Below are 57,671 nucleotides of genomic sequence, written 5' to 3' on the forward strand. Positions count from 1 at the left end.
CAGTGTGTTTAGCGCTTCCATCACGCCAGCTTGCTTTAAGTAAGCGGGAACCACTTGCGAGCCAGGCGCCAGAGAAGTCTTTACCCACGGCTTTGGCTTTAGACCTTTTTCTAATGCCTTTTGCGCAACCAGGCCAGCGGCTATCATTACTGCTGGATTCGACGTATTGGTACACGAAGTAATTGCTGCAATAACAATATCGCCGTGTTTTAGCTGAAAGTGCTCACCATCTATTGATACGTCAACTGAATCGGGTCTACTTTGAGCACCGGTGCCTTGCGAGCCTCCTTCATCGGCAAAGCGAGAGACTGTTTCGTCCTCTAATTCAACGCCCAATATCTGCATGTGTTTGACAAATGCTGATTTTGCATCTGGTAATGATATGCGATCCTGCGGACGTTTTGGGCCAGCAATAGAGGCTACAACACTTCCCATATCTAAAGCGATGGTGTCGCTGTATGTAGCGCTTACTTGGCCGTCTTCTCTAAACATGTTTTGGGCTTTCGCATAAGCCTCAACCTTATCGATTTGCGACTGCTCACGACCGCTGAGCTGCATATAATTTAGGGTTTCATTATCAATTGGGAAGATGCCGCAAGTAGCACCATATTCAGGCGCCATGTTGGCAATTGTTGCCCTGTCGGCCAATGGCAAATTACTTAAGCCATCGCCATAAAACTCCACAAACTTACCCACTACACCCTTTTCTCTAAGCATTTGAACAACCGTTAACACAAGATCTGTTGCCGTTACGCCCTCTGTTAATTCGCCACTTAGTTCAAACCCGACTACCTGAGGAATCAGCATGCTGATGGGTTGCCCCAACATTGCCGCTTCCGCCTCAATGCCGCCGACACCCCAACCTAGTACACCTAGTCCATTGATCATTGTGGTGTGCGAATCTGTGCCCACTAAGGTGTCGGGATACAAATGCGTGTCGTCTCCCGCGTCGTTTTCCATCACAACGTGCGCTAAGTATTCTAAATTGACTTGATGAACAATGCCTGTACCGGGCGGCACAACGCGAAAATTCGAGAAGGCTTTTTGGCCCCAACGCAAAAACTGATAACGCTCGGCATTGCGTTCAAATTCAATTTTTGTGTTTTTTTCAAGCGCTGTATCATCTCCAAAATGGTCGACCATGACTGAATGATCGATTACCAGATCGACCGGGACTTGAGGATTGATGTCAGACGCTTTTCCACCAAGCTTCGTGACAGCATCACGCATAGCCGCAAGGTCTACGATTGCAGGGACACCCGTAAAATCTTGCAGAACAACTCTGGCCGGCGTAAAGGCGATTTGCTCCATTGGTTTGGCTTTTGCGTCCCATTGACAAAGTGTTTCGATGTCCTGCGCACTCACGTGATGACTGTCTTCGTTGCGCAACAAGTTTTCGAGGAGAATCTTTAAAGAGAAAGGAAGCTTCTTAATTTTGTCTTGTTCAGGTAGGCGCGTGATGTCGAAAAAACCGTACTTTTTTTCACCAATAGGCAAGTGTGTAAAGGTGTGAAAACTGTCGTTACTCATGTCGTCTCCTAAGTTTTAGAGAAAAAGCGATGACACCCACATAAAGGGCGAATTATTTCTGCTTAGGGCATAAGTATAGGAAAGGAAGAATATCTTGCTCACTTTTATCTATCGATTTGGGCTAAAAGCATCAATTTTTATGTCTTTCATAAGGTAAACGACTTTTTACACGCTTGTACGCTCTGTCATGTGGACGAAGCCATAAATGCATTAAGTCGCTCAATAAAGGAGGATTTATCTCAATTGAACTTTGAATGGCATAGAAATAAAAAAACCCAGCTTAAGGCTAGGCTTTTTTAGAATTAATGCACTTAGGAATGAATAATAGACTACTTGCGCATCTTTTTAATTAATCGCAATTGTGCTATTGCTTCAGCTAATTCAATGGCTGCTTCTGCGTAATCAAAATCAGCACCGGCATTCGCCATTTTCTCTTCAGCGTGTTTCTTCGCTTCCGCGGCGGCTGCCTCGTCTAGGTCTTCTGCACGCACTGCAGTGTCAGCAAGCACGGTGATAGTGCCAGGCTGAATCTCCAGAACGCCACCTGCAACGTAGATATATTCTTCGTCGCCGTGCTGTTTTACCACGCGCACCATACCCGGCTGAATACCCGTGATAAGCGGAGCATGCCCCGGGTAAATACCCAGTTCACCTTCACTACCAGTGACCTGAATGCGCTCTACCAAACCAGAAAATATCTCTGTTTCAGCACTCACTACATCCAAGTGGACGGTCATTGCCATGTTAAGTCTCCTCGATTGAGCCGGTGCATCACCGGCTGCTATCTACCTTTAACCTCTTTAACTTAAGGAAAGGCGCGTGTTACTTCGCTTTTTCAGCCGCTTCTTCGATTGAGCCAACCATATAAAATTCCTGCTCTGGTAAGTGGTCATACTCACCTTCTAGAATGCCTTTGAAGCCAGAAATAGTATCTTTAAGCGATACGTATTTGCCCGGTGACCCGGTAAATACTTCTGCTACAAAGAAAGGCTGCGACAAGAAGCGCTGAATTTTACGAGCACGTGATACTGTCAGTTTATCTTCTTCTGAAAGCTCATCCATACCTAATATTGCGATAATGTCTTTTAGCTCTTTATAACGCTGCAAGGTTGTTTGCACTCCTTGTGCAGTATCATAATGCTCTTGCCCAACCACTAGTGGGTCAAGCTGACGAGAGGTTGAATCTAGCGGGTCAACCGCAGGATAAATACCCAGTGATGCAATATCACGAGATAGTACAACTGTCGCGTCTAAGTGAGCGAAAGTAGTCGCGGGTGAGGGGTCAGTCAAGTCATCCGCTGGTACATATACCGCTTGTATTGACGTAATCGAGCCTGTTTTAGTTGAAGTAATACGCTCTTGCAGTACACCCATCTCTTCAGCCAGTGTAGGCTGATAACCTACCGCTGATGGCATACGACCTAAAAGCGCTGATACTTCGGTTCCCGCTAGGGTGTAACGATAGATATTGTCAACAAAGAATAATACGTCACGACCTTCATCACGGAATTTCTCCGCCATGGTCAAACCTGTCAATGCAACGCGTAAACGGTTACCTGGAGGCTCATTCATCTGACCATAAACAAGTGATACTTTATCAAGTACGTTAGATTCGTTCATTTCGTGATAGAAGTCATTACCTTCACGAGTACGCTCACCCACACCTGCAAATACTGAGTATCCGCTGTGCTCGATGGCGATGTTACGAATTAATTCCATCATGTTTACGGTTTTACCAACACCTGCACCACCAAACAATCCGACTTTACCGCCTTTCGCAAAGGGGCAAACCAAATCGATTACTTTAATGCCGGTTTCAAGTAGTTCAACTGAGCTTGATTGTTCTTCGTAACTTGGCGCTTCACGGTGAATTGACATTCTTTCTTCTTCGCCGATGGGGCCCGCTTCATCAATGGGGTTACCTAATACATCCATGATGCGACCAAGCGTGGCTGTTCCTACAGGCACTTGAATAGGTGCGCCTGTGTTCTCAACCGCTAAGTTACGCTTTAGTCCGTCAGTGGTACCTAATGCAATGGTACGCACAACACCGCCGCCAAGCTGCTGTTGTACTTCCAATGTTAAGCCCGCTAAGTCACCTTCGGTCACTCTTAGTGCGTCATACACTCGTGGCACATGTGTTTGTGGATATTCAATATCCACCACCGCGCCAATGATTTGGACGACCTTACCTTGACTCATAATTTGTCCTCTTAAACTTTAAAGTATTCTTTGCCTAAACTGCCGCTGCGCCGCTCACAATCTCACTGATTTCTTGTGTGATTGCCGCCTGACGCGCCTTGTTATATACCAGTTGCAAGTCGTCGATGAGATTGCCAGCATTGTCTGTAGCCGCTTTCATTGCGACCATTCTTGCAGCCTGCTCTGAAGCTGCGTTTTCAACAACGCCCTGATACACCTGAGATTCGATATAACGCACCATTAATTGCTCCAATATCTCTTTTGGATCCGGTTCGTATATGTAATCCCACTTATGCTTCAATGCATCATCATCTGATTTAGGCAAAGGTAATAGTTGATTGACCACGGGTTCTTGCGTCATCGTGTTTACAAAGTTGTTGTATACAAGGTGAATTTTATCGATTTCACCCTTGTCGTATGCATCTAGCATCACTCTCACTACACCGACAACTTGACTGACGCTTGGCTTATCACCAAGACCAGATTCGGCCGCCATCACGTTTCCGCCAAAGCGACCAAAAAAGCCAACTGCTTTTGAACCAAGCGCGGCGAAATGCACGCCAACTTCTTGTTCTCTATAGCTTCTAATTTGCTCTGAGACAGCCTTAAACTCGTTAGTATTTAAACCACCACACAATCCACGATCTGTAGAAACAACAATAAACCCTACATTTTTGACCTCTCGCTCTTCCAAATAAGGATGGCGATATTCGAGGCTACCGTTGGCAATATGGCCAATCACGTTTAGCATGCTTTGTGCGTATGGACGACCAGAGGCCATGCGGTCTTGCGCCTTTTTCATTTTAGACGCGGCCACCATTTCCATCGCAGAGGTAATTTTTTGAGTATTTTTAATACTGCCGATTTTACCTTTTATCTCTTTTCCGCTAGCCATGACACTTTCTCCGATTCATTACAACGCGCCCTGCCTTACTTGCGATACAAAAGCAGGGCAAATTGATTACCACGTCTGAGTTGCTTTGAAATGATCAAAGGCTTCAGTCAGCTGGCTTTCAATATCATCGTTGTAGTTACCCGTGTCATTGATGGTGCTCATCAAATCACTCTTTTCAGCGTTCATGTAAGAATGAAGGGCCGCTTCAAAATCCAGTACTTTATTCAACTCAAGATCTTTCAAGTAGCCTTTTTCAGCTGCAAACAAAGATACGGCAGTTTCTGCAACCGAAAGCGGTGCATACTGGTTTTGTTTCATTAGTTCGGTAACACGCTCACCGTGCTCTAGCTGTTCACGTGTTGCATCATCAAGGTCCGATGCAAACTGAGAGAACGCAGCGAGCTCACGATATTGTGCGAGGGCTAAACGAATACCACCACCTAACTTTTTAATGATTTTGGTCTGTGCAGCACCACCAACACGCGATACCGATATACCGGCGTTCACAGCAGGGCGAATACCTGCGTTAAACAAATCAGTTTCTAGGAATATCTGACCGTCGGTAATTGAAATGACGTTAGTAGGTACGAATGCTGATACATCGCCCGCTTGTGTCTCAATGATAGGCAGAGCCGTTAATGAACCTGTCTTGCCCTTAACCTCACCTTTGGTGTACTTCTCAACATATTGATCGTTTACACGAGCAGCACGCTCTAGCAAACGCGAGTGGAGATAGAAAACATCACCAGGATAGGCTTCACGACCCGGAGGACGACGAAGTAGCAAGGATACTTGACGATAGGCAACGGCTTGTTTAGACAAATCATCATATACGATTAAGGCATCTTCACCACGGTCACGGAAGTATTCGCCCATGGTGCAACCAGAATAAGGCGCTAAATATTGAAGTGCTGCCGATTCAGACGCTGAAGCCGCAACAATAATGGTATGAGCCATTGCGCCGTGTTCTTCAAGCTTGCGTACCACGTTTGCAATCGTTGATGCTTTTTGACCAATAGCCACGTAGACGCATTTAACGCCGGTGCCTTTTTGGTTAATGATGGCATCAATAGCTAAAGCCGTCTTACCTGTTTGACGGTCGCCGATTACCAATTCACGCTGACCACGGCCAATTGGAATCATCGAGTCAACTGACTTATAGCCGGTCTGTACTGGCTGGTCAACTGACTGACGTTCGATAACGCCTGGTGCGATTTTTTCAACTGGCTCAAAGCCTTCTGCTTCAATCGCGCCTTTACCATCAATGGCTTCACCCAGCGTATTTACAACACGACCGAGTAGCTGTGGACCTACGGGCACTTCCAAAATACGGCCGGTAGAATTAACTTTTACACCCTCTTGAAGGTCGGCGTAAGGACCCATCACAACAGCACCTACTGAATCTCGTTCAAGGTTAAGTGCAATTGCGTAGCGATTTCCAGGAAGCTCAATCATTTCACCTTGCATGACATCTGCTAGGCCGTGTATACGAATAATACCATCGGTTACACCAACAATCGTACCTTCGTTTCGAGCTTCACTTGCGACTTCGAACTGCTCAATACGTTTTTTGATCAGTTCTGCAATCTCAGTGGAATTAAGTTGCATACTCATATCCCCGTTATGCTTGCAACGCGTCTTTTAGACGGTTCAATTTTGAATTTACGGAGCCATCTATCACTGTGTCGCCTGCTTTAATAAGCAAACCTGCGACAAGTGCCGGATCCACGTTACAATTTAGCTGTACTTTACGATCAAAGCGTTTCTCTAATGCCGCACTCAATTTCTCGATTTGAGCATCTGATAACTCAGACGCAGAAGTCACATCAACATCAACGCGCTTTTCATGTTCAACTTTAAGTTCGTTAAACACTCGAGAAATGTCAGGCAGTACAGTTAAACGATTGTTCTCTGCCAGCACTTTAATAAAGTTTTGACCATGTGTGTTGAGCTGGTCGCCGCATATGCCAGTGAATATTTCACTCACTTTGTCGGCAGCAACCGAACCTGATAAAAAAGACTGCATGTCTTCGTTTTCGGTCACTGCTGCCGAAAATACCAACATAGACTGCCAGTTTTCGATATCAGCTTGCTCAACTGCAAAATCAAAAGCAGCTTTGGCGTAAGGGCGAGCGATAGTTGTCAATTCAGACATAGCTCAGCTCTCCTACAGCTCTTCGACAAGTTTTTCAACAATGTCGTTTTGTGCGTTTGCATCAATTTCGCGCGCTAGGATACGCTCCGCACCACTAATGGCAAGCGCCGCTACTTGCTTGCGCAAATCCTCTTTCACACGATTTCGTTCTGCTTCGATTTCGGCATAACCTTGCGCGATAATTTTTTCGCGCTCAGCATGGCCACGCTGTGTTTCTTCGTCAACAAGCTGGTTAGCTCGTTTTTTAGCTTGGTCGATAATCTCAGCAGCTTGTGCTTTGGCATCTTTAAGTTGATCAGTTGCTTTCGCTTGAGCAAGTTCAAGATCTTTTTCTGCACGTTCTGAAGCCGCTAAACCATCTGCAATTGTCTTTTGACGATCTTCAATCGCTTTCATCAGTGGTGGCCATACATACTTCATACAGAAGCCGACAAACACGACAAAGGCAATTAATTGACCGATAAGAGTGGCGTTAAAATTCACGTCCGCTCCTCCTCTAAAAGTTCGCTAAGAAATTGTTAATTAAATTAACCCAAACCAACTGCGAACAATAGATATAGTGCAATACCTACACCGATCATTGCGATCGCATCGATAAGACCTGCAACGATGAACATTTTTACTTGAAGAGTAGGGGCAAGCTCTGGTTGGCGAGCGGCAGACTCTAGGAATTTACCACCTAGAAGACCGAAGCCAATAGCGGTACCTAATGCACCCAATCCGATTAGTAGAGCAACTGCGATTGCAATCATGTGTAATCTCCGATTTTAGTTAAGTTTAGTAGTTAGTTAAAATAATAAAGTTGTGACAAGTTTTAATGGTCTTCACACGCCAAGCTTAAATACACTATGGTCAACATCATGAATATAAATGCTTGCAGTGGTAGTACCAAAATATGGAAAACAGCCCATGTAAAGTGAAGCGGCAATTGGAAATAGCCAATGGTCGCAATCAAAATAAATATCAACTCTGACGCATATAAGTTACCGAACAAACGAAGTGCCAGCGATAGCGGACGAGCAAGCAGGGTAACGCTCTCTAGAATGAAATTAACAGGGATGAAAGCCCAGTGACCAAAGGGCTGCATGGTAAGCTCTTTGGTAAAGCCCCCAATACCCTTCATTTTTAGAGAATAGAAAAGGATCAGTACAAACACACCGAGTGCAAGGGCAAAGGTAAGGTTTATATCTGTGGTTGGAACGAACTTGAAGTACACTTCTGCTGGGTCCATGCCAAAGCCATATTGGCCTATCTTACCGGCAATAGTGGGCAGCAAATCAACTGGCACCAAATCCATTAAGTTCATCAGCAACACCCATACGAAAATAGTAAGTGCCAGTGGCGCAATAAGCGCGCTTTTGCCATGGAAAGTGCTTTTCACGTTGTCATCAACAAAGTCATACACTAACTCAACAAAGGCCTGCATTTTACCCGGCACGCCAGTTGTCGCATTTTTCGCGACTCGCCTAAAAATGAACAAGAAAATCAAACCAAGCACGATGGATACTGACAAGGTATCAATGTGCCATACCCAGAAGCCAGCATCACTACAGGCGTAATTGAAGGCGAGGCCTTCATCGGTGGAACACATTTGTGCATTGGTTAAATGGTGTTTGATATATTCTTCGGTACTATCGTACGCCATCGTCTACCCCAAGTTGTAAAATTTAAAAATCATGTAAAGTGTTTTGTTCTCTGCCTTTTGGCCTAATTACGCAAACAAAACATAGCAAGCCACTGGCTTACTTGAACTATTGCGTATGCACCTAATAGGGGGAGCGGGTGCACGTCGAATTGGGAAAACGCAATAACAAATATTATCGTGGTAAGAGCCAGCTTAATTTTCATACCTTGGCTCAAACTCTGTGCAACCAAATTGTTCTTGCTTGCACCCGCATATCGGAACATCCAATATGCGAATATACTGTGTGGAAACGCGCAGGCGGCACTACCAAAAGCCACTGCAAGCAAGCTTGTTGGCTGTATCACGCTCACCGAGAGTATTAATATCACTGATACCAATATCTCAACTAACACAACCTTTTTTGCCAGGTCTCGGCCTGGTTTAGCCAAGTCTGCGCTCATTTACCTTCACATCCTACGGCAAGCTCAGGCATATAGACCTAAGGTCGCCCCACAAAAGCGCTCGAAGTATACTTTGAATGCGAAAAAATTCAACCAAAAACACGCTATATTGGCGGTATTTCCAACACTTTAATACCATTTGCTTATATTCGTCTTTGGCTCAAGGTGACCGCAATACACCCTGCGGTATCATTTAGGCAACTGAATACCGGCATTAATCAGTATTTTGCTGATGAATGTGTGCCAATATGCCATCTAACTGGTCAAGGTTGTCGAAATTAATCACCATTTTTCCTCTACCTTGCTTATTGTGGGCAATTTGCACCTGCGTACCTAATTGTTCAGCCAATCTAGTTTCGAGGCGTTGTACGTCTGGATCGATATTTTGGCCTTGTTTTTTATTGGTTTTATTTTGCGAAGCATCTAATGTGCGTTTCACAAGGGTTTCAGTTTCTCTAACACTCAAGCCTTTTTCAGCCACAAGCTTCGCAAGTTGAGCTTGCTGTGGACCGTCTAGCGCTAGCAGGGCTCGTGCGTGACCCATATCTATATCGCCATGTTCCAACAAGGTCTTTACTGAGTCCTTTAATCCATTAAGCCGCAGTAAATTACTCACGCTTGCACGTGATTTTCCTACCGCTTGTGCGACTTGTTGGTGAGTTAGATTGAATTCAACCATTAACCTGTCTAGCGCCTGTGCTTCTTCCATGGCATTAAGATCTTCACGCTGAATGTTTTCAATTAGCGCGATTGCGACTGCAGCGTCATCGGGAATATCTTTAACTAAACAGGGTACGGTATCAAGCTGAGCAAGCTGGGCTGCTCGCCAGCGCCTCTCTCCTGCAATAATTTCGTAAGATTGAGAACCGAGTTCTCGAACAACTAGAGGTTGAATAATTCCTTGAGCTTTAATAGAAGCAGATAGTTCTTCCAATGCATCATCAGCCATATCTTTTCTAGGCTGGTATTTGCCGGGCTGAAGAAATTCAATCGGTAATTGCTGTAGCTCATTTGCTTCGCCATTGTCTTTACTTTGGCTTTGCTCTTCACCTTTTTGTTTATCTGCATAACTTTTACTGGTTGCAAGCAGCGCGTCTAAACCGCGTCCTAAGCCTTTACTCTTTGCCATTCGTTCACCACGTTATCATTGTATGCGTATATATCACGTTCACGTCGCACTTAGCTTGCATTTAGCGACTTTTGTTTTTGACGTCTAAGAATTTCCCCTGCCAGCGCTAAATACGCTTTTGCACCCGTTGATGACTTGTCGTAATACATGGCCGGTGCACCAAAGCTCGGGGCTTCGGCTAATCTAACATTGCGGGGAATGACAGTGCGATAGACTTGATTACCAAAATGTCGTTTTAGTTGCTCACTCACATCGTTTGCCAGTCTATTTCTGGGGTCATACATCGTTCTCAGCACGCCCTCAATTTTTAAGTCAGGGTTGACTACTGACGCAAGTTTTCCAATCGTGTCCATCAGTGCCGTCAAACCTTCAAGTGCGTAGTATTCGCACTGCATCGGCACCAACACCGAATCTGATGCGGCGAGGGCGTTAACGGTTAATTGGTTCAGCGAAGGAGGGCAGTCAATGAAAATAAAGTCGTAGTCTGCCTTTACCGATTCTAAAGCATTACGAAGTCGAACTTCGCGCGCAAATACTTCCATCAGTTTTATTTCTGCCGCAGTAATGTCTGCATTTCCTGCGATCAAATGATATTTGCCAGAGGTTTGGGTAATGATGACGTCTTTGGCGGGCTTTTCTTCAATGAGTAATTCATAGCAAGTATTTTCAACTTCGTATTTATCAACACCGCTACCCATAGTGGCGTTGCCCTGTGGATCTAAGTCAATCAATAATACTTTGCGCTTTGTCGCCGCCATTGAAGCGGCAACATTCACTGAGGTCGTTGTTTTACCCACCCCACCTTTTTGATTCGCTATGGAAATGACTCTCGCCAAAATCAACCCTATTTGTTTATAACACTTTGGAAAATACTGTGTTTATCTACCGCTTTTTAATCTTCACTAAATGACGCTCAGCGTTTAAGTTTGGTACATTTAACGCGACGGTATCAGTAATAATGAAATTGCCCTTTATGTTTCGCAACTCATCTTGATGCAGTTGACCTTTTAAGGCAAGAAATTCTCCTTGATTGTCCACTAAATGTGCACACCAGTTAAGCATATCATCAAGTGAAGCAAATGCCCTGCTTAGCACAGTATCAAAAAGAGTGCCTTTATCTAAGTTCTCTACTCTAGTGTGAATAGCCTGTACGTTATGAATGTTTAGTTCAAAACAAACTTGTTTGATAAAGCGAATACGCTTCCCTAATGAGTCAATGAGCGTAAATGACTTTTCTGGCAATACTATCGCTAGCGGAATACCCGGCAGACCAGGTCCAGTTCCAACGTCAGTGATTTCCTGTCCTTTTACATGCGGTGAGACCACCAAAGCGTCCATAATATGTTTGACAAGCATTTGCTCAGGTTCACGTACAGCGCTTAAGTTATACGCTTTGTTCCACTTATGTATCAGTAATACAAAGGCAATGAGTTTATCAATTTTGTCGTCACTTATGCTTAGATTGACCGATTGAATGTATCGGCTGAGCTGACTTTTGAGCGCCACGTGATCAATGTTTACCATGGTATCTCAGGTTCCTCATGTGCACATTGTACTTACCCAACATGAGTTTACTTAAGCGCTCTTTTTATACAGCATGCTGTGCTTTTTCAGATATACCAACAAAAGCGATATTGCTGCTGGCGTAACACCTGAAATTCTAGATGCCTTACCAATGGTTTCAGGTCGTGCATCACTTAGTTTGGCAACCACTTCATTGGACAAACCTGATATTTTAGAATAATCAAAATCTAGCGGTAGCAGTGTATTCTCATGCCGTTTCGATTTTTCTATTTCATCGAGTTGACGTGAAATATAGCCAGCATACTTAATTTGTATTTCGACTTGTTCAGCTGCTTTCTCATCGGCTAAACCAGGACCAATAGTGGGTATCTGCATCAGCTTTTGATATGACATTTCCGGTCGTCTGATTAGCTCTTCCAGAGAGTGCTCTTTGCTAACAGGATTTTTCAATATTTGATTAAGCGCGTCAGCAGACTCATGAGCTGGATGTATCCAGGCACTGGCTAATCGCTGCTTTTCTTGTTCGACTAAGGTCATTTTTGCTTCAAACGCGGCGTATCTCGCATCATCCACTAAGCCTATTTTTCTACCTAGTTCTGTTAATCGTACATCTGCGTTGTCTTCGCGCAACAGTAGACGATACTCTGCACGACTGGTAAACATGCGATAAGGCTCTTTTGTTCCCATTGTTGCTAAGTCGTCAATGAGTACGCCAATATAAGCTTGGTTGCGACTAAGCTCAAAGCTGTCCTTTTCTTGTACTTGCAGGGCAGCATTAGCACCAGCAATAAGCCCTTGCGCGCCAGCTTCTTCATAACCCGTTGTGCCATTGATTTGACCAGCAAAAAACAGTCCTGCGATATATTTAGTTTCTAGGGTTTGCTTTAAATCGCGAGGGTCAAAAAAGTCATATTCAATAGCATACCCTGGGCGAATAATATGGGCATTTTCAAAGCCTTTAATGGATTGCACAAGCTGCATCTGTATATCAAACGGAAGGCTGGTTGAAATACCATTAGGGTACACTTCAACGCTGTTTAAACCTTCTGGCTCAACAAATATTTGATGCGAATCTTTATCAGCAAAGCGCATAATTTTGTCTTCAATAGACGGGCAATAGCGAGGTCCTACACCCTCAATGACGCCCGTATACATGGGCGAACGATCCAAACCCGAACGAATAATATCGTGGGTTTTTTCATTGGTATGCGTGATATAGCAAGGAATTTGCTGCGGATGGTCTTCAACATTCCCCATGAATGAAAACACTGGCAAAGGTGTATCACCCGCTTGTTCTTGCATCAGTGAATAATCAAGAGTGCGCGTATCTAGACGAGCAGGGGTACCGGTTTTAAGGCGTTCAACTCTAAAAGGCAATGCACGTAAGCGCTCAGCAAGCGCGATTGAGGGAGGATCGCCGGCACGACCTCCTTTGTAGTTTTCAAGACCTATATGAATCGTCCCGCCCAAAAATGTCCCTACGGTTAATACAACGGTCTTTGCTTTAAACTTAAGTCCCATTTGTGTGACAACGCCGCATACTCGGTCATTCTCAATAATTAAATCATCACACGACTGCTGAAATAAGCTTAAGTTTTCCTGTGACTCAAGCATTTTCCTAACTGCGATGCGATAAAGCGATCTGTCTGCCTGAGCCCGGGTAGCGCGCACGGCGGGGCCTTTGGATGAGTTGAGGGTTCGAAATTGAATACCAGCTTTATCTATGGCTTTCGCCATTGCCCCACCCAAAGCGTCTATTTCTTTTACAAGATGACCTTTACCAATGCCACCAATGGCGGGATTGCACGACATTTGACCTAAGGTTTCTATGCTATGAGTGAGCAATAGGGTCTTTGCGCCCATGCGTGCAGACGCTAGAGCAGCTTCGGTCCCGGCATGACCGCCGCCTATCACGATGACATCAAAGCTTTGCTGATAAAACATTCAAACACCATAGCATTTTTTAGGGGCGCGAATTATAAACGAGAATCTGTATTTTTTAAATGTTTAAAGTTTAAGCAGGGTTGATGCGTAAATTTGTTTGAACTTAATTAATATAAGTATCTATATAGTATATGTTTATTACTACTACTATTAAGCAGGGCTTAATCTGTGGAAAAGCCAATTATAATGATAAAAATCAATATTATATGGCATTTTAAAGCTTGGGATATCTATACCCAAACTTGCTTACAATCTGGGTATAAACCCGCATTTTGTCCACAGGGTGAGTTTTGTTAAAATTCATTCAGATCTTATTCGTCGTTGAATCACAGACTTATACCGAATTTATCCACAGTCAATACCTGTTCAAATTTCATTAGGTCGGTACTGATTTTTTTGTTGATTAGAGCTTTCAGCCTGTCCGTTGCTAACGGATTTTCGTCGACTAGGACCTTGAAATCTTACTCGATACGTTTCGTATTCTTTAATTGACTCAAAACAGTAGCGGCCAAGCGCTTTTTCAAGCTCCGCTAAGTTATGATTGCTGATTAAAATACAATTTTTATTATTGGCGGCACGTTGCCGTAACAAGTTGCCAAGCCAGCTTTGCGCGCTTTTTTTCAATACCGTTTCGTTCACACAAACTTCATCCAAGATCAGCAAGTCTACATGGTGGAGCTGTTTGTTTATTTCGCGAAATTGCTGCGCTGCTTTATCGTCAGCTTGATAGTCGTAGGAAAAGAATCTCATTTCCAATAAAGTTTGCAGTTGCCGATATAAAACAGTGGTTTCAAATTGATTAATAAGCTGGTGAGCAATTGCGCCGGCGATGTGAGATTTTCCGCGACCGTAATCACCATAAAACAGCATCATATGTGCACTGCTATTGCGCCAATTAGGATCTTGGTGAGCACCAATGAATGAGCGTGCAATACTTATGGCTTCTGATACATCTGGTGCATCTTCTACAAGACTATTGAAGGTCCAGTGAGGGTTTAGTTCCGACTGCCCATGTAAAGTCTCGATACGTTTCTGTCTGGTTTGGCGCTGCAGCTGAGAAACATCAGCGTTTGCTAACACATCATATTGTTTACGTTGTTTTTGATAGTCAAATTCTTCTGCATTAGCATTTAATGCGTCTATATCTTTGCCTAGTGCTTTGCCAATTTCGTTTAGTCTTTGTTCAAGCGTTTTCATGTTTATTCGCTATGGTTGTTTTTACTGTATTTGTCGACCAAGGCTTTAACGTTTTCGTCAAACTCAATGCCGGCTTCCACATCCACCCATTGATGACCCATCTTATTTTGCTCAGCGTTTGAACTTTGATGCATTCTGCGCCGCTTTAAATGTACCACAAATTTCTGAGCCCATTGGTACTCGGTAAATTGGACTTCGGGCCGGCCTAACCAGTATGCAATAAATTCACCTAGTTCATCGGCTGAGTATTCTTTAGTAATTAGGCCAGTTAACTCGCTAAGGGAGGTAAACAAGGCTAGCGATGGACGCCAGTGTAGCGTCATTTTTTGATGATTTTGGTGAAAGCTATCATCTTCAATCAAGCTTGCTTCATCGTGGACTTTGTGGCCATCTTGCTTGTTTTGGGTAACAAGTTTAAGTATTGCCTGGTGCTTATTTAAAGAGCGTTCAAAACTGTGCGTTCCCGTGATTTCTATCAAACCTGCATCGTGTAACTCTTTAAAAAAAGCAGACAGCTCACGCCCCAAACTCACGGTTTTATGATGTTTATTTAAAAGTGAGAGTATTTCTTTGTTGTTAATAGTGACGTTTTCGCTGTTTTTGCCAAGCGTCTTTGAGACACTAAGCTGCGGGCGCAGATATAAACAGTAAATTACGCGAGCTTCGTTAGATAAATCTGTGCATAGCGCGTTTATCTCATCCGGTGTCATATTAAAACCCGCAATGCTTTTTCATAAAGTAGCGAGAACCTTATTAAGATATAACAAAGCTTCGTCTTCAGGCACCGGGTGGTGCAAAACATCGATATGGATGGGCGGGAGCAAAAGTGAGGCGCCTGATTTTGTGATGGTGTCCTGCATGGTGAGTGCACCTTGGCAAAAGGTGTCATAGCTACTGTCACCTAAACCAATAACGGCAAATCGAGTTGAACTTAAATCTTTTAAGTGAAGCGCCGCCTCAAAATCTTGTATGTTGTCTGGCAAATCGCCCGCGCCATGCGTGGACGTAATCACTAGCAGGACGTTGTCGAAATTGATATCTGCTATTGCCGGTTGAAAATGAACGTTACAAACATGTCCAAGTTCATGGAGTTTATTTTCTACCGCATCTGCAACGTATTCGCTTGCACCGAGTACGGAGCCCACAACAATCTCAAAGTATTGTGTATTTGGCTTGAGAGCTGATGTTGATTGACTAATAATTTGCTCTGTCACGCACGTTTCTACCTATTGTTGATTGACGATTTTGACTTGTTCGCTCTACTTGCCGATGCAAAAAGAAGAAAAGATTTTACCGAGTAAGTCGTCAGAGGTAAATTCTCCGGTTATTTCATTTAGATATTGCTGGGCAATTCTAAGCTCTTCAGCCAGTAATTCACCTGCCATGTGTCCTTCTAACTGTGCTTTGCCTTGTTGAATATGTTCATCAGCTGCTAATAGTGCGTTGATATGACGCTGACGAGCAATTACCTGATCCTCGCCTGCATGCTCAAATCCCATGCAGTCTTTTAAGTGTGATTTTAGTGCGTCAATACCCAGATGGTTTTTCGCCGATAAATGGATCACCGGGTAATTATCTACCTTACTAATCCCAGGTGATTCACCGCTTAAATCACACTTGTTTTTGATGATGCTGAGCCCTAAATCTGACGGTAAGCGATCAAAAAATTCTGGCCATAGGTCGTGTACACTATTTGAAGAATGGTCTTGTTCCTGGCTAGCATCAATCATGTACAGTACGCGATCGGCCCGTTCAATTTCTTGCCATGCGCGCTGTATCCCAATTTGTTCCACTTTGTCTTCACTCTCCCGAAGGCCAGCGGTATCTATTATATGCAGCGGCATCCCGTCAATGTGAATATGTTCTTTCAAAACGTCACGAGTGGTGCCAGCAATATCGGTAACGATGGCAGAGTCTTTGCCCGATAGCGCATTCATCAAGCTGGATTTTCCAGCATTGGGTTTGCCGACAATCACAACATGCATACCGTCGCGCAGTAATGAGCCTTGTTTGGCTTGTTGCTTTATTTTATTGAGCTGGCTAACGATTTCTTGTAAATAACTCTGCACTTTGCCGTCGGCAAGAAAATCGATTTCTTCTTCTGGGAAGTCAATCGCGGCTTCAACATACATGCGAAGGTGAATAACTTCATCGACCAAGCGATGGATCTGTTTTGAAAACTCGCCCTGTAGGCTTTTTACTGCACTTTTCGCCGCTTGCACAGAAGAAGCGGAAATCAAATCTGCAATGGCTTCAGCTTGCGTCAAATCCATTTTATTATTTAAAAAAGCTTGTTCGCTGAATTCGCCTGGTCTTGCGAGTCTTACTGCACCGGTGGCTAAACATGCTTCGAGTAACAACTGCATCACGACTTGCCCGCCGTGACCCTGAAGCTCCAACACATCTTCGCCGGTAAAGGAGTGTGGATTAGGAAAAAAAAGCGCGATCCCTTGGTCAATTACCGTACCGTCCTTCGCTTTAAAGGCTTGATAAACTGCTTGGCGCGGGGCAGGGCATGCGCCTAAAAGCGCAGCAGCAACGTCTTTTGAGCGCGGACCTGATACTCGTATAATGCCGACACCGCCTCGTCCAACTGCGCTGGCTTGAGCAACAATCGTGTCGTGTTGCAATCGTTAGTCTCTGAAGTTTGTAAATTGAATAGGCTGAGGTAAGTCCTCAGCTTTCAGCATGGCCATCACGCTTTGCAAATCATCGCGTTTTTTGCCGGTGACGCGCAATTGATCGCCCTGGATTGCCGTTTGCACTTTAAGCTTTTTTTCTTTTATCAGCTTGACCATGCGTTTGCCCAGTTCTTGATCGATGCCTTGTTTAAAATCAATCACTTGTTTATGCGTTTTGCCCGACCGTTGAATGGCTTGAACATTCATTGCGCGCGTGTCTACATTGCGTTTAGAGCAGGCATTTCTGAGCATGTCCTGCATTTGTTTTAGCTGAAAGTCACCTTCTGCAGACATGACCACTGTTTCATCTTTATACTCAAACGAAGCATTGACGCCTCTGAAATCAAAGCGCGTCGAAAGTTCTCTATTCGCGTTGTCAACAGCGTTGCTGATATCAACGGTATTTAACTCAGATACAACATCAAAAGAAGGCATACTGTTCTCCTAAAACCAATAGTAGGTCATATATTTTACTATTCGTTGAATAAGACTACTTAGACTTAATTCCGCGCTTTTCCATAGATGCGTAAATAATTTTCGCTTGCACCAGCGTGACCAGATTGGAAATCAACCAATACAGCACCAATCCTGCTGGGAAGAAGAAAAAGAATATACTCATTGCCACAGGCATATACTGGAGCAGTTTCTGCTGGAGCGGATCTTGGATAGTCATAGGTTGTAAGCGTTGCAACAAAAACATACTTGCGCCAGTAAGAATAGGAAGCACAAAGAAAGGATCCGGTACTGATAAGTCGTTTATCCATAAAACAAAGGGTGCGTGGCGTAATTCAACACTTTCCAATAATACCCAATATAGCGCTAGGAAAATTGGCATTTGCAGCAAAAGAGGGAAACAACCACCCATAGGGTTGACCTTCTCTTTTTTATACATTTCCATCATAGCTTGCGACATTTTCTGCTTGTCTTCACCGTAACGGTCTTTCAATTGCTGCATTTTAGGCGCTAAATTGCGCATTTTTGCCATCGATTCATATTGCTTTTTGGTTAGCCAGTACATGGCCCCTTTTACAATGAGTGTAATGACGATGATGGCAACACCCCAATTGATTACAAAAGACTGAATCAGTTTTAGTAGGTCAAATAACGGTTGTGCTAACCACCATAAAAAGCCGTAATCGACCGTTAAATCTAATCCTTTGGCAAGTTGAGCAAGCGTCGCTTGATCTTTTGGTCCCATATAGAGTTCTGAGGCTATCGTTTGCGTTTCGCCACTATTGATTAACGTAGTCTCACCAAGGTAACCAACAATCGCAGTATTTTGCAGAATACGAGAATAGACGGTATTTGTTTGTTCTTGTGGCGGCACCCAAGCAGAAACAAAATAGTGTTCGAGCATACCGACCCATCCGCCAATAGTGGCAATTCTTAGTGCTTCATCTTCAATGTCACCAAAGGGCAGTTTCTCATATTGATCTTCTTGTGTGCCATAAGCAGCGCCCCTGAAAGTAGGCATAAACATTGAGCCGCCGCTTTGCTCATTCAGCGTTTGCTTAAGCTGTGCAAACTGCTGCATTTGCAAGGCATTGCTTGTATTATTTTCGATGTCAAATTCAACGGTGGCGGTATGGCTGTTGCTGTCAAATATAAAGGTTTTGGTAACTTTGAGGCCTTCCGCCGATTGCCATGTTAATGGCACTCGCAGTTGATTTTGTCCATCCATCGCAAAGGTCTCTGCGCTTGCGATATACTGTGGTCTGCCTGCGGTGTCAGGCCCATCTTTTCCAACCAGCCCGCTTTGGGCGACGTACAAAGTTGCGTCTTGTGGGCTTAACAGCTGATATGAATCGTCTGCCCCTAAGGTAACAGGAAATTTAATCAGGTCGGCTTGTACAACATCACCCCCTACCAAATCAATAGTGACGTGCAGCGTGTCGGTAGTGATGTCTATATACCGAGATGAGTTAAGCGCGGCAGCAACAGGTGCAGCAATGACTTGATTGTCTTGAATGTCAGTAGGTACATCAAGAGAAGGCGAAGATGTTTCGATGGAAGTCGCGGTAGGTATACTCGAAGGGATGCCCTGACTCGCTTGATTATCTAAAGTTTGCGTTGCACTTACCGGCGCTTGAACGGGCTGCGGTGCGTTGGCTTCTTGGTATTCTATCCATAGTAAAAAGCTGACTAGCAATAAACCAATAATCAGGATACTTCTTTGCGATTCCATAAATCTCTCATCTATCCAATGTTAATTTTTGTTGTGTTTGCCGCTTTGATGTACTTTGCTGCTCATTGCTCTGAATTATGTCAGGAGCGAGCTGTTGAGTATGTTCAATACCCGCATGGTTGTTCTTGGGTTCAGGCACATAATCGAAGCCACCCGGATGTAGAGGATGACATTTCACAATTCGTTTCATGGTAAGCATAGTGCCGCGCATTAAACCATGTGTAGTTAAGGCTTGGCGAGCATAACATGAGCAAGAAGGGTGAAAACGACAGTTCTGTCCGAGCAAAGGCGACATATAGCTACGATAAAAATCGATGGCGCCAATGAACGGCTTGCTGAGGACGCCGTTCATGGTGGTTGCTGTCTTTGTCGGTAACTTCACTGACATCGTTGTTTCATTCTTTTCCAAAGTGATGATAACTGTTTATGCAAAGCTGCATTGCTTAAATCAGCAACACCATGCTTGGCGATGACAATAATATCAATATTCGGGAAAGCATGCGCATTTAATCGAAAGCTTTCGCGGATGCATCGTTTGATACGGTTGCGTTGAACCGCCAACTTTACCTTCTTCTTCGGTACGGTGATACCCAATCGTGCTCTACCGCAATCGTTGAATCGCGCTAAAATAGTTATTGTAGGGGAACCAGCAGGAATAGCTTTGGAAAATACAAACGAAAACTGCGAGGGAGCCAACAAACGTGACTCCCTCGAAAATGTTTTGGGAATTTGACTCACGATGGGTGAGTATTACAGTGTTAAACGCTAAATGCTCTAGGCAAAGCCTTATGCAGAGAGACGTTTTCTGCCTTTTGCTCTGCGGTTCGCTAATACTTTACGACCGTTTTTAGTGGCCATGCGAGCACGGAAACCGTGAGAACGCTTACGCTTTAAATTACTGGGTTGAAAAGTTCTTTTCATGACCTGCTCTCGATAAAAAGTTTAATATTAGGACGGATTTTACGCTTTACATTTACTCTGTTGCCGTTGCAAAGCTACCTCACCTGTTTTCTAGGGACGCGAATAGTAGTGATCTAGCGCATTAAAGTCAAGGATATTACTGGAAAATATTGAAGCTTTAGTCGCAAAAAAGTGAGTGAACACGGTTGCACGCATTTTAACCTGAGTTGATGTCGCGCTTTAAAATATCCACAGGCAGGGTAATTTACCACATATTATCCACAGAATGACAATAAACTTGCTTTTAGGGAATGCTATTGGAAAACTTTTTCGCGTACTGATTTTTGGCGAAAGTATTGCTCATAATTTTATAAATGTATTTCAGCTTTCTTTATATAAATTAATAATATATCGTCTATTCAGGATCTTAAGATTGATTTATTGCTTTTCTTAAAGTATCCGCTGATTTACGTAATATTTTGTACAAATTTGCTGTGGATAAAACATCTACTTTATCCTATCATCTACATCCTACGGGGCATCTTGCTTTATAAAATCTCATTCAATCACTCACGGGGCGAATTTTGTCTATTAGCTGGGATAAGTGCCTAGATTTACTGAAACAAGAGCTATCAGCCGAACAGTTTAATATGTGGCTAAAGCCACTTAAATCAAATTTCGATGGCGAGGCATTGCACTTATATGCGGCAAACCGTTTTGTGTTGTCATGGGTAAAGGATGAATACTACCAACTTATATCGGCGACGCTTACTCAATTGTATGGAGAAAATGCCCCCTCTCTCTTTATCACTGAAGGAAGAGGAAATACTTCGGCTTCGCCAGGCTCAAGGCAAATGCAGGGAGCGCAAGTATCAGTAAGTGATCAAAGTGGCTTTGATAATGCGGTCAAAGACAAGCATGCAGAGCGTCATTACGCAAGCAGTGCAATTGATAACCGAACATTGTCTATTCATAACGCTTTGCAAGTACCAATGGAACGAAGAGCTACGCCTCGTGTTGCTGATTCAGCAGTTTCCAAGCTTGCTAATCACAAAAGCAATATTAAAGCTGAGTATACTTTTGAAAACTTCGTAGAGGGCAAGTCTAACCAGCTTGCGAGAGCAGCAGCTGTGCAAGTAGCTGAAAATCCCGGTCATTCTTACAATCCACTCTTTTTGTATGGCGGTACAGGTTTAGGTAAAACGCATTTAATACATGCCGTTGGCAATGGAATAATTGCAAACAAAAAGAATGCAAAAATTGTCTATATGCATTCAGAGCGCTTCGTTCAGGATATGGTTAAGGCACTTCAGAATAATGCAATTGAAGATTTCAAGCGTTTCTATCGCTCAGTTGATGCTCTACTGATTGACGATATCCAGTTTTTTGCAAAAAAAGAGCGCTCTCAAGAAGAGTTTTTTCATACCTTTAATGCTTTGCTCGAAGGTAATCAACAAATCATTTTGACCTCAGATCGTTATCCTAAAGAGATAGATGGCGTAGAAGATAGATTAAAATCCCGTTTTGGCTGGGGTTTGACTGTGGTAATTGAGCCGCCAGAACTAGAGACGCGCGTGGCGATTTTAATGCGCAAAGCGCACGAAAATAGAATTGACCTACCCAATGAAGTTGCATTTTTTATTGCAAAACGCTTGCGTTCTAATGTACGTGAATTGGAAGGAGCGCTAAATCGTGTCATTGCCAATGCTAATTTTACTGGCAGGCCAATTACCATTGATTTTGTGCGAGAAGCACTGCGAGATTTACTTGCCTTGCAAGATAAGTTAGTTACTATTGATAACATTATAAAAACCGTTGCTGATTACTATAAAATTAAAGTATCGGATATACTGTCAAAAAGAAGAACGCGAAGCGTTGCTAGGCCACGGCAAATGGCAATGGCCTTATCGAAAGAATTGACTAACCAAAGTTTGCCAGAAATTGGAAACGCCTTCGGTGGCAAAGATCACACCACAGTGCTTCACGCAGTGCGCAAGGTTGCTGAGTTGCGAAAAGAAGACCGTGATGTGTTGGAAGACTATAAAAACTTAATTCGAACCCTATCGTCCTAAGCACATAATTGAGAATAAAAAATGAATTTTACGATTAGCCGCGAAAGTTTTCTTCAACCTTTACAGTTGGTGTCGGGTGCCGTTGAACGTCGCCACACGCTGCCTATTTTGGCAAATGTGCTTTTAAAAGTGAACGACGGTTCACTGTGGATGACGGGAACGGATCTAGAAGTTGAGTTAATCGCAAATATCGCATTGTCTGGTGAACACACTGACGGGCAAATCACAGTGCCAGCTAAAAAGTTAGTAGACATTGTAAGAGGTTTACCCGATGACGTGTCTATTGTATTTGAATTAAGCGACAATAAAGCCGTGCTAAGATCTGGCAGAGCCCGTTATTCTCTATCCACACTTTCGGCAGATGATTATCCCAATCTTGAGGATTGGGAAGGTGAAAGCGAATTTGAAATTAGTCAGCAGACCTTGAAAGACCTCATTGATTCGGTTCAGTTTTCAATGGCTCAGCAAGATGTGCGTTATTATTTAAATGGTATGAGTCTAGAGACCGGAGAAAATGAGGTCAGGTCAGTCGCCACAGATGGGCACAGGTTGGCAATGGCGGTGCATGAGTTTGACGGTGGGCAGCTTCCGGTTAAGCAAGTGATTATTCCTCGCAAAGGGGTAATGGAAATTTCACGCCTAATCGATGAGTCAGATGCAAATATTAAAGTGCAACTTGGCTCAAATCATATTCGTATTTTTAGCAGTTCTTTTATTTTCACTAGTAAGCTTGTGGATGGCCGTTTTCCTGATTACAACCGGGTGGTTCCAAAAAACAGTGACAAGGGCCTAGTGGTTGATCGCGACCTGATTAAAAGTGCTTTTTCGCGCGCAATGATTTTGACAAATGAAAAGTTTAAGGGCGTCAGACTTAACCTTGAACCGAATGAACTTAAAATCACTGCCACCAATCCCGAACAAGAGCAAGCGGAAGAAATTATCGACGTAGAGTATGCTGGTGAGTCACTTGAAATAGGTTTCAATGTCGCTTATTTGATTGATGCATTGAACGCAATCGATTCATACTCAGTCATTTTTAAGCTGTCTGATTCGAACGCTAGTGCATTAGTTCTTGGGATGAGCAAAGTCGGTGACGAGCTTGTCGAGGACGAATCATCTCAGTACGTTATTATGCCCATGAGACTTTAGTAAAGATGCTGTCATTCTGACTGATATCTTCTTTTCATGCATATTACTCAGTTGCGGCTGTCTGACTTCCGCAATTTCCAATCTTTAGAGCTATCACCTAGCCCTTCCTTTAACCTCTTATATGGATTAAATGGAGCCGGAAAGTCGTCGGTAATAGAAGCCATTTATTTACTCGGTTTTGGTCGTTCATTTCGCTCCAGTAAAGCAGATAGCATTATCAAGTATGAGTCGCAAAGCGCCAGCAGCTTTTGTCGATTTGATGATGAGGGACATTTGTCTTCATTAGGATTAATGAGAATAAAAAATGATGGTTTCTCACTCAGCATTGATGGCGAAAAAACAAAACGGATATCGGACCTGGCGAGAAGGCTGCCCATCCAAATTTTCACTCCACAGAGTAGCGATCTCATTTTAGGCGCACCGATGTTGCGTAGACGCTTCCTCGACTGGTTATTGTTTCACGTGGAACAATCATTTTATTTTGCTTCACAAAGCTATGCTCATGCATTAAGGCAACGAAACGCCTTATTAAAATTAAGTGATGTCCAAGATCTTCAAGGCTTCATGGATCAAGATGTATGGCGAGATATATTGATTGAACATGGCATGACTATAAATGAAAGGCGTAAGCACTATCTGGCGCGTCTTAATAAAGAATTAAAGCATCTATATAGTGTATTTAGACCTGATGTAGAGATTGAATTAAGATATAATCAGGGATGGGATAATGCATTGTCTTTAGCGGACGCGATTCATTCCAAGGTTCATCGAGATTTGTTGAAGGGGTCTAGCTCAGTTGGGCCACACAAAGCAGATATTCAATTCCTGGTAAATGGAAAAGCGGCGTCTGAGTTTCTGTCTCGCGGTCAGCTGAGAGTATTAGTTTCTCTTTTGTTGACTGCACAGGTGAAAGTCTTAAAGTCCATAACCAAAAAGAGCTGTATATTTTTAGTAGATGATATTGCGGCGGAATTAGACATAAATACTCGTGAGTTTTTCCTTGATACAATTGCTTCGGAAAACGCACAAATATTTGTGACTGCAATTGAAAAAGAGCAGCTAAATTTTGCTAAGAAGTATAACAATAATAAAGTGTTTCACGTGGAACATGATAGCGTGAACGAGGAGTAAAGATGTCTGAGAATAATTACGATTCATCCAGTATCAAAGTGTTAAAAGGTTTAGATGCCGTGCGCAAACGCCCTGGTATGTATATCGGCGATACTGATGATGGAACTGGTTTACATCATATGGTGTTTGAAGTCGTCGATAACTCGATAGACGAGGCATTAGCAGGACACTGCAACGATATCGTAATCAAGATTCATTCAGACAATTCTGTTTCGGTGAGTGATGACGGCCGAGGGATCCCAACTGAAATTCATCCTGAAGAGGGTGTATCTGCCGCAGAAGTTATCATGACGGTATTGCACGCAGGTGGTAAGTTCGATGATAACTCTTACAAAGTATCAGGCGGTCTTCACGGCGTAGGCGTTTCGGTTGTCAACGCGTTATCAAAAAAACTGACCATGTCTATCCGCAGAGGTGGAAAAGTATACGAACAAGAATATAGCATGGGCGTTCCTGTGGCGCCTTTAGGGCCTGTTGCCGATACTGATAAAACAGGCACTACTATAAGATTCTGGCCAAGCGAGGAAACCTTCACTAATGTTGAGTTTCATTACGACATCCTTGCCAAACGTATTCGAGAGCTTTCATTCTTGAATTCAGGTGTTTCGATCATTCTTGAAGATGAGCGAGACGGAAGAAAAGACCATTTCCATTACGAAGGTGGAATACAAGCCTTTGTTGCCTACTTAAATAAAAACAAAAATTCTATTCACCCAAGCGCGTTTTATTTCAGTCTAGAACGAGAGGACGGTATTTCTGTTGAAGTCGCCATGCAATGGAATGACGGCTTTCAAGAAAACATATTTTGCTTCACCAATAATATCCCTCAACGAGACGGCGGTACTCATTTGGCCGGGTTCAGAGGCGCCCTAACGCGTACTTTGAATAATTACATGGAGAAAGAGGGTTACAACAAAAAGCACAAAACTAGCGCTAGTGGCGATGATGCACGAGAGGGACTTACTGCTATCATTTCAGTGAAAGTGCCCGATCCTAAGTTTTCATCACAAACTAAAGACAAACTCGTTTCGTCGGAAGTAAAATCAGCGGTTGAAAGCGCTATGGGTGAACAACTCGCCGACTTCCTAATCGAGAATCCAACGGACAGTAAAATTATTATCAATAAGATAATAGATGCTGCACGAGCGCGCGAAGCGGCGCGAAAAGCCAGAGAGATGACTCGGCGAAAAGGCGCGCTTGACCTAGCTGGTTTACCTGGCAAGTTAGCAGACTGCCAAGAAAAAGACCCTGCGCTTTCTGAATTGTACATAGTGGAGGGAGATTCAGCGGGTGGTTCTGCGAAGCAAGGACGAAATCGTAAAAACCAGGCTATTTTGCCATTGAAAGGTAAGATCCTAAATGTTGAAAAAGCACGTTTTGATAAGATGCTGTCATCTCAAGAAGTCGCAACCCTAATAACCGCACTAGGTTGTGGTATTGGCAGAGATGAATACGATCCAGATAAGCTGCGCTATCACAGCATTATCATCATGACTGACGCAGATGTAGATGGTTCGCATATTCGAACGCTACTACTGACCTTCTTTTACCGCCAAATGCCAGAAATGATCGAGCGTGGGCATATATTCATTGCTCAGCCCCCTCTTTATAAAATTAAAAAGGGCAAACAAGAACAGTATTTAAAAGATGAACCCGCTTTAACAGACCACCTCACCAACATTGCCGTTGACGGCGCAAGTTTGTTTGTTAGCGAATCAGCTCCGCCAATCCAGGGGCTCGCCTTAGAGAACATGGTTCGCCTTTATCAGACAACACTTAGTATGATAGGACGCATGAGTAGACGTATGCCAGAGTCTTTGCTCAAACAGCTCATTTATTCTGATGTGATAGACACAGACTTGATGAATGATAAGTTAAAACTACAGTTGCTAGGTGAAGAGTTGGTGGAAAAACTCAGTAGTGCGGAAGATGATGGTCAAAGCTTTTTATTTGAAGTTCGCTTGGATGTGAATTCTAAAAACGAGCTAGTTATTATCATGAAGAAGCATGGGATAGATTATGAATATATAATCAATTCTGAATTTATGAGCTCACCTGAATATCAAAAAATTATGCAGCTTAATCAAACGATCAATAATCTGATGGAAGAGGGGGCGTATATTAAACGCGGTGAGAAGACCCTAGCGGTGTCGGTATTTGAAGAAGCATTAGAGTGGTTAATGTCCGAAGCCAAGCGTGGACAATACATTCAGCGATATAAAGGGCTGGGGGAAATGAATCCTGAGCAACTATGGGAAACTACCATGGATCCAGATTCTCGCCGTATGCTACAAGTTACCATAGAAGATGCTATTGCTTCAGACCAGCTCTTTACCACTTTAATGGGTGATCAAGTTGAGCCTCGACGAGAGTTTATTGAGCGAAATGCTTTGAATGTTGAGAATTTAGACGTTTAGATGGCTATTTAAGAACTCGTTGTAGCCTTTATGTCGGTAAGCGATTGACCAAACTCACACTCCTTGCATGATAAGGCTGGTCAAACTGCGTATCTTCTTTATCAGCAAGTTTAGGGCTGTTCTTTGCTCGCTGTGATGCCGTTACATGTGCTCGAAGGCCGCTGTCGGGAGCAAATACACCAAAAATCGGGTGAGGTTGAGTCTAGGTGGTGGAATGCTCGCCACTTGTTTGCCAATGAAATCCATGGAGTCAAAAAACATGTTAAGTGCCATCTTGAAAGGGGTTCACGTACCCGTTCTTTTGGTATTCAATTCATAACGCACTTTGGCATAGCCTACAAACCTTGCAGTTTTTAAAGTGCGTCGCTGAAACTGATAACAAGCTTCGAAGACGCCTAAAGCTATCACAAATAACCTATCTTAGCGCTTAATTTTTCGAGGAAAATATTAGATTTATTGCGAAATCATAAGATTGCATCTATTCTCTCGACTACCCACATTATTGTTTGAATGTTCCAAATGCCATTAACAAACAGCAAGGTAAGCAAAGACTCTCCGTCTTGGTGGGGCGAGCACCATTTTGAGCTCAATGAGCTAAAGACATGGCGTTTTCGCGAGCGCTATTTTTCAATAAAGCGTACAGAAAATGAATGGACAGTGTCGAATAAGGAAACGCAAAAAGAAGAGGAGTGCGTGATACAGCTTGATTCTAAGCCTCAAGATAATTCGGATTCAAACCAACAAGAGTTTCTACAAGGCGTTTCTAATCAGCGTTTCATGTTAGGTAAAACTAAACCATCGCTGTTTATAGAACCCTCTTTAGCTGACCGAGCCATGATTGCTAGACCGAGCACAGCATTAAACGTACTTCCAGGAGAAAGTGTCACGTTTTTCGTAAGCTCGCCTTTATGGTTTACCATTTATCTATCACAAGAAGAAACGCCTTTAAGTGATTTACCTTTCTGGCGTCCGTCCGACTCTTGGTTTGGCCCATCCACCATGCAAGGCGATTTGTGCTATGCAAAATTTACCGATGCGAAAACCGAATTTGCCCAACTCGATAGAAGGGAAAACAGAGCATTAACTCGCGTCACAATCACGAACGAGCAAGACACAACGCTTGCCGTTCAGCGGATCAATCTTCCAGTACCTAAGCTCAAGCTATATCACGATAGCGATAAACAGTTTTGGACCGATGACGTCAATATTTTGCAGCAAATGGAGCATAATCAGGCAGTGTCTTCTGTAAAGCATACGCCTCCTCTGCCAGCAACTGACTATGTACTTGTCTCTGAGTCTCGAGAGCTTAGCAAAAAAAGCTCTTTGTTTACTACAATCAAAAGCCTAATAGCTTAAGAGCGCAGCAAATTTATATGATCAATAACATCTCACTTGAGCTATTAGAACGCTTTTATGTCTTAGATATCACTAAGGCCTTAGTCATTATCGTGGTCGGCTACTTTATTGCTAGATTCATTAGCAATTTAGTCCTCAAGTTCAATTTTGCGAATCTGACAACGCACACCAAAGTGTTGGTGCGCCGTGGTGTTTTCTATTTCATTATGGTGCTCATGCTGATGTCTGCACTTCGAGAACTCGGTTTCGATTTAAGTGTTATTTTGGGCGCGGCAGGTATTTTAAGTGTGGCAATCGGATTTGCATCTCAGACTTCTGCATCAAATCTGATTAGCGGTTTATTTTTGATGCTCGAGAGACCTTTTTCTATCGGTGATATTGTTAGAGTAGAGCAGACCACCGGCGAAGTGATATCCATAGATTTACTATCAGTGAAACTGCGAACCTTTGACAATTTGTTCGTTCGTATACCCAATGAATCGATGATCAAAACACAGGTCACTACCTTAACCCGCTTTCCTATCAGACGTGTCGACATTAGCGTTGGAATAGCTTACAAAGAAGATGTTGAAAGAGTAAAAGCTCTATTACATGAAATTGCAGACAAAAATCCATTGTCACTTAATGAGCCTACACCTCTGTTTATTCTACAAGGTTTTGGTACTTCATCTGTCGATATCTTGTTTTGTGTGTGGTCAAAACGAGAAAACTTTCTGACCTTGAAAAATGAAATGTATCAATCTATCAAACAGGCCTTTGACGAGCAAGATATTGAGATTCCCTTTCCTCACCTCAGCCTGTATTCAGGTGAAGCAAGTAAACCCGTTCGAGTGGAGATGACGGAGTCAAACGAACAAGAGAAACCATAGATAATCCAAATTTTATCTTTCTGATGTTATAGCCGCTTGTTCCATTTCTCGTATCGGTCACTTGATAATATCAGTGTTAAAAAATCGTTCTTACTCGCTGGTCAACGGACTTTGTGTCGGTAAGCGATTAACAAGCCTCATACTCCATGCATGATACGGCTTGTCAGACTACGTATCTTCATTGCTCAATTCACTTGGACTTCTTACGAGTATCAACCGTAGGCTAATGGATAAGCTTTAGGGCCATAGTCTTATAAGATAAACCTTCAGCACATCATCTACCAACAAAGCTACACTTTCTGCCATTCTTCTAGCGCCTTAGCTTGAGCAGAAACCTCGGTGCTTGCAACTAAACGTGACCAGCTTCTCATGTTCGCATTCACCACATACAACGCGAAAAAATCTTTACTCAAGGCGTCCACAACCCAAGAATTTATCAAATCGTGTTGATATTCTGCATTCGCTTTTGCCAGGTTACATCGAGCCAATTGTCATTCAGTGAGCCCTCAATAAAGCGGTTAGTTTGCCCGTAGACGCTAAGTAATATTTGCCAGAAATGAATTTGTGCACTATTCTGAAACTTGCGTAAAACCAATCAATTATATAGTTGCGATGTTGTTCACCATGAATTTCTCATTAGGCCTGTACAAGCTATTACGTGGATAGGAAGGTAATGAATAAAACCATTGTGTTACTCATTGCCGCTCCCATTTTTTGGCTCATTCTAAGCGATCTTGATTTTGCGTCGCTAAGTGTGGGGACTGTATTTATTGGTTTATCTGTTTTTGCTTTGCATTATTTGTCAACTGACATTCAGGGCAACAAAGCGGCCTATCAAATCCAACCTTTGCGTATCCCTCACTTCACCGTCTATTTTTTACATCAATCTATATTAGGTGGCCTCGATATCTCAAAGCGTGCGCTCAGCGCTAATTTATCCTTGTCTCCCGAACTTGTTCGCTACCCCATTCGAAAAGAATTAGAGGGGTCTCCAACCAGTGTATTGTTGACTATTATAAGTCTTATGCCGGGTTCATTAAGCGTACTTAGAGACTCAAAGGAACTTGTAGTCCACACATTAACAGCGCCTGAACAGACTAGAACTGACTTACTCAACTGCGAGAATCAGGTTGCCAAACTATTTAATATAGCTGTTCCAGCCAACACACAAAGTAGAGGTTTAGATGACGAAGATTACTAAGAGATGAATTCCTTTTTGCTTGTTGCACTTGTGCTATTAAAACTTTGTCTAATTGTAGGTTTGTTTCGCGTTTGGTCGAGTTCTGACAAGGTAAATGGACTTTTAGCTGCGCAGCTTTTTGGCACCATCGTAATCACCAGCACCTTAGTGCTAGGAGTTTTGAGTGGCAAATCCTCGTTAATTGACCTTTCGCTTGTATTGGCTTTACTCGCCTCTATCACCGTTATTGCATTTTTGAAACTAGCAGACACTCAAGATGGTGATTGATTTTATTAGTGTCGTTTTTATCAGTGTTGGACTTGTGTTTTTCATTGCCGGCACAGTCGGGCTTATCAGATTCCCTGACGTTTATAGCAGACTCCATGCGCTTACTAAAGCAGACAACTTGGGCTTAGGTTTCATCGTTTTTGGCGTTATTATTCAAATGAATAATGTGCCTGATATGGCAAAAGCTATCGTTGTTTGGATCCTCGTTCTGCTTGCCAGTGCAACGAGTTGTCACCTCATTGCCAGGCGTCAGTATTCTAAAAAGCGCAGTCCGAATCAGGACGATGCTGACTCAACTTCAAGGAAAAGATAAAGATATGGACATGTTGTACGACTTGGTTTTATGTGGTTTGGTCCTAATTGTGGCAGGCTCGATATTCCTAGTTAAACGAGTGTTTACTTCCATCCTGCTGTTTATTTGTCTTGGTCTTATTATCACCTTATGCTGGATTCGACTAAATGCGGTAGATGTGGCGATAGCCGAAGCGGCAATTGGCGCTGGATTGACAGGCGCAATGCTAGTTGCAGCATGGCGTAAACTCGGTGCCGAAGAAAGTGACTGAAACAATCGCACCTGCTTCACAAAAATTGCTTAAAGCCATTATTGTCATTAGTGTTTTATGTCTCGTTATTGCGCTTTTGTATGCAATGTCCGCTCCGCTCCCCGATCAAAGACTCGTGCATACACTTGTTCAAGATAACCTTTCGCAATCTGGTGTCACTAACCCAGTCACTGCGGTTTTACTTAATTTTAGAGCTTACGATACCTTAATTGAATTTGCGGTATTTTACTGTGTCACGATTGCTGTAATGCCATTTTTATCAGAATCAATGATAAGCAATGTAAATAACGATAAAGACCTAGTATTGCTTCAAACTTGCCGTATATTTATCCCACCGACTATTCTGGTTGCCGGTTATTTACTGTGGATTGGAGCATCTGCACCTGGCGGCGCATTTCAAGCGGCTGCTTTGCTAGCAGGCACTTTAGTGTTGCTCTCACTTGCCAATATTCAGCACCTAGACGTTGAAAAAAATGGTAGTAAATTCGTGATAGTGGGCGGTCTTTTGGCGTTTTGTACTGTGTTTATCTCGACTATAATTATTGGCAACGCCCCGCTTCAATACCCTGTTAAACTAGCGGGGTTAATTGTTATCCTCGTAGAATTCTTTGCAACGTTTGCTGTCGCTTTGTCCCTTTTTGTATGTTTTGAAACGATTCACAAGGGCCACGTATGAGCGCTTTAACCAGCATTAATATTTACTTTGTTTGCGCGATACTCCTTCTCGCTATTGGTCTGCTTGGTTTTTTGCTTAATGTAGATTTCATCAGGAAGATTCTCGGTTTAAACATTATTGGCATTGCCATTTTTATGTTTTTACTCGCCATTTCAAATGGAAATGAGGGAGTGATAGATCCTGTGCCTCACGCGATGGTACTGACTGGCATTGTTATAGCGGCAGCGGGAACGGCTCTAGGTTTGAATTTAGCGTCAAAGGTCGTGCGATTAAAACGCATTGCTAAAGGGCAAAAAAATGTCGATTGATGCCGAATACCTACTGACGTGTTTGCTAATGCTTCCGCTATTTTCATCGGTGATATGTTTTGCTATTTCCCCCAGAAAACCATCTATTTGGTTAAATACTTTAGTGTCAGGCGCCTTGCTCTTGGCAGCCGTGAGCTTGGCTTTTACACTTTTCGCTGCTGGCTCTCCTATATCAATTATGCTTGGAGGATGGGAAGCAACATTAGGCATTCGGCTTTACATAGACGGCCTAAGAAGCATCATGTTGTTGTTAACAGCTACCGTTGGCTTTGCTACAGCGATATATGCGCATTCTTACTTTACAGATAAACAAACTGCTACTCGATTTTGGCCGCTGTGGTGGCTGTTAGTTGCAGGCCTTAATGGCATTTTTAGCACCGGTGATATTTTTACGATTTATATCATGCTGGAGCTTATCGGTATCTCCGCGGTCTGTCTGATAGCACTCAATGACTCTCAAAATTCAATGAATGCCGCCTATCAATATCTGTTAGTGGGTTTATTTGGTTCTCTGTCATATTTATTTGGTGTTGCACTGTTGTATAGAACATATGGCACCCTAGACATTTTAACTTTGACTGACCTATTAGTAGAAAACACCTCTACTTACTTAGCAATGGCGTTTTGCACTGTTGGCATGCTCTTAAAATGCGCCGTTTTTCCACTACATTTTTGGCTACCAGCCGCCCACTCAAATGCGTTTGCACCGATTAGTGCAGCTTTATCTGCCCTTGTAATTAAAGCTGCATTTTTTGTTATATTTATCTTTTGGTACGATTTGGCAAGAGATATCACCAATACGCTTGCAAACAACTTTTTGGCTACACTTGGGGCGTTGGCCGTTCTGTATGGGTCATTTAAGGCCTTTACTTCACCTCGACTTAAACTGCTCATTGCGTATAGCACGGTTGCCCAAATCGGCTATTTATTTTTAGTATTTCCGCTTGTCGAGGCCTCTCCGGAGCAAGCGAAAGTTGCCGTAATGTATTTCATTGTTGCTCACGCATGCGCAAAAGCTGCCATGTTTATGGCAGCGGGCGTTATTCAAAAAGCATTGGGACACGACCGTCTTGCAGATATGCAAGGTGTGACGACTAAGTTGCCTCTTACTGTGCTTGTATTTGCTGTCACAGGCGCAAGCTTAATTGGCATTCCACCAACCGGTGGCTTTATTGCCAAGTGGTTAATGATTACGCTTGCAGTCGAACAAGGAAAATGGATATGGGTTGCTGTTCTTTTCACAGGTGGTTTACTTGCAAGCGCCTACTTATTTAGGGTGCTTAACTTAGCATTTTTAATCAAAGATGATTCTGCTCAAGCAGATACGTCGATCAATGCCAAATATTACAACTTGGCGACTATGTCCAGTGCTATTGTTTTAGCGTTCGTCACGATTGCAATTGGCCTTAATGCACTGTGGCTAACAAACCTGACAAGTTCGCTAGGCTGAGGGTTATCTAACACAATGACATTAAGCACATGGCTTCCTCTAATTATCCTGCTAGTGCCTTTACTGACAGCGTGTAGCATGTTTTTCATTGCTGAGCATCAAGAGCGGTTAAGAACCGGTCTTAATTTGGGCACCGCTTTTATCAATATCTTTCTTATTCTGCTGCTAATCAATGGCGTATACGATGGACAGGTATTCGAAGCCAGAATACCCTTATTGCCAGACATTAGCTTGGTATTTAATGCCGACCCGTTATCGCTGATGTTTGTGACCTTATCTGGTGTGCTGTGGTTTTTCACGACTATTTATGCCATCGGCTACTTTAAAAAAGGAGGGCAACGAAGTCGATTTTTCGGGTTCTTTAGCTTATGCGTATTTGCCACCTTAGGCATCGCGCTAGCCGGTAACCTCATTACCTTTCTCATTTTCTACGAATTGCTTACCCTTGCAACGTATCCGCTTATCATGCACAAGGGCAATGCAGCGTCGCATCATTCTGGCAAAGTGTATCTGCGTTATACCATGGTGGGCGGCGCGCTTTTGCTGGTAGGTGTAGTCTGGCTAAAAAGTTTAGTTGGCTCAGTCGATTTTGACGATGCTGCGCGCCTTTTGTATTTAGCCGAAACTGACAGCACAAGCCTCACGCTTATATTCTTATTGATGCTGGCAGGTCTTGGCGTAAAAGCTGCGCTATTTCCGCTTCATGGCTGGTTACCCAGAGCTATGGCAGCGCCTGCCCCCGTAAGCTCTTTATTACATGCAGTCGCAGTAGTTAAAGCAGGTGCATTTGGCATAATACGGCTTGTTTATGATGTTTACGGCATAGACTTAACCGATAAACTTAACATGCTTGATTTAATTTTAGTGCTAGCAAGCATTACCATTATCTACGGTTCGCTTAGGGCAATTTCTCAGTCAGATATTAAGAAAAGATTGGCTTACTCTACGGTCAGTCAAGTCTCATATATTGCCTTAGGTGTGGCGCTAGCTGGGCCCTTTGCGGCTTTAGGTGCAATCGTCCACTTAGTTCATCAAGGATTGATGAAAATCACCATGTTTTTCTGTGCAGGTAATCTGGCGGAAACTCACCATATTTATACCGTCGAAAAGCTAAACGGTATAGCAAAGAAAATGCCTATTACCATGTCTGCATTTACCTTAGCTATTTTCGGAATGATAGGGATGCCGCCGCTTGCTGGATTTGTCTCCAAATGGTACTTGGGTGCTGGTGCATTACAAAGCGACACAATGTGGGTACAAGCAGTGCTGTTGGGTAGTAGCTTGCTAAATGCAATTTACTTCTTACCACTTGTTTATCGCGCTTGGTTTCTGCCTTACCAAGAAACAGAATATGCACATAAAGGCGATGCCGGGTGGATGATGCTTCTTCCACCTATTGTCAGTATATCTTTAGCGATGCTGTCGGGCCTTATTGCAGCAAGTGCCTTTAGTCCCCTAGCGTGGGCTCGGCATATTGCTGGCGCTCGTCAGTTTGTGTTTGATCTCCCGAATTTACCCATTGCAGTTTTTGAGAGCCATAGTTTATGGCTATTATTGCCTGTTATGCTGCCATTAGTAGTTGTATTGGCTTTAGTTGTCAGCAAAAAACAGCTATTAGGAAAAGTTGCTTTTCCCGTAATTTCCGTTTGTGCATGTGGTATTGCCTACTTGCTGCCTGATGCTCAATTGCACATTGACTTTCTGTTTATGCGCAGCGTTTTAGTGTTAGATGATATCAGTCGGCCATTTTTAATTATGGCGGGCTTGTTATGGCTATTTGCAAGCTTATACGCCTTATTTTATCTTCATCTTGGCAAACAGATATGCACGTTTTTCATTATGTTTGGCTTTTGCATGAGCGGCGCAATGGGACTAACGCTCAGCCAAGATATGTTTGGCTTTATCACATTCTTTACGATCATGAGTTTGGCATCTTATGTGCTCATCATTCTGTCAATGAGTGATGAGGCCAAAGCTGCTGCCAGCACATACATCAAATATGTAATAGCTGGTGAGCTGGCGCTATTTGCCGCTTTCACAAGCTTGTTTTGGTATAACTATAGTAGTGGAACGATATCAGATACGACGTCGTGGGTACTGGTACTTGGCTTAATTATTGGGTTTGGTATCAAAATTGGATTGTTTGGGCTGCATCAATGGTTGCCACTTGCTCATCCTGTCGCAGCCATTCCTGCCAGCGCGCTCTTGAGCGGATTTATGGTCAAAGCAGGTGTTATTGGTTTACTTAAATTTTATCCGCGAACAGAAGAATTCGCTTGGGGAGGAACGGTTTTAATCGTTTGTGGAACGATAGGAGCAGTGTACGGCGTACTAAAAGGATTAACGCAACAAAATCCGAAAGCGGTTCTTGCTTATTCAACGGTTAGTCAAGTGGGTGTCATTTCAGCAATACTGGGAAGCTATTTTTGGCTTGAGCAGCACCAACCGATATTGCTGACGGCGCTTATTTTCTATTGCTTTCATCATGCTATTGCAAAATGCACATTGTTCTTATCAGTAGGTTTAATAGGAAATTTACGTCAACGATCATTGTTACGCATGACCTCATATATTGCGATACTGATTCCTGCCTTATCGCTTATTGGTTTACCCTTGTTAAGTGGCTTTTACGCCAAGAACGACTTAAAAATAATTTTTGTTGATGAACCTATGGTCAAGTATGCGCTTTCCATAAGCTCCTTTCTGACGGGGCTGATCATGCTTCATTTTTTAAAAGTGATGCGCTACAAAGCCGCCAATTCGTCGCCAGAACCATACCGCACTGGTATAGCGTTAACAGTGGTTTGTTTAGGAGCAGCGTTAGTGCTGTTGTTCTTGCCATTCAGCATTCCAACCTTCAGTAATGTATTGCCAAATATTATTGAAGCTGGTACGAGTTTGCTCGTGTTTGCCTTATCCCTTGCTGTATATTTTGGATGTAAAAGACTGATATCTTTTGACCCTGGCGCCAAGCAAACGAATGAAGGTTTGCCTTTTTATGGCGTAATTTATCAAGCTGTTGACCAAATTGGGACTAAAACACAAGCGCTTATATTTGACTATTGGAATGCATATATCAGGACTGCATTTCATCAACGCACGAGCCCTAGAGAGTCAACGGGTGAAACGATGCAATCAATCTATGTTTCATGTTTAATCATTGGTTTATGCGCGCTTATGTATTTAGCGTTCCTCTTGTAATGAATTCACGTGGTTGATGCTGCCACATGTACTCGAAGGCCGCTTTGCCATTGAAATCGATGACTTTGATAAACCTCTAAGCGTCGACATTTAAACCTAATCCGTTTAGCCTAAAAAGAAAGACTACAAGTGATTTCAGGTTGGTTGACACTAAAGCTGAGATATATGTGTTGTGCTGAACTCAGTTCATCATATTTGAGATTTTGGTAATCTTAAATCATCGGCTTTGAGACTTTAAGCAAAACAGATAACCTCAGAATTGTTGAACCTCTCGAAATCTAGTCGTTTCACAGTTCTAGCGGTACTGAGCGCCGTTTCTTAAACAGGGTTCAGGTTACTTATTGATTTAAAACTAGTTTTTAGAAATTGTTAACTCTGGGTAGCGATCATTCGACACATCTAATTGAAATCGATAACTTGCCGTTTCATTCGGTATAAACTGTAAATTCAAAGAGTCACTAAAACAATATAGCTCTACATCATCATCTAGCTCAATCGGAGCTGTTTTTTCGGCTAAACCACAATTATAGGCGGGTGACCATGAGCCATCTGCCACTTTGAAGTCATAGGGTTGGCCGTCGGCGATAAGTTCAAGATCGACATAAAGCTTTTCGTCACTCATTTTAACAAACTTAAATGCCTCTGAGGCCTCCCACCAATTGAAAACGCCACGAAGGTAAACTTCGCTGTAGTCTTTTTCCGGCTCAGATGTAAACAACTCTGAGCCTGTGGGAACTGCACACGCACTGAGTAGGGCAGAAATGCTTAGGGCTAACGATAATTGGCGAATTGTTTTAGTACTTCCAAGCATAGGTTTTACGACGCTGAATTTAACAGTGAAATATCGGCGATGGATAAAAACAGCGTGCGAACATTGGCAATCAAACGAATTCGATTCATCTTTACCTGTTCGTCGTCAGCCATAATCATCACCTTATCAAAAAAGTCGTCCAACGGCTGTTTCAAGCCACTTAGGTATTCTAAGCTGCTTGCAGTGGAATAAGAATCCTTTTGCGCTGTATTGAGTTGCACTTCAGCGAGTTTATCGTATAACGCAGTTTCTTCTGCTTGATTAAATAGCTTAGCATCAACCTCTTGCATGGTATTAATGGCTACATCGTTCTTACGCAATATATTTGCCACGCGTTTGTTCGCTTCGATTAAACTTGATGCACTTGGGCTATTGCTAAACTCTGAAACTGCAGTTACACGATGGTGGATGTCAGCGATGGAAACTTCGTGCATGCTCAGGTTGGCAGCCATAACTGCATTTACCACATCCGTGTTAATTCCCTGATCGTGATAGAAAGGTTTAAGGCGATCGCTTAAGAAAGCACACACCTGTGTTACAGTATCTTTATTCTGTAATAAGGCGCCAAACTCACTGCTAACAAGCTCTACCACTTGTTTTATGCTCAGATTCAAATTAAAAGATTGAATGATTCTCAAAATGCCTATGGCACTGCGGCGAAGAGCAAAGGGATCCTTATCGCCCTTAGGCAACATGTATACCCCAAATATACCTACAAGCGTATCTAATTTTTCGCAAAGTGAAAGCAGCATTCCGGTTTTGGTTTCTGGCAAACGGTCGTTAGCAAAGCGCGGCAAATATTGCTCTTCAATTGCTTGCGCAACTTCGATAGCTTCACCGTCATGGATGGCGTAGTGTTTGCCCATCACGCCTTGAACACTGGGGAACTCCATCACCATTTCAGAGGCTAAATCGGCTTTAGCTAAAAGCGCAGCTCTATGTGCATGCTTTAAGGTGCTGCCATCAAGCTCAAGCGCTAGACCAATGGATTGCGTTGTACTGGCGATGCGCTGACTTCTATCGGCAACACTGCCGAGTGACTTTTGAAACAAGATCTCTTTAAGCTTGGCAGTTTTGGCTTCAAGCGTGGTCTTTTTATCCGTTTCAAAAAAGAACTCTGCGTCAGATAGTCGTGGGCGGATCACTTTTTCGTTTCCAGAAATTACCTGACTTGGATCTTTGCTTTCGATATTAGAGACAAACAAAAAGGAAGAGGATAGCTCGCCATCGTCAGTCAATAGGGGAACATATTTTTGATCGTCTTTCATCGTATAGATTAAGGCTTCTTTGGGTACTGCTAAGAAACCTTCTTCAAATTTAGCCTTGAGCACTACCGGCCATTCGACCAATGAAGATATTTCTTCAAGGAGCTGTTCGTTGAAATCGGGCTTTAGTCCAAGCGCACTGGCTCTGTCTTTTAACTGCGACTCAATTTTGTCCATGCGCTTAGCGTAGTCTGCAATGACAAACTGCTCCATCATGGCTTGTTCATAATCATCGGCATGGTCAAGGGTAAAACGATGGGCTCCGTGGAAGCGATGACCAGAAAGCGAATTGCTTGAATCAATATCAAGTATGCGGGCAGGGATGACTTCGTCACCATACATTATGGTGAGTGTATGAACCGGTCTTATAAATTCAGCATCAGAGTCACCCCAGCGCATTGCTTTTGGGATGGGTAGCGCTTTAAGCGTGCTGTGTATAACATCTTCAATGACAGCCTCAAGCGATTGTCCTTTCACTATTGCCTTGTGCATCAGCCATTCGCCCTTGTCAGTTTTAAGCCGACCTGCTTGGGTAACTTCAATGCCGTTTGCCATTGCCCAACCAGAAGCCGCTTTCGTCGGGTTTCCGTCTGAGTCAAAAGCGGCGCTTACTGCGGGTCCACGTTTTTCGACTTCTTTATCATCTTGAACGCGCTGACATGATTGTAAACTTACTGCTAAACGACGCGGTGCGCCATACACATGCGCCGATGAAAAAGAAAAACCGCGTTTGCTAAGGTTCTCTTGAATGCCTTTGCCGAAACTATCGCTTAAGCTCTTCAAGGCCTTTGGAGGTAGCTCTTCAGTACCAAGTTCAATCAAAAGGGTGTTAAGTCTGTCTTGAGTCATTCGCTTACTTGGCTCCTACAGCGACATTATCATCAGGCACTTGGCTCTGACATAGCGGAAATCCTAAAGCTTCACGAGAGTCATAATACATTTGAGCAACCGCTTTGGATAAACTGCGTACTCGAAGTATATAGCCTTGGCGCTCAGTCACCGATACTGCGTGTCGAGCATCGAGCATGTTAAAAGCGTGAGAGGCTTTCATTACTTGTTCGTATGCAGGCAAAGGGAGTTTAGCTTCAATCAACTTTTCGCAAGCCTGTTCGCATTGGTCGAAGCTTTCAAATAAAAATGCGACATTGGCGTGTTCAAAATTATAGGCCGATTGTTCTTTTTCATTTTGTAAAAATACATCGCCGTAAGTTACCGTACCAAACGGGCCTATCGTCCAGATTAAGTCATATATACTGTCAACGCCTTGCATATACATTGCGAGTCGTTCAAGCCCATATGTGATTTCACCTGTGACGGGTTTGCACTCCAGCCCGCCGACTTGTTGAAAATACGTAAACTGCGTGACTTCCATACCGTTAAGCCAGACTTCCCATCCCAGGCCCCAAGCGCCAAGGGTAGGGGATTCCCAGTTATCTTCAACAAAGCGCACATCGTGAATGAGTGGGTCAAAGCCCAGCGCCTTTAGCGAGCCTAAATACAACTCTTGAATATTATCAGGGGAAGGCTTGAGCATGACTTGAAATTGATAGTAGTGCTGAAGACGATTGGGATTTTCGCCGTATCGACCGTCAGTAGGACGGCGACAAGGTTGTACGTAAGCACTGTTCATTGGTTCTGGACCGAGTGAACGCAAGAAAGTCATGGGATGAAAGGTGCCAGCACCCACTTCCATATCAAGGGGCTGTATAATGACGCAGCCTTGGTTTGCCCAATAATCCTGCAGAGCCTGTATCAAGCCTTGGAAGGTTTTCAAATCGTATTGTTGCATGTTTTGCGCGCTTCTTGTCTACCCATATTAATGAGCCTTTAAAACTGGCGCGTAGTATACCTTGCTTTGATACAAGTTGGTAATGGAGGGCTTATATTTGCGCTTCAAACACCTTTAGCTTCTCGGTTTCAACCAAAATTGCAGACTCGAGCTCACTTTCAAACTGTTCGCGCTCTTTATCTTGTGCGCGTCTTTCCTTCTTTGAAAGCGCTTGGCGAGCTTCATGGGTTGGGTAGTGTTTTACTTTTCCAAACAGCTCGTGAAGGGCTGGGAACTCTTTTTGATAGTCCGGCAATGGGCTAAGAGGAACGGCTTCCAGCATGCTACAGATTCGCACCGCACCCTCAGAAAGATCGCACTGTTGCTGCTGCATGGCAAACGCGATGGTTTGTACACTCTGGTTGATACTATCGAGTCTTTTTTGCCGAGCGTTGAGCTGTCGTTGGTTTTGCGCGTTTAGCATAAACACCAGTCTGCCAGCATAAGCGCCAAGAGCAGTAATGATAAGCGCAGCTACAACAATCAGTATCCAATGTATTGAAGAAAACTCAGTATCCAAGAAAATGCCTGTTAGTCTTTAAAATCGTCTAGCTTTATTGCATCTAGCTGCGCAAAGGGATCAACATCGTCGTCGCTTTGCACATTTTTGGTTGTATCAGAATCATCACGCACATCGTCTGCCTCAATGCCAAGCATGTCACATAGTTCTTTGTGCCTGGCGATCATGAGGTGCAGCCGTTTTGACTCCTGTTCATCTAGCTTGCCGTTTTCTTGCTTCTCTAACAGTATCTCAAGCTCGGGACTGCTCTCAAGTGCATCGAGCTCCTGTTTGGGTGAAACGTATTTTGTCGCACTTTTTACTGGCTTCTTTTCAGAATGCTTATACTTATTAAGATTAATCGCTTTTGTGCTACCAAGCCTTGGGTCGGATTTATCTTTATTCTGACGACTGCTGGACGCATTATCATTAAGTTGCTGACGCGTTCCGGCCTTATTTCCGCTCTTTTTTTTCGATTTGTGCGACTGATCGTCTAAGGCGCGAGGTTTGCGCATCGGCTTATCAGACTTAGATACCCCGATTTTCCCTACTTTGCGGGACTTTTTTGAGTGAGCCATGAGTATTTCTCTTTCGCTATATAAATGGTATGCAAGAACGACGTGCAAGAAAAAAGGTGATACCCGAAGATATCACCTTAATATTAAATCAGTGTCTTGTGACACCTCTCCCGTATAGCACTTCATGTGCTTGTCTCTTTGCTCGTTTTACTTATTTTTATTTTTAACAAAACGCGCAGATTTTGTCGGTCGTCCTTTACGCTTTCTTATTGTTGTTATCATACTCACTTAGATTAGCTATATCAAGCTCAATCATTAAGATGAGCGAATGATACTCACTCTTTAAAATTTTACAACTTATTTACATAACTTTTTCGTATTAAATTTTCGAAGAATAAAAAGTGCTTAATACAAACCTTCTAAATAAGCAGACAAAATGCGAATGTCTTCGTCTGTTAATTTTTTCGCAATGTCTCTCATCATCCCGTTCATGTCGTTGTTTCTTTCCCCTGAACGAAACATTTCAAGTTGCTGCTGAGTGTACTGTGCATGTTGGCCGCCGACAACAGGGAAGCCAGCCAAATTCATACCTGAACCATTCGCACTGTGGCAGGCAATACATGCGGTAATGCCGCGATCAGCATCACCACCACGATACAATGCTTCGCCCGCCGCTATAACATCTTCAGGGGCTGCACCAACCTTCAACTCTTGGCTGGCGAAGTAGGCAGCTAAATCCTTCATATCTTGCTCAGATAAAACCGCAGCCATGCCGTTCATCACTGCATTATTTCGACCTTCTTCTCCGCCTGTTTGCGACGCAAGTTTAAATTCGCTCAATTGCTTGAACAAATAACCTGCATGTTGACCTGCTATTTTGGGATTAAGCGGTATGGCGCTATTTCCATCTGTACCGTGACAAGCTGCGCAGGTAATAGACTTCGCTTTTCCAGCCTCTGGATCACCGTCGATGGCAAGGGCAGTTGCACTTACGAGTACAAGGCCTAAAAGCATACATAATTTCTTCATACTTAATCTCTCTACAGATTCGAATTAACACACTTCGTGTTATGATACGCGCGTATTTTACACTAATACACTGTTAAGAAAACTCTTACCTAGTAATACTATGGATTTAAATACATGATTGGTAAATCATTTCGTACACCAATCGGCAATAAACGTACATTCACAACCAGAAATTTAGCCAGATAGGTGACCATGTCATATTTTAGTCAAGCAAGCTTTCTTACCAGTGCCCCCGATATCTCGCATCTAGAACCTTTTGACGGCATAGAAATAGCCTTTGCTGGACGCTCCAACGCGGGTAAATCGAGTGCCTTAAACAAAATTACTCGTCAAAAAAGTTTAGCCAGAACCAGTAAAACCCCTGGAAGAACGCAGTTGATCAATCTCTTTGAGCTTGACCAGGGAAGGCGTCTAGTCGACTTACCAGGCTACGGTTATGCAAAAGTGCCTATTGCAATGAAGCAAAAATGGCAAAAGTCCTTAGGAGAGTATCTGCAAAAACGAGAATGTCTAAAGGGCTTGGTGGTGTTAATGGATATTCGCCATCCACTGAAAGACCTTGATCAGGATTTAATCTATTGGGCAGTTGACGCTAAATTACCCGTCTTAATTTTGCTGACGAAGGCCGACAAACTCAAAGTGGGTAAGCGAAAAGCACAGGTCTTGATGGTGAGGGAGGCATCGCTTGCGTTCATGGGTGATATTACCGTGCATGCATTTTCTTCATTAAATGGTGTTGGCGTGTCTGAAGCGGAATCGGTTTTGATGAAGTGGTTAAATGTAAATCGCGAAAGTGCAGACGCCGAATGAGCTATTCTGGTCTGACTATTAGACAAGTATTACGCAAAAAAAAGCCTCGACACACCGAGGCTTTACACACTTCAACTTCGTTCTAGGGAGAACAACACATTCATAGTGTCAGAACTGACTTATACGATTAAGTTCAACAAAAGTTGCAGTTTTCCGTTCTTTCGAAAAAATCACGCTCTAGTGAGCCTCATCCCAGTTATTACCTTTGCCCGCTTCTACAAGCAAAGGAACGTCTAAAGACACGCAGTTTTGCATAATGTCACAAATTTTTTGCGTGTAACTATTCAGTTTATCTTCGCGGATCTCAAAGACTAACTCATCGTGCACTTGCATGGTCATAATGATTTCATCATCGGCATTGTCAATCGTGTCTATCCAAACGGCGACATCGATCATCGCTTTTTTTATAATGTCAGCGGCGGTGCCTTGCATAGGTGCATTGATGGCTGCACGCTCTGCGCCTTTGCGTCTAGCGCCATTACTGGCATTAATATCGGGTAAATACAATCGCCGGCCAAATACCGTTGATACATAGCCAGTTTGTTTCGCGTTTTCACGCGTGCTTTCCATGTATGTCAGTACACCAGGGTATCTTTCAAAATAGGTGTCCATGTAGCGCTGGGCATCTTGCCTTGAAATATCAAGTTGATTGGATAAACCAAACGCGCTCATGCCGTAAATTAGCCCAAAATTGATGGCTTTTGCACTGCGTCGTTCGTTGCTGCTCACTTTATCAAGCGCAACCCCAAACACTTCAGAGGCCGTTGCACTATGGATATCTTTCCCATGGCTAAATGCTTCCAACAAACCTTTGTCTTTGCTTAAATGGGCCATGATCCGAAGTTCAATTTGCGAATAGTCTGCCGCAACCATTTTAAATCCCTTTTGCGGGACAAAAGCCTGGCGAACCTGGCGACCCTCTGGCGTTCGGATTGGAATATTTTGTAAGTTAGGGTCGCTCGACGACAAACGACCCGTTGCCGTTACGGCCTGATGATAAGAGGTGTGTACGCGGTTACTGCGGTGATGAATCATGCTTGGAAGTTTATCGGTGTAGGTGTTTTTTAACTTTGATAAACCACGATATTGCATGATCAGTGCTGGCAGTTCATAATTTTTGGCAAGTTCTTGAAGTACCTCTTCTGAGGTGGATGGTGCGCCTTTGGGCGTTTTTTTCACTATCGGCAAAGACATTTTTTCAAACAATATATGCTGTAGTTGTTTGGTAGAGCCTAAGTTGAAAGGTTCTCCCGCCAGCTCGTGAACGTGCGTTTCAAGCTCGACAATGCGCTTGGCTAAGTTTTGGCTTTGCTGGCCGAGCATTTGTGAATCAATAAGCACGCCCGTTTGCTCCATTTTTGCCAGCACGGACGCCAGAGGTATTTCGATTTCGTTAAGGACTTCCAGCAACCCCGCTTGCTTTGACAGTAATGAAGACAATACTTCGTATAATCTTAAGGTAACATCCGCATCTTCTGCTGCATAGCGCGCCGCGTTATCAAGTTCAAGCTGATTAAACGTAAGCTGTTTTGCACCTTTCCCTGCCAGCTCCTCGAAACTAATACATTTATGGCCTAAATACTTCAGCGCTAAGCTATCCATATTGTGTTTTGTTGCAACGCTATTGAGAACGTAAGAAGCCAGCATCGTGTCGCTTTTTATGCCCCGTAATTGAATATCGTAATTCGCCAACACGTTCATATCATATTTGATGTGCTGTCCAATCTTTTTATTATCGTTTTGCTCAAGCAAGGGTTTTAGTTCACTCAGTACCATCTCGCGATCGAGTTGAGCAGGCGCACCCGGGTAGTCGTGGGCCAGGGGAATGTAACACGCTTGATTAGGCGCATAAGAAAAACTCAGCCCCACCAATTCAGCCTGCATATAGTCTAAGCTGGTGGTTTCAGTATCGATTGCATAGTAGTCGCAGGCTTTAAGCGAAGTAATAAGCGCCTGAAAGCTTTCTTCGTCTAATATTGTCGTATATGCATCCAAATCGAAAACAGCTGAAGACTCGCTTGGTGAGGATTCACCCGCGTCCATCTTGGCCTTCTCATTTTCGAACACATCAGTAACATCAGCGCTATCGGTAATATCAGCATCGCTCACTTCGCTTAACCAGCGCTTGAACTCCAGTTCAGCGAACATGTTCTTTAAAGTAGGGCGATCCATCTCGCCAATGTGCAAATTATTCGGTTGGTATTCGAGTTTTACGTCACAGGCAATAGTGGCAAGTTCATAGGAGAGTATGGCTTGCTTTTTGTACTCCTCCATTTTTTTTGCCATGGTTTTCGCTCCACGAAAATCAAGCGTAGCAATTGCATCCAAATTCTCGAAAATAGCGTGCACGCCGCCAATACCGTTTAACATTGCAACCGCACTTTTATCGCCAACGCCGGGCACGCCAGGAATGTTGTCTACCTTGTCACCCTTTAGGGCTAAATAGTCAATAATTAGCTCTGCTGGTACACCAAACTTCTCAACAACACCCTTTAAATCCATTGTTGTGCGTGTCATGGTATTGATTAAGGTGACGTGCTCGCTTACCAACTGCGCCATGTCTTTATCACCGGTGCTAATGACGCACTCTACGCCTTGTTCGGTAGCTTGCTTTGCCAGGGTACCAATGACGTCGTCTGCTTCAACTCCAGGTTCAACAATTATAGGAAAACCCATCGCTTCAACGATAGCGTGAAGCGGCGCAATTTGGCTTCTTAACTCCTCGGGCATAGGTGGACGATTAGCCTTATATTGGTCGTAGATGTCGTCGCGAAAGGTTTTGCCTTTAGCATCAAATACCACGGCCATGTGCGTGGGTTTGTAATCTTTTACTAAAGAACGCAGCATATTCACTACACCATAAATCGCTCCAGTGTCTTGACCCTTGCTGTTGGTCAATGGAGGAAGGCCGTGAAAGGCTCTAAACAGATATGAAGAGCCATCAACTAAAACAAGGGGGGCAGTGCTAGAACTGTGCATAACTATTCGTCTCTGTATGTGAGTGAGGCCTTAACCATTGATTTTTATAAATAAAATTAAATATGAAAACAAATCACCTTGTGGGTAACTATGTTGAAAACTAAATTTTATTCAGCAAAAAGCTACCTAATCTTATCCAAAGATTAAGTATTTATTTGAAAGTTTTGGCAAAACGCGAAGATAAAACCGCAATCCTTAACTTTTTTAATTTTTATATGAGTCCATCTATGTGCCGTTTGCATGTGTGAAGCAACCAAGAATAGTTAACATGAAAACTGCGACAACACGCACAAATCTAGCAGAAATTTTTGACTTGCCAAGTGATAATTTTGATTAATTTTTTTATCACGATGCTTCAATCACTTAGCGTTGCTGAGAAATATTTGGCATTGTGTTTGAGTTTTTTAAATGAAAGGCACACAATACAAATATGTGGCAAATTATCGGAGTGCTTTTGCTTCCTTCATCGCCGCAGAGTTAGCAGGCCTTGGCTTGTAAAAATAGATGTATCAGCTAACGCACGCAGTATCAAAATGGCCGCTGCAAAGTCCGAAATGAAAAGGTAAAGCTAGTTTGCAATATCGCGCAATTATTCGAATTCTAGGGCTGTTAGTTGCTCTTTTCAGTGTAACTATGCTCCCGCCGGCGCTTATTTCGCTCATTTACCAAGATGGCGGCGGTCTGGCCTTCGTTATTGCCTTCATTCTATCTTTAATCACCGGCTTAATCTTTTGGTATCCCAACCGAAGAAACAAAAGTGACCTTAGAGCAAAAGAGGGCTTTTTGATTGTGGTCTTGTTCTGGACAGTGCTTGCTACCTTTGGTGCCTTGCCTTTTGCTTTGCTCGACCAACCTCAAATGACCATTACCGATGCAATTTTTGAGTCGTTTTCTGGTTTAACGACGACAGGCGCAACGGTGATTGAAGGGATTGAGTTTTTACCAAAAGCCGTACAGTTCTATCGGCAACAGCTTCAATGGCTTGGCGGTATGGGGATTATTGTTCTCGCGGTTGCTGTGCTGCCCATTCTTGGTGTAGGGGGAATGCAGCTATACCGAGCTGAAACACCCGGACCGGTTAAAGACTCAAAAATGACGCCGCGTATCGCCGATACCGCAAAACATCTTTGGTACATTTACCTCACACTCACAACTGCGTGCTCTTTGGCATATTGGATTGCGGGCATGAGCCTTTTCGATGCCGTGTGCCACGCATTTTCAACAATTGCCATCGGCGGATTTTCAACCTATGACGCAAGTCTCGGTTATTTTGACAGCGCTGCGGTGAATATTGTGTGCGTCATCTTCTTATGGATAGCGGCACTTAATTTTTCCCTGCACTATGCAGCAGTCAGCGGTCGTAACATAAAGAATTATTTTCATGATCCAGAGTGTCGAACCTTTTTCACGCTTCAGTTTGTACTCATTACAGTATGCTTTCTAGTACTGGTGCATTATTCGGTGTACAGCAGTGCTGAAATTGCGCTTGACCAAGCGTTAATTCAGGCGGTATCCATTAGTACAACTGCCGGTTTCGCAACTACTGACTTTGCTAGTTGGCCTGCGTTTTTACCGATTCTGCTAATTTTCTCAAGTTTTATTGGTGGATGTGCAGGTTCAACAGGCGGTGGGTTAAAAGTTATACGTGTGCTCTTGTTATTTTTACAGGGTAAGAGAGAGGTGGATAGACTTATCCATCCAAAAGCAGTTTACGCAGTAAAACTGGGCGAGCGAGCTATGCCCTCTCGGATTGTTGAGGCGGTTTGGGGATTTTTTGCCGCGTACGCGATTGTATTTGTGGTTATTATGATTGGTTTAATCGGCACTGGGCTTGATAATATCACGGCGTTTTCGGCAACCGCAGCAACCCTAAATAATCTAGGTCCGGGTTTGGGTACTGTGTCAGGTACCTATGCTGAGGTGTCCGACAGTGGTAAATGGATGCTAGTACTTGCAATGCTATTTGGACGATTAGAGGTATTTTCTTTGTTGGTATTGTTTTCGCCCACCTTTTGGCGAAGTTAGTGCTTACTTATCCCGAGTTGACTTAAATTAGCCGAAAAATAGCGCTGAAGGCTGGAAGAGTTTTTCTACATCCCAAATGAATTTCTTATCTACCAAAAATAACACCACGTGATCATTTGCTTGGATTACCGTATCGCTGTGAGCAATGATCACTTCATCTTTGCGCACAATCGCGCCAATCGTAGTGCCTGGCGGCAGTTTGATGTCTTGAATTTGTTTGCCCACTACTTTTGATGTGCTTTCGTCGCCATGAGCAATTGCCTCTATTGCTTCAGCTGCACCGCGTCGCAAGGAGTGCACATTTACAATATCGCCACGTCGAACGTGCGTCAGCAGAGCTGAGATAGTGGCTTGCTGAGGCGAAAATGCGATATCGATGTCACCGCCTTGAACTAAATCTACGTAGGCGCTGCGCTGAATCAAGACCATTGCTTTTTGCGCACCCATGCGTTTGGCCAGCATTGCCGACATAATATTTGCTTCATCGTCGTTAGTGACCGCAATAAAGGCGTCGACTTGCTCTACATTTTCTTCGCTTAAAAGAGACGCATCAGAAGCATCCCCCTGAAACACTATGGTTTTATCTAAAATCGTGGACAAGTAATGCGCACGTCTCTCGTTATACTCAATCAGTTTAACGTTGTGTTTATGTTCTAAGCGCTTTGCTAGACCTGCGCCGATTAGCCCGCCGCCTGCGATCATGATGTGCTTGTAACTTGATTCAAGCTTTTGCAGTTCGCTCATAACGGCGCGTATATGTTTGGTATCCGCGATAAAAAAAACTTCATCATCGGCTTCTATTACGGTTGTGCCCAGGGGGCGAATGGGACGCCCACGCCGATATATTGCAGCTACCCGAGTCTCCACATTTGGCATATGTTCTTTGAGCGCTGATAGCGCATGGCCCACTAACAATCCGCCATAATAAGCTTTGACCGCGACTAAACTGGCTTTACCGTCAGCAAATTCCACAACTTGCAGCGCGCCCGGGTAATCAATTAAACGCTTAATAGCGGTGGTGACCAATTGTTCGGGAGCAATTAGATGATCAACAGGAATATCTTGATGTTTATAAAGCTGCTCCTGATAAATGATGTATTGTTCAGAGCGAACGCGCGCGATTTTAGTTGGCGTTTTAAATAAGCTGTAAGCCACTTGGCAAGCCATCATGTTGCTTTCATCACTACTGGTGACGGCTATTAGCATGTCTGCGTCTTCTGCGCCGGCTTTTTTTAAAACGTCTGGGTGGGAGCCTATACCGCAAATTACCTGCAAATCCAGTCTATCTTGCAGGTCTTCTAAGATGCCAATATTGGAATCAATAATCGTGATTTCATTTTTTTCGCCGACCAGGTTTTCGGCAAGCGTTCCGCCAACTTGACCTGCACCGATGATGATGATTTTCATAGTATTTCTTGCCTCTTATGCAGACTTTATCAGTCTAGCGAAAAAGAAACCATCCATGTTTTGCTCGCCGGGCAATATTTGCCAACCGGGCTGCTCGTCACTTTCAGTTTTCACAATGGGTGAAAGACGCGCATCGGGATGTTCGGCTAAAAAACGGCGTACTTGTTCGGTGTTTTCCTCGGGCAATATTGAACAGGTGGCATAAAGCAAGGTTCCTCCAGGCTTAAGCGCCAGCCAACATTGCTTCATAATCTGATGCTGCAGTTCGCACAGAATAGGTAAGTCCGCCGCTCGTCTATGCCATTTGATATCGGGATGCCTCCGAATGACGCCGGTGGCTGAACAAGGTGCATCTAGCAGTATTCTATCGAAGGCCGGAAGCGAATGGTAGGTACTTACACTAGCCGCATCGGCATGTACGATATGCACTTTGCCGGATTGCTCCAGATGCCCAAGGCGTTTCAAATTTTCATAGGTGCGTTCATGGCGCTTTGCTTCACTATCTATGGCGTATAGCGCCTTAATATCGCTACACAGCTCAAATATGGCTGCAGTTTTGCCTCCCGGAGCGGCGCACGCGTCAAGAATTTCCTCTTTTGCTTGCGGGTTTAAAAGCCCTGCAGCATGTTGCGGGGCTAAATCCTGGACTGAGAACCCCCCGTTCTCAAAGAGGGGAAGCGCAGTAACATCCGTGTTTTTTTCAAGAAGGATGGCGGTAAGCTTAAGCTCATCGCTCAGCCCGGTAGAGGATTGAACGCGTTGGTGCTGAACACCGATGTCACTGAGAAGTTCACTGTAATGTGATAGCGAGCATCGCTTTGTATTGACTCTCAACCACAGCGGCGGTTTTTCAAGCATGGCGGCCGCAATATTTTCATAACTATTGGGGTAAGCTTGCTTGAGTTTGCTAAATAGCCATTTAGGCAAGTTAAGCTTGGCGTGCGTTTGTGTAATCTCAATATCTTGTAAGCCTTGTCGCTCGAAATTACGCATGACTGCGTTCACCAATCCAGAAAGCATTGGAAACTTAAGTACTTTGCATGCGTTCACTGTTTCTGAAACAGCAGCATGTTCGGATGTGCGCATAAAAGCTTGCTGAAAGAAACCAAGCATGATCAAATGCTCTACAATTTTCTGCTTTTTCTTAAGCGGCTTATCAAGCAATTGCCGAAGCCAAACTTGTAAGGTGGGCACTCGGCGCAAAACACCCAATACTGCTTCTTGCAACCAAGCGCGATCATTTGCTTTTTCATGCCGAGCAAACACTAAGGGCATAATGTCTCGTGATGAGCGCCCAAGCTCTAGTATCTGGTAAATTGCCCATGCTGCATCTGCGCGAAGATTAATCGGATGCGCTATTTGCATAAGTAAAGGCCTTGATAAGTTTTGATATCCAATGCTTGCATACCTTAACTAAGTTGCTGACCTGAAGTGAATAAATTTGGCTTGCCATTAATCAGTTCGGCGACGTTTTGCTTCTTTTTGCCAGGAAGTTGGAGCTGTTTTACCCGCAAGATGCCGTCTTTGCATTGAATATCTAAGCCCTCTTTTGAATACGCAATAACCTGCCCGTTTTGAAAACTTGAGCTTGAATGCTTTTGCTCCACGGTTTCCGCTGTATGTATTTTTATCGCGTCGTTGTTATGCATAAACCAAGAATATGGCCATGGGTTGAAGGATCTGACATTACGTTCTAACTGAGCGCAAGGAAGACTCCAATCGCATTTAGCTTCATCTTTCGATAATTTTTTTGCATAGGTCACATCCACTTCGCTCTGAGTAGTTGCTTCGAGCTGCTCGTATGATGCTAGCGCTGCCAGCAAGGCTACTGGCCCAAGCTCTGCGAGTTTTGTATAGAGACTTGCACTGGTGTCGGTTTTTTCAATAGGAATCGTTTTTTCTAGCAGCACCGGCCCTGTATCAAGACCTTCATCCATCTGCATGATGGCAACGCCACTGTGGCTATCGCCCGCCCAAATAGCTCGCTGAATTGGCGCTGCACCGCGCCAGCGAGGCAGCAACGAACCGTGAACATTAATACAACCTTTTGTCGGTGCGTCTAGCACGCCTTTAGGCAATAGCAAGCCATAAGCGACGACGACCATCAAGTCAGCGTGATAGTTTTTGAGCGTGTCGACACTCTGCTCGGACTTGAAGTTTTCTGGTTGCTCAACGGGTATTTGATGTGAAAGAGCAAGGGTTTTTACTGCGCTAGCGTGCAGCTTTTTACCTCTTCCCGAGGGGCGATCGGGTTGAGTGTAAACTGCGAGTATTTCATGATCGGATGCCAGCAAAGCCTTTAGATGAGCTGCGGCGAAATCGGGTGTGCCTGCAAAAATGAGTTTCACTTGTTCTCCAGCAAAGGACTGCCCAGATGTTTTATGCGTGTGTACTTGTATACTAGCCTGCTCTGGCTGCTAGTCTCGCTTCTTTTTCCAATTTCTTCTTGATTCTTTGCCGCTTAAGAGGAGACAGGTAATCAACGAATAGCTTTCCTTGAAGATGGTCTAGCTCATGTTGAATACAAATCGCGAGTAAACCGCTTGCTTCGAGTGTAAAGGGTTTTCCGTCAGCATCTAGGGCCTCAACAACGATGTTTTCAGCGCGATCCACTTTTGCATAGTTGTTTGGTACCGATAGACACCCTTCTTCACTAACGGTAGTGCCGTGCTTCTCGGTAATTTTAGGGTTAATAAATACTCTTGGTTCGTCTTGATCTTCCGAAACGTCCATTACGACAACACGCTTGTGCACATCGACTTGGGTTGCCGCTAAACCAATGCCTCGCTCGTCACGCATAGTTTCGAACATATCCTCAACTAAGGTTTTGATTTTTGCGTCAACCTTTTCAACTTCTTTGGCGACGGTTCGCAAGCGTTCGTCAGGAAAAGTCAAAACTTCAAGAATCGCCATTAAAAACACCCTTTTGGTCAGTATACTAATTGATACTTATGCGCCAGAATCGGCAATCAATCACGTCTATTTTTGATTTATGCTCAATAAAAGCAGATTAAAAACTGCCGAGACAACACAAACAATATTAGAAAAACTATCAATTTAAGTTCAATTAATAGCTTTTCAAACCGATAACGAATTATACAGCAGTCGTTTTATTAATAAACTGATATTCGTACAGGAATGATATGATGCGTTTTTACAGCCTTTTGCAGCGCTTATTTGCAGTTTTGCTATGTGCATGCTTTACCCTTACGTTCGCGCGCGCAGAGGTGGTGAATATTCGAGATGACGCGCCACAAACTTATACCGTCGAAAAAGGCGATACGCTATGGGACATCTCTAGCTTATTTTTAGATCAGCCTTGGCGCTGGCCCGAGTTATGGCGGAACAATACGCAAATTGAAAATCCGCACTTAATTTATCCGGGGGATATGCTTCGCCTGCGCTGGGAAAATGGCGTGCCAGTGCTTGAATTAGTAAGCGACAAACCCCTTGTCACTCTCTCACCCGATATAAAGCGGGTTTCCAAGCCGGGCGCAATTGATATATTGCCGTGGGACAAAATTAAGCTGTACGTTAACAACGACAGTATCATGTCTGCTGAGGACTTCCACGCCCTTCCTTCTATTCTGGGTGATAGAGAGGGGTCAGCGCGATTCGTTAATGACGATTATGTGTTGGCAAAAGCAAAAGAAAGCTTTGAGATCTCGAGCGCAACTCGCTATGAGATTGTTCGCAAAGAACGCGAGATATACGACAGTCTCGGCGCATTGCTGGGCATACAAGTTATTCAACTGAGCGAGGCTGATTTAAGCAACAAAATTGATACCGACCGACATGTAGTCAAAGTTTCGAAGAACCTGCGCGAAGCGAAACAAGGTGACCGGCTAAGACCTTCAATGGATTTCAATGCTAATGACCTAAGATTGCAGCCTGCCACGCGCCAGAAGGGTGAATTAGTTTCAAACATCAATGGCTATAATATTATCTCAAAGCATGACGTTGTCATCATAAACATCGGCGGTCGAAAAGTGAAACCAGGCATGGTCTTCGGTATATACAAGCAAGGCAAAGATGTGAAGTTCAAAGAAGAACCTAGTTATTCTATGTCTCGCGGAAGCATCGCCGATATTTTCACCTTACCTGAAGTGATTGAACAGCCTGCTTACAAAGTTGGAGAGCTGGTTGTGATCAGAGAATTTGAGCATGCAAGTTATGCATGGGTTACTAAAGCCACCACTCATTTGACTGGCGGTGAGATAATCGCAAGCCCTAGACCTCCTCAAAATTAATATGATGCCATAACATAAGGAATAACGATGACCAAGGATTCGGTCAGACAATATCGTAGAGAATTATCAGACGCTTCACGTCGACAACACTTAGTTGAAACATATCTTAAGTTAGATAGCGTGCCCAATTTGGGCATTGTTAGTCTTAGAAAACTAGCGTCTAAATTCGGCTGTCATTTGGCAGAGCTCCCAACAATAGACGAAGCAACGCTGGTTCGACATGGTTTAAAACCAGCTCAAATCGCGAGTTTAAAAGGCAAAAATCAAGGCTTCGACGCAATGCGACGTCGGACCTTTGACTGGTTACAAAAGCATTCATCGAACTGCATTTTAACACCTGAAGATGAGCACTTTCCGACAAGTTTATTACACCTTGCGAGGCCACCTTTACTGCTGTTTGCGACTGGAGATGTCTCAATTTTGGCTCAATCGCACATCGCTATGGTGGGTACGCGTTCACCGAGTCAATATGCTAAAGAAGTCATTGATGATTTTGTTCAGGACATCAGTATTAACATGGATGTTGGTCTTACCAGCGGCATGGCCTTAGGCGTTGATGCCCTATCTCATCGCGCTGCTTTGCATTATGGCGTGAAAACTATTGCGGTCTTAGGGTGTGGTATCGACGTGGTTTATCCAAAACGGCATCGCGCTCTATATCAACAAATATGCGAAGAAGGACTTGTCGTGAGCGAGTTTGTCCCCGGGACTGCGCCTCACGCCAGCCTGTTTCCGAGGCGTAACCGTATTATCAGTGGTTTGTCTGCGGGAGTGATTGTTATAGAAGCGCAGATAAAAAGTGGCACATTGGTCACTGCAAAATATGCTTTGGAACAAAACAAAGAAGTATTCGCCGTGCCAGGCGCTATTTACAACCCAAATTCTCGCGGCTCTCATCACCTAATAAAATCGGGTGCAAAACTGAGTGAAAGCGTGAAAGATATTCTTGAAGAGCTGCCACACTTAGAAAAACAGAATAAAGAATCCACAATTAGCCAAAAAAATGTCAATCAAAGCTTGGCATCTGATCCATTGTTAGATAGTGTTGGTTATAGCGCTACATCAGTCGACCTGATAGCTGAACGCAGCGGCATGCCAGTTTCTGACGTGCTGACACAATTAATACAATATGAGTTGCGTGGCATAGTGGCCCCCACACCAGAGGGCTACGTTAAATTGAGGGGCTAATTATGTTCGATATCCTCATGTACCTGTTTGAAAATTTGGTACACAATGAGTCGGATATGATGGTAGACCAAGACGAATTAACAGATGAGCTAATTCGGGCAGGTTTTCATCATGATGAAATTTATAAAGCTTTGGCATGGCTTGAGAAGTTATGCGAGCTTCAGTCAACCGACGACAATCCTTATCTACAGTTTACGAATAGTCCAAGTACTATTCGTGTATATACATTCGAAGAACAACAGCGTTTAGACTCGCAGTCGCAAGGTTTTCTTCTTTTCCTTGAGCAGATAAACGTACTCGAAACCGCTACTCGGGAAATGGTTATCGACAGAGTCATGGAGCTCGATACCAAAGAGTTTTGTCTTGTTGATTTGAAGTGGGTAGTGCTAATGGTCTTGTTCAATGTGCCAGGCAAAGAATTGGCTTATGAGCAAATGGAAGAGCTCCTATTCGATACTCCTGATGGCTTGTTACATTAATTTACACCATAAGCGGTGACGAACCAACAACAAGCCATCCATGGCGTATGCCCCGAATGCGATAGCCCATTGCTTCTCAAGCACGTCGGAAAGTCAAGCTTTCTGGCTTGTTCAAGCTATCCCGCTTGTCATTATACAAAAGCTCTGACGCACAACGACGTTTCCGTTGTCAAAGAAATGCCCGACAGCGAGTGCCCTGAATGCAACTCAATCTTAGCGGTTAAAAAAGGCCGTTACGGTATGTTCATCGCTTGTACAAACTTTCCAAGTTGTCATTTTATTTCGAATACCCATGAAGTAAAAAAAACGGCAGAATACGTCCCGGTTGACTGCCCATCATGTAGTAAAGGCAAACTGGAAAAAAGGCAAAATAGATTTGGTAAGTTCTTTTATGCATGCGACAGATACCCAAAATGCAAATTTGTAGCTAACTCTCTGCCTTTTCAACAACAATGCGAGCAGTGTGGTTACAAAGTGATGCTACAAAAAGGAAAAGCGTCTGGTGTAATGGTTTGCGCTGATTCAGGCTGCGGTCATATTCAAGACGCAGACCAATAGATAGCGCTAACAATTGATGCAAAGACCTCAGTTTTTCCTGGAAACAGCTTATCGAGAAGTATATGCAATTTGAAGTAAATCAATTTAGGCAAGATTACAGCGAGGGTAAAGTATTCGCATATCCGACCGAGGCGGTTTACGGGCTTGGATGCGACCCTCTTAATCAAAGCGCAGTATATGAAATATTGCGATTAAAACAAAGGCCTGTAGAAAAAGGCATGATTCTGATCGCGCAAAGTATCGAGCAAGTTTTACCCTTTGTGCGCTTTGACGAGCTTAGTCAAGAAGCAAAAGCGAAAGTTGCAGATACTTGGCCGGGCCCGGTGACTTGGTTACTGCCAAAATCTGCGTATACACCAGATTTCATCAGTGGAGATTCGGATATGGTGGCGGTAAGAGTAACAGACCATAGTTTAGTCCAACAAATGTGTTGGGCTGTGAATAGCCCTTTGGTATCTACCAGTGCTAACCCCGCTAGCGATGCTCCCGCTCGGTCGGCCCAAGCGGTATTGGCATATTTTAACGATGAGGTAGTGTTAATCGACGGTGAACTTGGAACCCAAAGCGCTCCGAGCAAAATCATCAATAGTCAAACGCTGGAAGTCCTTCGCTCATGAATCAAGACCATGTGACTTATCAACAAGTTGAGCTAGTTAAAGCTTATCTTCTTTCGCTTCAAGATAATATTTGCGACACCTTGAGTAAGCAGGATGGGAAAGCCAAGTTTTTAGAAGACAAATGGGATCGTGAAGAAGGTGGTGGAGGGCGTTCACGTATTTTAAAGCATGGTGCAATAGTTGAACAAGGCGGAGTCAATTTTTCTCATGTATTTGGTGAGCAAATGCCACCTTCCGCTACGGCGGCGAGACCTGAGCTGGCGGGGCGAAAGTTTCAGGCTATGGGTGTTTCCTTAGTGATCCACCCTCACTCTCCATATA

56 protein-coding genes and 1 pseudogene (2 of these 57 only partly in view) are annotated in these 57,671 nt (G+C 43.6%); 22 read left to right on the forward strand and 35 right to left on the reverse strand.

Annotation, left to right across the window (positions count from 1 at the left end; translation table 11 throughout):
• From acnA to rpmH, 23 genes are all read right to left on the reverse strand, one after another.
• Nucleotides 1–1,530 carry the 5' portion of an aconitate hydratase AcnA gene (gene acnA, locus PN836_RS13040; protein WP_395338952.1) on the reverse strand. Its footprint begins 1,197 nt before the window's first position, so the window shows 1,530 of its 2,727 coding nt (coding positions 1–1,530); its start codon is at nt 1,528–1,530; its stop codon lies off the left edge, out of view.
• Between the two features lie 329 nt (nt 1,531–1,859).
• A complete protein-coding gene (locus PN836_RS13045; RefSeq protein ID WP_395338954.1) occupies nt 1,860–2,273 on the reverse strand; it encodes a F0F1 ATP synthase subunit epsilon in 414 nt (137 codons plus the stop codon).
• A 79-nt stretch (nt 2,274–2,352) separates the two neighbouring features.
• Nucleotides 2,353–3,732, reverse strand: a complete 1,380-nt coding sequence (atpD, locus tag PN836_RS13050) for a F0F1 ATP synthase subunit beta (protein ID WP_395338956.1) — start codon at nt 3,730–3,732, stop codon at nt 2,353–2,355.
• A 34-nt stretch (nt 3,733–3,766) separates the two neighbouring features.
• Nucleotides 3,767–4,627: a F0F1 ATP synthase subunit gamma gene (atpG, locus tag PN836_RS13055; protein ID WP_395338958.1), complete on the reverse strand. Its 861-nt coding sequence runs from the start codon at nt 4,625–4,627 to the stop codon at nt 3,767–3,769.
• A 66-nt stretch (nt 4,628–4,693) separates the two neighbouring features.
• On the reverse strand, nt 4,694–6,235 hold the full coding sequence (gene atpA, locus PN836_RS13060) for a F0F1 ATP synthase subunit alpha (RefSeq protein WP_395338960.1): 1,542 nt from the start codon (nt 6,233–6,235) through the stop codon (nt 4,694–4,696).
• A gap of 13 nt (nt 6,236–6,248) precedes the next feature.
• Nucleotides 6,249–6,782, reverse strand: coding sequence for a F0F1 ATP synthase subunit delta (atpH, locus tag PN836_RS13065; protein ID WP_395338962.1), 534 nt, complete (start codon nt 6,780–6,782; stop codon nt 6,249–6,251).
• A 12-nt stretch (nt 6,783–6,794) separates the two neighbouring features.
• Nucleotides 6,795–7,265 (reverse strand): F0F1 ATP synthase subunit B, encoded by a 471-nt coding sequence (gene atpF, locus PN836_RS13070; RefSeq protein ID WP_395338964.1) that lies wholly within the window; start codon nt 7,263–7,265, stop codon nt 6,795–6,797.
• Between the two features lie 44 nt (nt 7,266–7,309).
• Nucleotides 7,310–7,534 carry a F0F1 ATP synthase subunit C gene (gene atpE, locus PN836_RS13075; protein ID WP_395338966.1) on the reverse strand — a complete coding sequence of 75 codons (225 nt, stop codon included), beginning with the start codon at nt 7,532–7,534 and terminating at the stop codon, nt 7,310–7,312.
• Between the two features lie 62 nt (nt 7,535–7,596).
• Nucleotides 7,597–8,427 carry a F0F1 ATP synthase subunit A gene (atpB, locus tag PN836_RS13080; RefSeq protein ID WP_395338967.1) on the reverse strand — a complete coding sequence of 277 codons (831 nt, stop codon included), beginning with the start codon at nt 8,425–8,427 and terminating at the stop codon, nt 7,597–7,599.
• 62 nt (nt 8,428–8,489) lie between these two features.
• On the reverse strand, nt 8,490–8,867 hold the full coding sequence (locus tag PN836_RS13085; protein WP_395338969.1) for an ATP synthase subunit I: 378 nt from the start codon (nt 8,865–8,867) through the stop codon (nt 8,490–8,492).
• Between the two features lie 214 nt (nt 8,868–9,081).
• Entirely contained in the window at nt 9,082–9,996 is a 915-nt protein-coding gene (locus PN836_RS13090; protein WP_395338971.1) for a ParB/RepB/Spo0J family partition protein, read from the reverse strand.
• Nucleotides 9,997–10,046: 50 nt separating this feature from the next.
• Nucleotides 10,047–10,832 (reverse strand): ParA family protein, encoded by a 786-nt coding sequence (locus PN836_RS13095; RefSeq protein WP_395338973.1) that lies wholly within the window; start codon nt 10,830–10,832, stop codon nt 10,047–10,049.
• 46 nt (nt 10,833–10,878) lie between these two features.
• Nucleotides 10,879–11,520: a 16S rRNA (guanine(527)-N(7))-methyltransferase RsmG gene (rsmG, locus tag PN836_RS13100; protein ID WP_395338975.1), complete on the reverse strand. Its 642-nt coding sequence runs from the start codon at nt 11,518–11,520 to the stop codon at nt 10,879–10,881.
• A gap of 51 nt (nt 11,521–11,571) precedes the next feature.
• A complete protein-coding gene (gene mnmG / locus PN836_RS13105; protein WP_395338977.1) occupies nt 11,572–13,464 on the reverse strand; it encodes a tRNA uridine-5-carboxymethylaminomethyl(34) synthesis enzyme MnmG in 1,893 nt (630 codons plus the stop codon).
• A gap of 366 nt (nt 13,465–13,830) precedes the next feature.
• Nucleotides 13,831–14,661 (reverse strand): DnaA ATPase domain-containing protein, encoded by an 831-nt coding sequence (locus PN836_RS13110; protein ID WP_395338978.1) that lies wholly within the window; start codon nt 14,659–14,661, stop codon nt 13,831–13,833.
• A 2-nt stretch (nt 14,662–14,663) separates the two neighbouring features.
• On the reverse strand, nt 14,664–15,371 hold the full coding sequence (locus PN836_RS13115) for a DnaT-like ssDNA-binding domain-containing protein (protein WP_395338980.1): 708 nt from the start codon (nt 15,369–15,371) through the stop codon (nt 14,664–14,666).
• A gap of 21 nt (nt 15,372–15,392) precedes the next feature.
• Nucleotides 15,393–15,875 (reverse strand): flavodoxin domain-containing protein, encoded by a 483-nt coding sequence (locus PN836_RS13120; RefSeq protein WP_395338982.1) that lies wholly within the window; start codon nt 15,873–15,875, stop codon nt 15,393–15,395.
• A 45-nt stretch (nt 15,876–15,920) separates the two neighbouring features.
• Nucleotides 15,921–17,291 carry a tRNA uridine-5-carboxymethylaminomethyl(34) synthesis GTPase MnmE gene (gene mnmE, locus PN836_RS13125; protein WP_395338984.1) on the reverse strand — a complete coding sequence of 457 codons (1,371 nt, stop codon included), beginning with the start codon at nt 17,289–17,291 and terminating at the stop codon, nt 15,921–15,923.
• 3 nt (nt 17,292–17,294) lie between these two features.
• Nucleotides 17,295–17,777 (reverse strand): YajQ family cyclic di-GMP-binding protein, encoded by a 483-nt coding sequence (locus tag PN836_RS13130; protein ID WP_395338986.1) that lies wholly within the window; start codon nt 17,775–17,777, stop codon nt 17,295–17,297.
• 55 nt (nt 17,778–17,832) lie between these two features.
• Nucleotides 17,833–19,527 (reverse strand): membrane protein insertase YidC, encoded by a 1,695-nt coding sequence (gene yidC / locus PN836_RS13135; RefSeq protein WP_395338988.1) that lies wholly within the window; start codon nt 19,525–19,527, stop codon nt 17,833–17,835.
• 7 nt (nt 19,528–19,534) lie between these two features.
• Nucleotides 19,535–19,915, reverse strand: a complete 381-nt coding sequence (yidD, locus tag PN836_RS13140) for a membrane protein insertion efficiency factor YidD (RefSeq protein WP_395338990.1) — start codon at nt 19,913–19,915, stop codon at nt 19,535–19,537.
• Entirely contained in the window at nt 19,906–20,226 is a 321-nt protein-coding gene (gene rnpA, locus PN836_RS13145) for a ribonuclease P protein component (RefSeq protein WP_415926374.1), read from the reverse strand. Before rnpA ends, yidD begins: the two co-directional genes overlap by 10 nt.
• Nucleotides 20,227–20,313: 87 nt before the next feature.
• The gene (rpmH, locus tag PN836_RS13150) at nt 20,314–20,448 is read right to left on the reverse strand and encodes a 50S ribosomal protein L34 (protein WP_084407325.1); all 135 of its coding nucleotides are present in this window, start codon (nt 20,446–20,448) and stop codon (nt 20,314–20,316) included.
• Nucleotides 20,449–21,011: 563 nt separating this feature from the next.
• Here rpmH and dnaA point away from each other — a divergent pair.
• The 6 genes from dnaA to PN836_RS13180 all read left to right on the forward strand — a co-directional run bounded on the left by dnaA (nt 21,012) and on the right by PN836_RS13180 (nt 29,421).
• On the forward strand, nt 21,012–22,499 hold the full coding sequence (gene dnaA, locus PN836_RS13155; protein ID WP_395338994.1) for a chromosomal replication initiator protein DnaA: 1,488 nt from the start codon (nt 21,012–21,014) through the stop codon (nt 22,497–22,499).
• Between the two features lie 21 nt (nt 22,500–22,520).
• Nucleotides 22,521–23,648 (forward strand): DNA polymerase III subunit beta, encoded by a 1,128-nt coding sequence (gene dnaN, locus PN836_RS13160; RefSeq protein WP_395338996.1) that lies wholly within the window; start codon nt 22,521–22,523, stop codon nt 23,646–23,648.
• 36 nt (nt 23,649–23,684) lie between these two features.
• Nucleotides 23,685–24,779 carry a DNA replication/repair protein RecF gene (gene recF, locus PN836_RS13165; protein ID WP_395338997.1) on the forward strand — a complete coding sequence of 365 codons (1,095 nt, stop codon included), beginning with the start codon at nt 23,685–23,687 and terminating at the stop codon, nt 24,777–24,779.
• A 2-nt stretch (nt 24,780–24,781) separates the two neighbouring features.
• Nucleotides 24,782–27,196 carry a DNA topoisomerase (ATP-hydrolyzing) subunit B gene (gene gyrB / locus PN836_RS13170; RefSeq protein ID WP_395338999.1) on the forward strand — a complete coding sequence of 805 codons (2,415 nt, stop codon included), beginning with the start codon at nt 24,782–24,784 and terminating at the stop codon, nt 27,194–27,196.
• 519 nt (nt 27,197–27,715) lie between these two features.
• Nucleotides 27,716–28,552, forward strand: coding sequence for a DUF432 domain-containing protein (locus tag PN836_RS13175; RefSeq protein WP_395339000.1), 837 nt, complete (start codon nt 27,716–27,718; stop codon nt 28,550–28,552).
• Between the two features lie 17 nt (nt 28,553–28,569).
• A complete protein-coding gene (locus tag PN836_RS13180; RefSeq protein ID WP_395339002.1) occupies nt 28,570–29,421 on the forward strand; it encodes a mechanosensitive ion channel family protein in 852 nt (283 codons plus the stop codon).
• A gap of 243 nt (nt 29,422–29,664) precedes the next feature.
• Here the strand turns inward: PN836_RS13180 and PN836_RS13185 are convergent.
• Nucleotides 29,665–29,874, reverse strand: a pseudogene (locus PN836_RS13185) (transposase zinc-binding domain-containing protein); the annotation flags it as partial.
• Between the two features lie 220 nt (nt 29,875–30,094).
• Between PN836_RS13185 and PN836_RS13190 the strand changes: the two are divergent.
• The 8 genes from PN836_RS13190 (at nt 30,095) to PN836_RS13225 (ending at nt 37,087) form a co-directional block, all read left to right on the forward strand.
• On the forward strand, nt 30,095–30,622 hold the full coding sequence (locus PN836_RS13190) for a Na+/H+ antiporter subunit E (RefSeq protein ID WP_395339003.1): 528 nt from the start codon (nt 30,095–30,097) through the stop codon (nt 30,620–30,622).
• A 3-nt stretch (nt 30,623–30,625) separates the two neighbouring features.
• Nucleotides 30,626–30,889 (forward strand): monovalent cation/H+ antiporter complex subunit F, encoded by a 264-nt coding sequence (locus PN836_RS13195; RefSeq protein WP_395339005.1) that lies wholly within the window; start codon nt 30,626–30,628, stop codon nt 30,887–30,889.
• A complete protein-coding gene (gene mnhG, locus PN836_RS13200) occupies nt 30,879–31,202 on the forward strand; it encodes a monovalent cation/H(+) antiporter subunit G (RefSeq protein WP_395339007.1) in 324 nt (107 codons plus the stop codon). The genes PN836_RS13195 and mnhG overlap by 11 nt, the downstream gene beginning before the upstream one ends.
• A 4-nt stretch (nt 31,203–31,206) precedes the next feature.
• Nucleotides 31,207–31,452 carry a hydrogenase subunit MbhD domain-containing protein gene (locus PN836_RS13205; protein WP_395339009.1) on the forward strand — a complete coding sequence of 82 codons (246 nt, stop codon included), beginning with the start codon at nt 31,207–31,209 and terminating at the stop codon, nt 31,450–31,452.
• Complete coding sequence (gene mbhE, locus PN836_RS13210; RefSeq protein WP_395339011.1) at nt 31,445–32,128, forward strand: hydrogen gas-evolving membrane-bound hydrogenase subunit E; 684 nt, start codon at nt 31,445–31,447, stop codon at nt 32,126–32,128. Before PN836_RS13205 ends, mbhE begins: the two co-directional genes overlap by 8 nt.
• Nucleotides 32,125–32,436: an NADH-quinone oxidoreductase subunit K gene (locus PN836_RS13215; protein ID WP_395339012.1), complete on the forward strand. Its 312-nt coding sequence runs from the start codon at nt 32,125–32,127 to the stop codon at nt 32,434–32,436. The genes mbhE and PN836_RS13215 overlap by 4 nt, the downstream gene beginning before the upstream one ends.
• A complete protein-coding gene (locus PN836_RS13220; protein WP_395339014.1) occupies nt 32,426–33,886 on the forward strand; it encodes a complex I subunit 5 family protein in 1,461 nt (486 codons plus the stop codon). The genes PN836_RS13215 and PN836_RS13220 overlap by 11 nt, the downstream gene beginning before the upstream one ends.
• Before the next feature lie 78 nt (nt 33,887–33,964).
• On the forward strand, nt 33,965–37,087 hold the full coding sequence (locus PN836_RS13225; protein WP_395339016.1) for a complex I subunit 5 family protein: 3,123 nt from the start codon (nt 33,965–33,967) through the stop codon (nt 37,085–37,087).
• 352 nt (nt 37,088–37,439) lie between these two features.
• On the opposite strand, the gene PN836_RS13230 is transcribed toward PN836_RS13225, so the two are convergent.
• From PN836_RS13230 to PN836_RS13255, 6 genes are all read right to left on the reverse strand, one after another.
• Complete coding sequence (locus PN836_RS13230) at nt 37,440–37,898, reverse strand: hypothetical protein (RefSeq protein ID WP_395339018.1); 459 nt, start codon at nt 37,896–37,898, stop codon at nt 37,440–37,442.
• 5 nt (nt 37,899–37,903) lie between these two features.
• Nucleotides 37,904–40,012, reverse strand: a complete 2,109-nt coding sequence (gene glyS / locus PN836_RS13235) for a glycine--tRNA ligase subunit beta (protein WP_395339020.1) — start codon at nt 40,010–40,012, stop codon at nt 37,904–37,906.
• 4 nt (nt 40,013–40,016) lie between these two features.
• Nucleotides 40,017–40,952 carry a glycine--tRNA ligase subunit alpha gene (gene glyQ / locus PN836_RS13240; protein ID WP_395339022.1) on the reverse strand — a complete coding sequence of 312 codons (936 nt, stop codon included), beginning with the start codon at nt 40,950–40,952 and terminating at the stop codon, nt 40,017–40,019.
• A 91-nt stretch (nt 40,953–41,043) separates the two neighbouring features.
• On the reverse strand, nt 41,044–41,511 hold the full coding sequence (locus PN836_RS13245) for a DUF2489 domain-containing protein (RefSeq protein WP_395339023.1): 468 nt from the start codon (nt 41,509–41,511) through the stop codon (nt 41,044–41,046).
• Nucleotides 41,512–41,522: 11 nt separating this feature from the next.
• On the reverse strand, nt 41,523–42,068 hold the full coding sequence (gene yihI, locus PN836_RS13250) for a Der GTPase-activating protein YihI (RefSeq protein ID WP_395339025.1): 546 nt from the start codon (nt 42,066–42,068) through the stop codon (nt 41,523–41,525).
• A 345-nt stretch (nt 42,069–42,413) separates the two neighbouring features.
• Nucleotides 42,414–43,037: a c-type cytochrome gene (locus tag PN836_RS13255; RefSeq protein WP_395339027.1), complete on the reverse strand. Its 624-nt coding sequence runs from the start codon at nt 43,035–43,037 to the stop codon at nt 42,414–42,416.
• 192 nt (nt 43,038–43,229) lie between these two features.
• On the opposite strand from PN836_RS13255, the gene yihA reads away from it, so the two are divergent.
• On the forward strand, nt 43,230–43,847 hold the full coding sequence (gene yihA / locus PN836_RS13260; protein WP_395339029.1) for a ribosome biogenesis GTP-binding protein YihA/YsxC: 618 nt from the start codon (nt 43,230–43,232) through the stop codon (nt 43,845–43,847).
• 177 nt (nt 43,848–44,024) lie between these two features.
• Here the strand turns inward: yihA and polA are convergent, their stop codons facing one another.
• Complete coding sequence (polA, locus tag PN836_RS13265; RefSeq protein ID WP_395339031.1) at nt 44,025–46,826, reverse strand: DNA polymerase I; 2,802 nt, start codon at nt 46,824–46,826, stop codon at nt 44,025–44,027.
• Between the two features lie 573 nt (nt 46,827–47,399).
• Here polA and PN836_RS13270 point away from each other — a divergent pair.
• Complete coding sequence (locus PN836_RS13270; RefSeq protein WP_395339033.1) at nt 47,400–48,851, forward strand: TrkH family potassium uptake protein; 1,452 nt, start codon at nt 47,400–47,402, stop codon at nt 48,849–48,851.
• Nucleotides 48,852–48,878: 27 nt separating this feature from the next.
• Here PN836_RS13270 and trkA read toward each other — a convergent pair whose 3' ends face one another.
• Genes trkA through def form a run of 4 tightly spaced genes read right to left on the reverse strand, consistent with a single transcriptional unit; the run spans nt 48,879 to nt 53,171 of the window.
• Nucleotides 48,879–50,258, reverse strand: a complete 1,380-nt coding sequence (gene trkA / locus PN836_RS13275; RefSeq protein WP_395339035.1) for a Trk system potassium transporter TrkA — start codon at nt 50,256–50,258, stop codon at nt 48,879–48,881.
• 15 nt (nt 50,259–50,273) lie between these two features.
• Complete coding sequence (gene rsmB, locus PN836_RS13280) at nt 50,274–51,623, reverse strand: 16S rRNA (cytosine(967)-C(5))-methyltransferase RsmB (protein WP_395339037.1); 1,350 nt, start codon at nt 51,621–51,623, stop codon at nt 50,274–50,276.
• A gap of 44 nt (nt 51,624–51,667) precedes the next feature.
• On the reverse strand, nt 51,668–52,606 hold the full coding sequence (gene fmt, locus PN836_RS13285; protein WP_395339039.1) for a methionyl-tRNA formyltransferase: 939 nt from the start codon (nt 52,604–52,606) through the stop codon (nt 51,668–51,670).
• 52 nt (nt 52,607–52,658) lie between these two features.
• Nucleotides 52,659–53,171, reverse strand: coding sequence for a peptide deformylase (gene def, locus PN836_RS13290; RefSeq protein ID WP_395339040.1), 513 nt, complete (start codon nt 53,169–53,171; stop codon nt 52,659–52,661).
• Nucleotides 53,172–53,401: 230 nt separating this feature from the next.
• Between def and PN836_RS13295 the strand changes: the two genes are divergently transcribed.
• The 6 genes from PN836_RS13295 to hemF all read left to right on the forward strand — a co-directional run.
• Complete coding sequence (locus PN836_RS13295; protein ID WP_395339042.1) at nt 53,402–54,508, forward strand: LysM peptidoglycan-binding domain-containing protein; 1,107 nt, start codon at nt 53,402–53,404, stop codon at nt 54,506–54,508.
• 27 nt (nt 54,509–54,535) lie between these two features.
• Entirely contained in the window at nt 54,536–55,696 is a 1,161-nt protein-coding gene (gene dprA / locus PN836_RS13300; RefSeq protein WP_395339044.1) for a DNA-processing protein DprA, read from the forward strand.
• Nucleotides 55,697–55,698: 2 nt separating this feature from the next.
• On the forward strand, nt 55,699–56,175 hold the full coding sequence (locus PN836_RS13305; protein ID WP_395339046.1) for a DUF494 family protein: 477 nt from the start codon (nt 55,699–55,701) through the stop codon (nt 56,173–56,175).
• A 15-nt stretch (nt 56,176–56,190) separates the two neighbouring features.
• Nucleotides 56,191–56,733 carry a type I DNA topoisomerase gene (locus PN836_RS13310; protein ID WP_395339048.1) on the forward strand — a complete coding sequence of 181 codons (543 nt, stop codon included), beginning with the start codon at nt 56,191–56,193 and terminating at the stop codon, nt 56,731–56,733.
• A 62-nt stretch (nt 56,734–56,795) separates the two neighbouring features.
• Complete coding sequence (locus PN836_RS13315) at nt 56,796–57,350, forward strand: Sua5/YciO/YrdC/YwlC family protein (RefSeq protein WP_395339049.1); 555 nt, start codon at nt 56,796–56,798, stop codon at nt 57,348–57,350.
• Nucleotides 57,347–57,671: the start of an oxygen-dependent coproporphyrinogen oxidase gene (gene hemF, locus PN836_RS13320; RefSeq protein WP_395339051.1), read on the forward strand. 614 nt of this gene lie beyond the right edge of the window; only the first 325 of its 939 coding nucleotides appear in the window; its start codon is at nt 57,347–57,349; the stop codon falls past the right edge of the window. Before PN836_RS13315 ends, hemF begins: the two co-directional genes overlap by 4 nt.

The sequence above is a fragment of the Ningiella algicola genome, assembly GCF_028401415.2.
Lineage (GTDB): Bacteria > Pseudomonadota > Gammaproteobacteria > Enterobacterales > Alteromonadaceae > Glaciecola.

Bases quoted from the DNA above. Each gene is read 5' to 3' on its own strand.
- PN836_RS13045 (WP_395338954.1), bottom strand. From the start codon at position 2,273: ATGGCAATGACCGTCCACTTGGATGTAGTGAGTGCTGAAACAGAGATA.
- atpD (WP_395338956.1), bottom strand. From the start codon at position 3,732: ATGAGTCAAGGTAAGGTCGTCCAAATCATTGGCGCGGTGGTGGATATT.
- atpG (WP_395338958.1), bottom strand. From the start codon at position 4,627: ATGGCTAGCGGAAAAGAGATAAAAGGTAAAATCGGCAGTATTAAAAAT.
- atpA (WP_395338960.1), bottom strand. From the start codon at position 6,235: ATGCAACTTAATTCCACTGAGATTGCAGAACTGATCAAAAAACGTATT.
- atpH (WP_395338962.1), bottom strand. From the start codon at position 6,782: ATGTCTGAATTGACAACTATCGCTCGCCCTTACGCCAAAGCTGCTTTT.
- atpE (WP_395338966.1), bottom strand. From the start codon at position 7,534: ATGATTGCAATCGCAGTTGCTCTACTAATCGGATTGGGTGCATTAGGT.
- atpB (WP_395338967.1), bottom strand. From the start codon at position 8,427: ATGGCGTACGATAGTACCGAAGAATATATCAAACACCATTTAACCAAT.
- PN836_RS13085 (WP_395338969.1), bottom strand. From the start codon at position 8,867: ATGAGCGCAGACTTGGCTAAACCAGGCCGAGACCTGGCAAAAAAGGTT.
- PN836_RS13090 (WP_395338971.1), bottom strand. From the start codon at position 9,996: ATGGCAAAGAGTAAAGGCTTAGGACGCGGTTTAGACGCGCTGCTTGCA.
- rsmG (WP_395338975.1), bottom strand. From the start codon at position 11,520: ATGGTAAACATTGATCACGTGGCGCTCAAAAGTCAGCTCAGCCGATAC.
- mnmG (WP_395338977.1), bottom strand. From the start codon at position 13,464: ATGTTTTATCAGCAAAGCTTTGATGTCATCGTGATAGGCGGCGGTCAT.
- PN836_RS13110 (WP_395338978.1), bottom strand. From the start codon at position 14,661: ATGAAAACGCTTGAACAAAGACTAAACGAAATTGGCAAAGCACTAGGC.
- PN836_RS13115 (WP_395338980.1), bottom strand. From the start codon at position 15,371: ATGACACCGGATGAGATAAACGCGCTATGCACAGATTTATCTAACGAA.
- PN836_RS13130 (WP_395338986.1), bottom strand. From the start codon at position 17,777: ATGCCTTCTTTTGATGTTGTATCTGAGTTAAATACCGTTGATATCAGC.
- yidC (WP_395338988.1), bottom strand. From the start codon at position 19,527: ATGGAATCGCAAAGAAGTATCCTGATTATTGGTTTATTGCTAGTCAGC.
- yidD (WP_395338990.1), bottom strand. From the start codon at position 19,915: ATGTCAGTGAAGTTACCGACAAAGACAGCAACCACCATGAACGGCGTC.
- rpmH (WP_084407325.1), bottom strand. From the start codon at position 20,448: ATGAAAAGAACTTTTCAACCCAGTAATTTAAAGCGTAAGCGTTCTCAC.
- dnaN (WP_395338996.1), top strand. From the start codon at position 22,521: ATGAATTTTACGATTAGCCGCGAAAGTTTTCTTCAACCTTTACAGTTG.
- recF (WP_395338997.1), top strand. From the start codon at position 23,685: ATGCATATTACTCAGTTGCGGCTGTCTGACTTCCGCAATTTCCAATCT.
- gyrB (WP_395338999.1), top strand. From the start codon at position 24,782: ATGTCTGAGAATAATTACGATTCATCCAGTATCAAAGTGTTAAAAGGT.
- PN836_RS13175 (WP_395339000.1), top strand. From the start codon at position 27,716: ATGCCATTAACAAACAGCAAGGTAAGCAAAGACTCTCCGTCTTGGTGG.
- PN836_RS13180 (WP_395339002.1), top strand. From the start codon at position 28,570: ATGATCAATAACATCTCACTTGAGCTATTAGAACGCTTTTATGTCTTA.
- PN836_RS13190 (WP_395339003.1), top strand. From the start codon at position 30,095: ATGAATAAAACCATTGTGTTACTCATTGCCGCTCCCATTTTTTGGCTC.
- PN836_RS13195 (WP_395339005.1), top strand. From the start codon at position 30,626: ATGAATTCCTTTTTGCTTGTTGCACTTGTGCTATTAAAACTTTGTCTA.
- mnhG (WP_395339007.1), top strand. From the start codon at position 30,879: ATGGTGATTGATTTTATTAGTGTCGTTTTTATCAGTGTTGGACTTGTG.
- PN836_RS13205 (WP_395339009.1), top strand. From the start codon at position 31,207: ATGGACATGTTGTACGACTTGGTTTTATGTGGTTTGGTCCTAATTGTG.
- PN836_RS13215 (WP_395339012.1), top strand. From the start codon at position 32,125: ATGAGCGCTTTAACCAGCATTAATATTTACTTTGTTTGCGCGATACTC.
- PN836_RS13220 (WP_395339014.1), top strand. From the start codon at position 32,426: ATGTCGATTGATGCCGAATACCTACTGACGTGTTTGCTAATGCTTCCG.
- PN836_RS13225 (WP_395339016.1), top strand. From the start codon at position 33,965: ATGTTTTTCATTGCTGAGCATCAAGAGCGGTTAAGAACCGGTCTTAAT.
- PN836_RS13230 (WP_395339018.1), bottom strand. From the start codon at position 37,898: ATGCTTGGAAGTACTAAAACAATTCGCCAATTATCGTTAGCCCTAAGC.
- glyS (WP_395339020.1), bottom strand. From the start codon at position 40,012: ATGACTCAAGACAGACTTAACACCCTTTTGATTGAACTTGGTACTGAA.
- glyQ (WP_395339022.1), bottom strand. From the start codon at position 40,952: ATGCAACAATACGATTTGAAAACCTTCCAAGGCTTGATACAGGCTCTG.
- yihI (WP_395339025.1), bottom strand. From the start codon at position 42,068: ATGGCTCACTCAAAAAAGTCCCGCAAAGTAGGGAAAATCGGGGTATCT.
- PN836_RS13255 (WP_395339027.1), bottom strand. From the start codon at position 43,037: ATGAAGAAATTATGTATGCTTTTAGGCCTTGTACTCGTAAGTGCAACT.
- yihA (WP_395339029.1), top strand. From the start codon at position 43,230: ATGTCATATTTTAGTCAAGCAAGCTTTCTTACCAGTGCCCCCGATATC.
- polA (WP_395339031.1), bottom strand. From the start codon at position 46,826: ATGCACAGTTCTAGCACTGCCCCCCTTGTTTTAGTTGATGGCTCTTCA.
- trkA (WP_395339035.1), bottom strand. From the start codon at position 50,258: ATGAAAATCATCATCATCGGTGCAGGTCAAGTTGGCGGAACGCTTGCC.
- rsmB (WP_395339037.1), bottom strand. From the start codon at position 51,623: ATGCAAATAGCGCATCCGATTAATCTTCGCGCAGATGCAGCATGGGCA.
- def (WP_395339040.1), bottom strand. From the start codon at position 53,171: ATGGCGATTCTTGAAGTTTTGACTTTTCCTGACGAACGCTTGCGAACC.
- PN836_RS13295 (WP_395339042.1), top strand. From the start codon at position 53,402: ATGATGCGTTTTTACAGCCTTTTGCAGCGCTTATTTGCAGTTTTGCTA.
- dprA (WP_395339044.1), top strand. From the start codon at position 54,536: ATGACCAAGGATTCGGTCAGACAATATCGTAGAGAATTATCAGACGCT.
- PN836_RS13305 (WP_395339046.1), top strand. From the start codon at position 55,699: ATGTTCGATATCCTCATGTACCTGTTTGAAAATTTGGTACACAATGAG.
- PN836_RS13315 (WP_395339049.1), top strand. From the start codon at position 56,796: ATGCAATTTGAAGTAAATCAATTTAGGCAAGATTACAGCGAGGGTAAA.